The organism is Cellulomonas dongxiuzhuiae (assembly GCF_018623035.1).
Lineage (GTDB): Bacteria > Actinomycetota > Actinomycetes > Actinomycetales > Cellulomonadaceae > Cellulomonas > Cellulomonas dongxiuzhuiae.
The window spans coordinates 3200770-3257787 of sequence record NZ_CP076023.1; the positions used below are offsets into that span (position 1 = coordinate 3200770).

Genomic DNA, 57018 nt, shown 5'->3' on the forward strand with positions numbered 1-57018 from the left:
GCCTTCCGGTCACGTTGCGCGTCGGGGCTGCGCGGCTTGGTACTGAATCTGACACATCGGGCACTCCAGGACACGTCGTGGACGTGCGCTCTGCTCCGGACAGGTGACCCAGGGCGGTCGCAACCGTCACCACAGCACCGGGGCAGCGTCGATGCACCTACCCTAAACCCGTCCGAAACGGGACACATCTCCTCGGACGGCTGAGTCACGCTTGCTCGATCGTGTGACGTCCGTCGCGCCGCAGATTTCGCCCACCCCGGGGTCCACCCGAAACGCGGCCCCCTGACCAGCGCAGACGCGCCTCGTCGAAGCGTCTCGACGCTGCGACGTGGGTGAACACCTGGACCATGAGCGCGCTCCCGCACATCAAAGGGTGGCGTGTTGTGACCTAAATCACACCAAAGTTCGCCCGAAGAGCGGACACGGACGGACGCCGCCCGCGCGTCGCGCGCCCCCTGGAGCGCCGCGGAGTCACGATGCCCTGCCCAGCGGTCACGAAATCGCCGCACCCGCCGGCGGACGTGGCGGAGCCCACCCGACGCAGGTGGTCGGAATGGATCGCGACCATGTACCGTTGCCACACGAAGAGACTCAACAGCACCCCGGGGCCGCACGTGTCAGCACGGAGCCGCCCCGCTTCCACGTTAGAGGGGGTCGATGCCATGGGGCGCGGCCGTCAGAAGGCAAAGCAGACGAAGGTCGCCCGGGAGCTGAAGTACTTCAGCCCCGACACGAACTACCGAGCCCTCGAGCAGGAGCTCTCGTCGCGTAGCCGCAACGATGTCGTCACGGACAGCCGCCGCAGTGCGGTGACCACGGACGACGACGACCCGCCCGGCTGGGGCTGGCCCGGTGACGAGGACCGCTGACGACGCGGGGCGCCGATCCTGACCCGGTCGCACGCCGCACCCGCCGCACCCGCGTCCTGACGGAGTCCGTTCTCACGCCGACCGGCGCGAGCGGACGCCGCCTCGGCCTCGACGCCGAGGCTCACGGCCCGAGCAGACTCGTCTGCTCGGGCCGTGCCGTGTCGTCAGCCGTCTTTGCTCGGCGGTCAGCCGACGCGGTAGGCGCCGTGCAGGCGCACCGCACCGCCGTGGACGCCCTTCGTGCCCGCCACGACGTCCGGGGCGGTCGCATCGGCGTCCCGCCGGTCACGCACGCTCCCCAGCACCCACGCGGGCATCCCCCGGAGCCCGGCGGCTCGCTGCACGTCGTCGACGACGTCGGCCGAGACGACGGCGACCATGCCGACGCCGAGGTTGAGCGTGTTCTCCAGGTCCCCCCACGGGACCGCCCCGAGGCCCTGGACCAGGCTGAACACGGGCGGCAGCACCCACGCGGCGCGGTCGACGTCGGCGACGAGCCCGGGCGGCAGGACGCGCGCGACGTTGGCCGCGAGCCCCCCACCCGTGACGTGGCTGAAGACGTGGACGCGGTCAGGACCGAACTCCTCGACGAGCGCCAGGCAGTCCGCCGCGTAGACCCGGGTCGGCTCCAGCAGCTCCTCGCCCAGCGTGCGGCCCAGCTCGTCCACGTGGCGCTCCAGGCCCCACCCGGCGACCTGCACCACGCGCCGCACCAGCGAGTACCCGTTGGAGTGCAGCCCCGAGGACCCGAGAGCGACCAGGACGTCACCCGCGCGCACGCGCTCGGGTCCCAGCAGCTGGTCCGCCTCGACGACACCCGTCGCGGCGCCGGCCACGTCGTACTCGTCGGGGCCCAGCAGGCCGGGGTGCTCGGCGGTCTCCCCGCCGACCAGCGCCGTGCCGGCGGCCGAGCAGGCGGCCGCGATCCCTCGCACCACGTCGGCGATGCGCTCGGGGACGACCTTGCCGCAGGCGATGTAGTCCGTCATGAACAGGGGCCGCGCGCCGACCACCACGATGTCGTCGACGACCATGCCGACGAGGTCGAACCCGATGGTGTCGTGCACGTCCATGGCCTGCGCGATCGCGACCTTGGTGCCCACGCCGTCCGTGGAGGTCGCGAGCAGGGGCCTGCGGTAGCGCGTGAGCACGGAGGCGTCGTACAGGCCGGCGAAGCCGCCGACACCACCGAGGACCTGCGGTCCGTGCGTGGCGCGCACGGCGTCCTTCATGAGCTCGACGGCCCGGTCCCCGGCCTCCGTGTCGACGCCTGCGGAGGCGTACGTGACGGGCTGCGGGGCGCTCACGGGTGCTCCAGCGCGGACGCGCCACCGGCCGTCGGGACGATGCTGAGCAGACCGTCCTCGGGCTGCCCGAGCGGCAGCTGGTTCTGCTCCAGCAGGTGCTTGCCCAGCCGCTCGGACGGCGGCAGCTCGATCGGGTACCGGCCACTGAAGCACGCCGTGCACAGCTGCGACGCAGGCTGCTCGGTGGCGGCGATCATGTTCTCCTCGGACAGGTAGCCCAGCGAGTCGGCGCCCAGGGAACGGGCGATCTCCTCGACCCCCAGGCCGTTGGCGATGAGCTCGGCGCGCGACGCGAAGTCGATGCCGTAGAAGCACGGCCACTTCACGGGCGGTGCGGTGATCCGGATGTGGACCTCGGCCGCCCCTGACTCGCGCAGCATCCGGACCAGCGCGCGCTGCGTGTTGCCGCGCACGATGGTGTCGTCCACGACCACGAGGCGCTTGCCGCGGATGACGTCCTTGAGCGGGTTGAGCTTGAGGCGGATGCCGAGCTGGCGCAGCGTCTGCGAGGGCTGGATGAACGTGCGCCCCACGTACGCGTTCTTCGTCAGGCCCTGCCCGAACGGGATGCCGGACTTGGCGGCGTAGCCCACCGCCGCGGGCGTGCCCGACTCGGGGACGGGGATGACCAGGTCCGCCTCGACGGGGTGCTCGACGGCCAGGCGGCGGCCCATCTCGACGCGCGCGGCGTGGACCGAGCGACCGTTGATCGTCGTGTCGGGCCGCGCGAGGTACACGTACTCGAACACGCAGCCGGCACGGTCGATGGGCGCGAAGCGCGTGGACCGCAGCCCGTCGGCGTCGATCGCGATGAACTCGCCCGGCTCGACCTCGCGCACGTACGACGCACCGACGATGTCGAGGGCCGAGGTCTCCGAGGCGACCACCCAGCCGCGCTCGAGACGGCCGAGCACCAGCGGGCGCACCCCCTGCGGGTCGCGCGCGGCGTACAGCGTGCGCTCGTCCATGAAGACGAGGCAGAACGCGCCGCGCAGACGCGGCAGCACCTCGAGCGCCGTCGCCTCGAGCGTGTGGTCCGGGTCGCCCGCGAGCAGCGCCGTGATGAGCGCGGTGTCGGTGGTGTTGCCGCGCGCGAGCTCGCCGCGGCGCTGGCTGCCGTACCGCTCGGCGACGAGGTCGACGAGCTCGGCGGAGTTGGTGAGGTTGCCGTTGTGCCCCAGGGCGACCGTGCCCGCGGCGGTCGCGCCGAGCGTCGGCTGCGCGTTCTCCCACGTCGACCCACCGGTCGTCGAGTAGCGCGTGTGGCCGATGGCGATGTGCCCCTGCAGGGCGTTCAGCGCCGTCTCGTCGAAGACCTGGGAGACGAGCCCCATGTCCTTGTAGACGAGCAGCTGGGAGCCGTTCGACGTCGCGATGCCCGCGGACTCCTGCCCGCGGTGCTGCAACGCGTACAAGCCGAAGTAGGTGAGCTTCGCCACCTCTTCACCGGGTGCCCAGACGCCGAAGACGCCGCAGGCATCCTGCGGGCCTTTCTCGCCGGGTAGAAGGTCGTGGTTGAGACGTCCGTCTGCGCGGGTGGCCACGCCACCATGGTGGCACACCGGTGCCGAACCGCGCGCCGCGGATCCACCGGGGGGTCGCCCGGTGCGGGTCAGTCCGGCGGGGCGGGGCGCCGACGACGCATGCTGCGCCGGTCCGCGAGCACCGCGAGCCCGCCCCCGACGAACGCCCCGACGACCGCGCCGGTCACCGCGAGCACCCAGCGGACCCCGTTCTGGCCGCCCAGGAACGGCAGGATGCCGCCGTCCTGGCCGCTCACGCCGCTGCCCTGCGCAGTCGCGAACGCCACGACGAGCGCGACGACGACGCCGACCAGTGCGCCGGCGACCAGGAACGCGCCGTAGCGCGGTGCACGCCGCACGGTCGCCGGCACGGCGACACGCGCCAGCTCGGCCTCGGCCGGGGGCCCGGAGGAGACGTCGTCCGGGCGGGGGTCGTCGGCGGGGCGGGGGTCGTCGGCGGGGCGGGGGTCGTCGGCGGGGCGGGGGTCGTCGGGCACCTGGCGATCCTAGGTCAGCGGGTCCTGGCCGCCTGCAGCGGCAGCAGGTGCGACAGGTCGGCGCGCTCGCCGGACGCGTGCACCCGCCCGGACGCCACCGCGTCGTCCCACGTCAGGTCGCCGACCGCGAGCGCGAGCCACGTGGGCGCGTCCGTCTCGACGACGTTGGGCGGGGTGCCGCGGGTGTGCCGGGGCCCCGGGACGGCCTGCACGGCGCCGTCGGGCGGGACGCGGACCTCGACCGCGTTACCCGGTGCCACGTCGGCGAGCTCCTCGAGGGTGAACCGGACGGCGGTGCGCCGCACGGCCGTCACGGCACCCTCGGGGTCGGCGCGCCACGCGTGCAGCGCGGCGCGTCCGTCGGCGGGGTCGGTGCGGCGACGCGGTGGCACCCCGCCATCCTCCCCCACCCGGCAGGGACGAGCCCGCTCAGGCGTCGTCGCGCAGCCACGCCGGCACGGCGCGCGCCGCCGAGGTGGCCGACACGACGCTGCGGACCGTGCGGGCGGCGATGCGCCAGTCCTCCTGCGGCCGTCGCCCGTGCTCACCCCCGGGACGCGAGAGAGCGATCCAGCACGTGCCGGATCGCTCTCTCGCGTCAGGGGCGGGTGGGTCAGACGACGCCGAGCGCCAGCATCGCGTCCGCGACCTTGGTGAAGCCGGTGATGTTCGCGCCGAGCACGTAGTTGCCCGGGTCGCCGTACTCCTCGGCCGTCTCGGCGCAGTTGTCGTGGATGCGCGCCATGATGCCGGCGAGCCGCTCCTCGGTGTGCTCGAAGGACCACGCGTCCCGGCTCGCGTTCTGCTGCATCTCGAGCGCCGACGTCGCGACACCGCCCGCGTTGGCTGCCTTGCCGGGCGCGTACAGCACGCCGGCGGACTGCAGCAGCGCGACGGCCTCGGGCGTCGTCGGCATGTTGGCACCCTCGGCGACGGCCAGCAGACCGGCATCGACGAGTCGCTTGGCGTCGTTCTCGTCGAGCTCGTTCTGCGTGGCGCACGGCAGCGCCACCTGGGCGTCGACCTGCCACACGCGAGCCGACGGGACGTAGTGCGCGCCGCCACGCCGCGTCGCGTACTCCGACACGGGCAACCGCTCGACCTCGCGCACCTGACGCAGGATCTCCAGGTCGATGCCGGCCTCGTCGACGACGTACCCGAGCGAGTCCGAGCACGCGACGACGTGCGCGCCGAGCGCCTGCGCCTTCTCGATCGCGTGGATCGCGACGTTGCCGGAGCCCGACACGGTCACGCGCATGCCGTCGAACGACAGGCCGCGCGTCGCGAGCATGCGCTCGGCGAACAGCACGGTCCCGTAGCCCGTGGCCTCGGTGCGCACGAGCGAGCCGCCCCACGTCACGCCCTTGCCCGTGATGACCCCGGACTCGTAACGGTTGGTGATCCGCTTGTACTGGCCGAACAGCCAGCCGATCTCGCGGCCGCCCACACCGATGTCGCCGGCGGGGACGTCGGTGTACTCGCCGATGTGGCGGTAGAGCTCGGTCATGAAGGACTGGCAGAACCGCATCACCTCGCCGGCCGAGCGGCCGCGCGGGTCGAAGTCGGACCCGCCCTTGCCGCCACCGATGGGCATGCCCGTCAGCGAGTTCTTGAAGACCTGCTCGAACCCGAGGAACTTGATGATCCCCAGGTACACCGAGGGGTGGAACCGCAGACCGCCCTTGAACGGGCCGAGGGCCGAGTTGAACTCGACGCGGAAGCCGCGGTTGATGCGCACCTGGCCCGTGTCGTCGACCCACGGCACGCGGAAGATGATCTGCCGCTCGGGCTCGCACAGGCGCTCGAGCACCGCCGCGTCCACGTACTGGGGGTTGCGCTCGAGCACCGGACCCAGGCTCTCGAACACCTCGGTGACGGCTTGGTGGAACTCGCGCTCACCGGGGTTGCGAGCGAGCACCTGTTCGAGGACGCGCTCCAGCTGGACCTGCATGGGTCGACTCCGCTCTGCTCAGCGAGGACGGGAAACTGGTCGAGCCTAGGTCCGCCCCCTGGCACGGGTGTGGGACGTCCGACCCGTGGGCAGCGGGTCACCGGCCCCGGACGCGCGACGAGGCCGCGGAACTCCCGGCGTCCGGGGGTGTCCGCGGCCTCGTCCTGCGGTGCACTCAGGCGCTGCGCGTCACCACTTGGCGTTGCGCGCGAGCTCCAGGGCCATCGCCTGCCACCACGCGCCGGCCGACGGGCCGCCGTTGCAGCTGCCGTCCGACTCGCCCGGGAGCTTGATCCACAGCAGCGCGTCGAGCCCGCTGCCGTCGTTCACCTTGGTGGGACGCTCACCGAGCGCGCGGCCGCTCGGGTTGCACCACTCCGAGCCGCTGGGGCCGTTGCCGTTGCGCGACGTGTCGATGACGAACGTCCTGCCGCCCGTGAGCTGCGAGATCTGCTGGCCGTAGGCCTTGGCCTCCGCCGTCGTCCGGTAGTTGGACACGTTGAGCGAGAAGCCCACGGCGTCGGAGAACCCGATGCGGTTGAGGCGGTTGGCGGCCTCGGCGGGCGAGAGCCACGCGGAGTGCCCGGCGTCGATGTAGACGCGGGCGCCCTTGGCGGTCAGGGACTTGGCGGCGTACTGCAGGAAGCCGACCCGGTCGCCCTGGCCGTCGCAGTCACCGAGCTGCGCGAGCGCGTCGGGCTCGAGGATCACCCAGGGGTTGCCCTGGATGCCCGCGGCGACCGTGTCGATCCAGCGCGCGTACTCGGACTCGCCGACGCCGCCGCCGGAGTGCGAGCCGCAGTCACGGCCCGGGATCGCGTAGACGACGAGCAGCGCCGTCTTCCCCGCGGCCTGCGCGGCACCGGTGATGTCGCGCACCTCCTGCTGCGCGTGCGACGCGTCGTTCCAGTTGCCGACCCAGTAGGCCTGCGGCGTCAGCGCGATCTTCTCGAGCAGCGCCTTGTCGGTGCCGCTCGCGGCCTGCCAGGCGCGGTACGCCTGGTTGGTCGTGTCGATGTGGAAGTCACCGGAGGAGACGGGCGGCGGCGTGACCGTCGGGGTGGGGGTCGGCGTCGGGGTGGGGGTCGGCGTCGGGGTGGGGGTGGGCGTGGCCGACGGGGTGGGCGTCGCCGACGGCGTCGGGGTGGGCGTCGCCGACGGGGTGGGCGTGGGCGTCGGGGTGGACGTCGGCCCGACGTCACCCGTGCACGTCGTGCCGTTCAGGGTGAAGGACGTGGGTGCGCCGTTGCTGCCGCTCCAGGAGCCGTTGAAGCCGACCTGGAACCTGCCGTCGGTGCCGACCGAGCCGTTCCACGGCATGTTGGTGACGGTGACCTGGGAGCCGGACACCGACGAGACGCCGTTCCACAGCTGCTGGATGCCCTGCCCGTCGGGGAACGCCCAGCGCAGGTCCCAGGAGGACAGCGGGTCGCCCAGGTTGGTCACGGTCACGCTCGCGCCGAAGCCGCCGGGCCACTGGCTCGTGACGGCGTAGTCGACGCGGCAGCCCGCGGCGGCCTGCGCCATGGTCGACGTCAGCGCGGTCACGCCGGCGGCCACGACCGCGCCGGCGGCGACGGCCGCGACGACCGTGCGCCGCCGGGTGAAGGCCCTCGTTGTGCGGGGGGACATGGACTCTCCTCGGATCGGATCGGGTCGGCCTGCGGCGCGTCGGGCGACGTGCGCCGGCTGACGCGCCCGGGGAGGCGTCGGCGCCGTCCCCGGACGACACGTCGATCACACCCGGTCCGGACCCACGATGGCGAGCGGACGGCCGATCCCTAATCGTTTTGACACGGAACGGACACGGCGAGGCCGCGGACGCGTCCCCGTGCGGGGGCGACCGCGGCCTCGTCGTGCGGTGCGCTCTTCAGGCGCTGCGCGTCACCACTTGGCGTTGCGCGCGAGCTCCAGGGCCATCGCCTGCCACCACGCGCCGGCCGTCGGGCCGCCGTTGCACGTGCCGTCGGACTCGCCCGGCCGCTTGATCCACAGCAGCGCGTCAAGCCCGCTGCCGTCGTTCACCTTGGTGGGACGCTCACCGAGCGCGCGTCCGCTCGGGTTGCACCACTCGCTGCCCGTGGCGCCGTTGCCGTTGCGGGAGGTGTCGATGACGAACCTCTTGCCGCCCGTCAGCTGCGAGATCTGCTGTCCGTAGGCCTTGGCCTCGGCCGTCGTCCGGTAGTTCGACACGTTGAGCGAGAAGCCCACGGCGTCGGAGAACCCGATGCGGTTGAGGCGGTTGGCGGCCTCGCTCGCCGAGAGCCACGCGGAGTTGCCGGCGTCGATGTAGACGCGCGCACCCTTGGCCGTCAGGGACTTGGCGGCGTACTGCAGGAAGCCGACCCGGTCGCCCTGGCCGTCGCAGTCACCGAGCTGCGCGAGCGCGTCCGGCTCGAGGATCACCCAGGGGTTGCCCTGGATGCCGGCGGCGACGGTGTCGATCCAGCGCGCGTACTCCGACGTCGAGACGCCACCGCCCGAGTAGGACCCGCAGTCGCGGCCCGGGATCGCGTAGACGACGAGGAGCGCGGTCTTGCCCGCGGCGCGAGCCCGACCGGTGTAGTCACGCACCTGCTCCTGCGTGGCGCTGGCCGTGGCCCAGTCGCCGATCCACAGCGCCTGCGGCGTCAGCGCGATCTTGGCCAGGAGGTTCTTGTCGGTGCCGGACGCCGCCTGCCACGCCGCGTACGCGGACGTCGTGGGGTCGACGTAGAAGTCGCTGCTGCTCACGGGCGGCTGCGACTGGGTGGGCTGCGGGCTCGGCGTCTGCGTCGGCGTCCGCGAGGGAGTCGGCGACTGGGTCGGCCGCGGCGTGGACGACGGCGTCTGCGTGGGCTGCTGCGTCGGGCCCGTGACCCCGCCCGTGCACGTCGTGCCGTTGAGCGTGAAGGACGTCGGGGCGCCGTTCGCACCGCTCCAGGAGCCGTTGAAGCCGACCTGGATGGTGCCGTTGGTGGCGACCGAGCCGTTCCACGGCGAGTTGGTGACGGTGACCTGCGAGCCGCTCGACGACACCTGGCCGTTCCAGAGCGACTGGATCGTCTGCCCGTTGGGGAACGACCAGCGCAGGTCCCATGACGACAGCGGGTCGCCGAGGTTGGTGACGGTGACCGTGCCGCCGAAGCCGCCGGGCCACTGGCTGCTGATCGCGTAGTCGGCACGGCAGCCGGCCGCGGCGCTCGCCGCGGTGGACGTGAGCGCGGTGACGCCGGCGGCGACCACCGCTCCTGCGGCGAGGGCCGCGACGAGCTTGCGACCGGCGGCGGAGGCCGCCTTCGTGCGGGGGGGCATGGGTTCTCCTCGGATCGGGTCGGCCGGTGGCGCATCGGGGCGACGGGCGTCGGGCCGACGCGCCCGGGGAGGGTCGCCAGCGACACCTCTCCCGAACGACTGCACGATCACACCCGAGCACGGCGTGTCCTGGCGAGCCGAGGGCCGGTGCCTAATCCTTTTTGTGACGAGACAGAGCCGCGCGCCTCTCCGACGAGGCGCAGCCGGATCGCCGTCGCGGCGCGACCTCACCCGCGGTGCGAGCCCCGGCTCCGCTGTTGCCGGTGGTACTCGCGGGTGACGCGCCGCCACCTCGCCCGCTCCTCCGCCGCCAGGCGCGCGTCCGCGCGCCGCGCCGCGTGCTCCGCCTCGCGCTGCAGCTTGCGCCAGCTCGCCAGGCGCCGCTCCGCCAGCTCACCGCCCGCCAGTGCTTCCTGCACGGCGCACCCCGGCTCGGTCACGTGCGCGCAGTCGGCGAACCGGCAGCGTGCCGCGAGCGCGGCGACGTCGGCGAAGGTCGCGTCCAGCGCGTCCGGTGCGGCCACGAGCCCCACGCCCCGGACCCCCGGGGTGTCCACGAGGACCGCCCCGTCCGCGAGCGGGACGAGCTCGCGGTGCGTCGTGGTGTGCCGCCCGCGGCCGTCGGCCCGGCGCCCGCCCGTGGCCATGACCTGGCGCCCGGCGAGCGCGTTGACCAGGCTCGACTTGCCGGCACCCGACGGACCCACCGCGACGAGCGCGACGCCGGGCGCGAGCAGGGCGCGCACCGGCGTGAGACCCGTCCCGTCGACGACGCTCACGACGTGCACGTCGACGCCGATCGCCACCGCCGCGACCTCCGCGGCCATGCCCTCGGGATCGGGCACCAGGTCGGCCTTGGTCAGCACGACGACGGGCCGGGCACCCGAACGCCACGCGAGCGTCAGCAGCCGCTCGACGCGCCCCAGGTCCGGGTCGGGGTCCAGGTGCTCGACGACGAGCACGAGGTCGACGTTGGCCGCGACCGCCTGCTCGAGCGACGTGCGTCCCGCGGAGTCGCGCACGACCGCGGTGCGCCGGGGGTGCAGCACCGTCGCGCGCCAGGCCGCGTCCACGCGACCCCCCCGCTCCACGTCGACGACGTCACCGACCGTGGGCGGGACGCGCGTGCCGTCCGGCAGCGGCAGCAGGCCGTCGCGCGGCAGGTCGGCCCGGTGCGCGGCGGCGCCCAGGTCGTCGTCCGGGACGACGAGCAGGGCACCGCGGTCCGCACGCACGACGCGGGCGCGCAGCGGCGCACCGTCGTCGGCGGTGGGGGGTGCGGCGGGCTCGGTCACGCTGCCGACGCTAGGCCGGGGGCACGCCGGGCCGCGACGGATTTCCGCCCGCAGGGCGCGCGCGACCTCAGCCCGCGACGTACTCCGCGCCGCCGGAGACGCCGAATGCCTCCTCGAGCGAGCCGATGCCGTTCTGGTGCAGGTGGGCGGTCAGCTCGCGGCCGACCCACCGCAGGTGCCAGCCCTCCGGGGCGTACCCCGTCACACCGGTGTTCTGCTCGGTGTACCGCACGACGAACCCGTGCTCCCACGCGTGCTCGGCCAGCCACGCGCCCTCGGGCGTCCGCGTGAAGCACGTCTGCAGGTTGCACGACGGGTCGGAGCCCGAGTCGATGTCGACCGCCAGCCCGGTCTGGTGCTCCGAGTACCCGGGACGGGCCGAGTAGCGCTCGGCGTGCGCGAACCCGCGACGCGCCTCGATCGCGGCGCGCGCGTCCGCCTGCTCCGCGTGCGAGCGGTAACCGCTGCGGACGACGAGCCGGGCGCCCTGGCCGCGGGCCGCCTCGACCATCGCCCGCAGGTCCGGCTCGACCGCCGCGCGCACGCGCGCCCCGTCCACGTCGACGAGGTCCGGGGGCACGTGGTCCGGGGTCACGGGGTGCTGCTTGTTGACGATGACCCAGGGGCTCCCGGGGTCGCTCGTGGAGTGCTGCGCGAGGTCGAAGGTGGGTGCGGCTGCGGGTGCGGGGGTCGTCGTGGGGCGCGGCGCCAGCGACGGCACGACGATCGCCTGGTCCCAGGGCACCTCCTCCGCCAGCCCCTGGATGGCGGCGGTCTGCCCGCCCCACAGCACGGACCACAGACCCGACGCGACACCACCGATGCCCACGAGGGCGGCGACCCCCAGGGCGACGAGCGCGACGCTGCGCCAGGGCGGAGTCCTCATGCGAGCGATCGTAGGTGCGAACCGGACGAACCGGTCAGACAGCCACGAACATCACCCGTCGGTGCGCCACCGAGACCTCGTCCAGCCGAACGTCGAGGCTCCCGCCGAGCGCCAGCGCGGCGTCCGACGTCACGGGCGCCACCACCGCCGGGTCGCGCAGCTGCACGGCGCCGCGCGCCCGGCCGTCGCGCGGCTCGTCCGTGTCGACCACGACGCCGGTGAACGTCGCGCCGACGCGGGGCTCGAGCACGACCGCCTCGACGAGGTCCAGCGCGCCGCGGTCGAACGCCGAGACGCGTCGGCCGGTCCGCATCATGGTCCCCGGCAGCTCCGGCAGCGCGGCGAGCACCCAGTCGGGCACGTCCCGGCCGGCGACCGCGGCGAGGCAGACCTCGGTGCCGTAGCGGTCGACCAGCCGGCGCAGCGGCGCGGTGACGTGCGCGTACGGTGCGCGGATGGCCGCGTGCTCGGCGTCGTCGCCCGCGGGCACCGGCGGCCCGTCGGTGCCGAACGCGCGGTAGCCGGCGCCGCGGAACAGCGTGGTCGCCTCGCGCAGGAACGCCGCGTGCGCGCCGATGTGCGAGTCGAGCCGCGCGAGCAGGTCGGGGTACGGCAGCGCGTCGGGCCAGTCGATGCCCAGCGCCGTCGCCGTGCGCCGCAGGCGCGCGACGTCCTTCGGGTCGGCCGGGGGCAGGGTGCGCACGACGCCCGCACCCGCGTCGAGCATGAGCCGCGCCGCGACGATGCCCGTCAGCAGCGAGATCTGGGCGTTCCACCCCTCGACCGGCAGGGTCGCGCGGAACCGCAGGCCGAAGGTGCCGTCGTCGGACCGCACGACCTCCTGCTCCGGGACGTCGAGGGACGCACCGCCGCGTTCCCGCTCGCGCGCCTCGCGCAGGGTGCCGACGTCGGCCAGCCCGCGCAGCAGGTCGTCGGCGGTGCCCGCGTCGAGGCGCTCCTGGACCTGCTCGTAGGACAGCTGGGCGCGGCTGCGGACGAGCGCACGCTCGACGTGCACGTCGACGGGCTCGCCGTCGGCATCGAGGTCGATCGACCACAGCGCGGCCGGACGCACCTCGTCGGCGAGCAGGCTGGCGGCGCCCTCGGAGAGCACGGTCGGGTGCAGCGGCACGCGGCCGTCGGGGCTGTAGCAGGTCATGCCGCGGCGGTGGGTCTCGCCGTCCAGGGCGCCGCCCGGTGCGACGAACGCGGCGACGTCGGCGATCGCGTACCGCACCCGCCACCCGCTGCCGCGGCGCTCGACGTGCACGGCCTGGTCGAGGTCGGTCGACCCCGGGGGGTCGATCGTCACGAAGGGCACGTCGGTGCGGTCCGCGCGCTCGCCGGGTGCGTGCGGCGCATCGGGTGCGCGACGCGCGGCGGAGCCCGCCTCGGCCAGGGCGTCGGCGGGGTAGGTGACCGGCAGCTCGACCTCGGCGCGCAGGGCGTCGAGGCCGGCGGTCACCGCACGCGAGGTCGCGTCGTCGGCGGGGGCGGGGAGACGGACGGGGCGGCCTGGCACGGCTCGACTGTAGGCGTACGCGTCGCGCCGCGAGGTCGAGGCGCGCGCACGTCCGCAGGGCGCGCACCCGGCGGCGCAGCGGCGCGCGTCTCACCTGGCAAGAAACCCGACCGATCTCATCCTCTTTTGACGTGCACGCGCCTAGCCTGCCGAAGGACGCACGCACGGACCCGGGCACCCCCGGACGCGACGGGAGACACCCACGTGAGCACCATCCAGGCGCAGCCGCTGCCGCGGCCGGGCACCCGGGGCACGACACCCCTGCGGCCGGCCTCGCTGCGCACGTGGCACGAGCCGCCGGGCGCTGTGGTGCGCGGCACCGTGGTCGTGCTCGTCGGCCGCGGCGAGACCGCCGAGGTGTACGAGCGGTTCGGTCGCCGGCTCGCCGCCGACGCCTACCGCGTCGTCGCCGTCGGCGAGGACCACCCCACGCCGCACGCCGTGGCCGAGCTGCTCGCGCCGCTGCCCGCACCGCACGTCGTCGTCGGCACCGACGTCGGCGCGCTGGCCGCCGTCCGGGTCGCTCGCGCGGGGCACGTGGACGCCGTGGTCCTGGCCGGGCTGCCGACGTCGGCCGGCGTGCAGGGCCTGATGTGGCAGGCGGAGCTCGACGCGCGCACCGCCTGCACGTCCCACCAGCGGGTGCTGGGCCAGGCCGCGCGCAGCAGCCTCTTCGCCGACGTGACCGCGATCGTCGCCCTCGACCTCACCCGCCCGGACGACGCCCCGCTCGACGTGCCGGTCCTCGCGCTGCACGGCGCCGCCGACCGGATCAGCCCGGCCGAGCAGGCCGTCGCGGCGTACCGCACGCTCGGCGCCCGGCACGTCGCGCTCGTCGCCGACGGTCGTCACGACGTCCTCAACGACGCCGCGCACCGCAGCGTCGCCGCCACGGTCGTGCAGTTCCTCGAGCGTGTCCGCCAGGGCCGCGACCTCCCCGTGCTCGTGGACGACGTCGCCGCCGCACCCCAGCCGGTGGGCCACGCATGACGCACGCCACCCTGCCCGCCGGCCGCCGATGTCCGGGCCCGCGTCACGGCCACGTCCCCGCCCGGCCGGCGGCCGCGTGCCGTCCCGCGCGTCCCCGAACCGTCCGCCGGACGGGTCCGGCACGCGCTCCCCCGCCCGACCGTTCGCACCCCGCACAGGAGAACCGTCATGACCCGACCCGACCCCGCCCGCATCGTCGCCCTCGTGGGCAACCCGCGCGCCGGCTCACGCACCCTGGGCGCTGCCGCGTCCCTCGCCGGGACGCTGGCCGCCCACCTCGAGACGGCCGAGCCCGTCCTCGTCGACCTCGCGACGCTCGCACCCGCGCTGCACGTGCAGCCCCGGACCACCGAGCTCGACGCCGCGCTCGCAGCGGTGGCCGGCGCCGACCTGCTCGTCGTCGCGACGCCCGTCCACAAGGCGTCCTTCACCGGCCTGCTGAAGTCGTTCCTCGACCTGTACGGCCCCGACGGCCTCGCCGGCGTGACGGCCGTGCCCCTGGTCGTCTCGGCCACGCCCGCGCACGCGCTGGTCGGGGAGGTGCACCTGCGGCCCGTCCTCGTGGAGCTCGGCGCGACCGTGCCCACCCGCACCCTGAGCGTCCTCGACACCGACCTGCTGGACCTCGGCCCCGCGGTCGACCGCTGGTGGGTGCGTGCCGAACGCCCGCTGCGCCGCGCCGTCGGCTCGTCCGCGCCCGCCGGCGACCTCGTGGAGGTGGCCCGATGAGCACCAGCACCCACGACCTGCACGCCCTGGAGCGTGCCCTGGCCGACCACGACGAGCCCGCCCTGTCCGCCGACGCGTACAAGCAGGTGTTCCGGCGTCACGCCGCGGGCGTCGCGGTCGTCGCCCTGCGCGACGAGGACCGGCTGGTCGGCTTCACCGCCACGTCCGTCATCTCGGTGTCGGCGGTCCCGCCGCTGCTGGCGTTCTCGCTCGCGTCCGGGTCCTCGTCGTGGCCCGCGCTGTCACGCGCGGCGACCCTGACGGTCTCGTTCCTCGCCGCCGGCCAGGAGGACGTCTCGACGCGCTTCGCGACCTCCGGCATCGACCGCTTCGCCGCCGGCGGCTGGACGGCGCTGCCGACCGGTGAGCCCGTGATCGACGGCGCGCAGGCGTGGGTGCGCGGCCGCATCGTGCAGCGCACCCCGGTCGGGGACAGCTACCTCGTCTCGGTCCGCGCGCTCGCGCACGGCGTGGCGGACGTCGACCCGCTCATCTACCGGGACCGCGTCTACCACCGGCTGGTCACCCCGACCCCCTGACGCAGGACTGGACTGCTCTCTCACGCGAGAGAGCAGTCCAGCCCACCCCTCCACCCCGCGAGAGAGCAAACGAGCCCGCTCTCCGGCGGCGAGAGAGCGATCCGCCGTGCGGGCGTCAGCCGAACAGGCGCGGGAGCGTCGCCTCCCACACCTCGCGCGCCTCGGTCAGGGGCAGCGTGAACAGGCCACGCACCTCGACCGCCGCCGCGTGTGCGTGGTCCTCGTCGTCGGCGGGCGTGCCGGCGCCGGGCGTGCACGTCTCGGCCGTCTCGCCCAGGCGCAGCGCCGGGACGCCGCGTGCGGTGCACAGGTCGTGCAGCCGGACCTCCTCCGAGCGCGGCACCGCGACGATCGCGCGGGCCTGCGACTCGGAGAACAGCGCCTCGAAGGGCGTCACGCCGTCGCGCTCGCACAGCGCGTCGAGGCCCACCTGCACCCCGACGCCGTACCGCAGGCTCGACTCGACGAGCGCGAGCGCGAGGCCGCCCTCGGACAGGTCGTGCGCGGCGTCGACGAGCTCGTCGCGCGCGGCGGCGATGAGCACCTGCGCGAGGCGGCGCTCGGCGTCGAGGTCCACGCGCGGCGGCACGCCGCCCAGGTGGTCGTGCGCGACGTCGGCCCACGCGGACCCGTCGAGCTCGGCGCGCGTCGTCCCCAGCAGGTAGACGGCCTGGCCGGGCGCGGTCCAGCCGGACGGCACCGCCTCTGCCACGTCGTCGAGCACGCCCAGGACGCCGACGACGGGCGTCGGGTGGATCGCGGAGTCGATCTGGCCGGGCTCCCCCGTGCCGTTGTACAGCGACACGTTGCCGCCGGTCACGGGCACCTCGAGCGTCTGGCACGCGTCCGCCAGACCCCGGATCGCCTCGACCAGCTGCCACATGGTGTCGGGGTGCTCGGGGCTGCCGAAGTTGAGGCAGTCCGTCACGGCCAGGGGGCGCGCGCCGACGGTGGCGACGTTGCGGTACGCCTCGGCGAGGGCCAGCTGCGCACCCGTGTAGGGGTCGAGCTTGGTGTAGCGGCCGTTCGCGTCGGTCGCGAGGGCCACGCCCAGGCCCGTCGCCTCGTCGACGCGCACGACGCCCGAGTCGTCCGGCTGCGCGAGCGCGGTGTTGCCCTGGACGAAGCGGTCGTACTGGTCCGTGACCCACGCCGGCGAGGCGAGGTTCGGCGAGGCCAGCAGCTGCAGCAGCGTGGCGCGCAGGTCGTCGCCGCCCGCGGGCCGCGCGTAGCGTGCGGCACCCTCGGGCGTGCTGACCGAGTCCGCGACCAGCGCGTCCTGCCAGGCGGGGCGTGCGTAGGGGCGGTCGTACACCGGGCCGTCGTGCGCGACCGTCTTGGGGTCGACATCGACGATGCGCTGCCCGAAGTGGTCGATCGTCAGGCGCCCGGTGCCGGTGACCTCGCCGATGACGGCGGTCTCGACGTCCCACTTCCCCGTGATGGCGAGGAACTCGTCCAGCTTCTCGGGGCTGACGACGGCCATCATGCGCTCCTGCGACTCCGACATGAGGATCTCGCCGGCCGTCAGGGTGGGGTCGCGCAGCAGGACGTTCTCCAGGTCGACGTGCATGCCGCCGTCACCGTTGGACGCGAGCTCGCTCGTGGCGCAGGAGATGCCGGCGGCCCCCAGGTCCTGGATGCCCTCGACGACGCGCGCGGCGTACAGCTCGAGGCAGCACTCAATGAGCACCTTCTCCATGAACGGGTCACCGACCTGCACGCTCGGGCGCTTCGATGGCTTGGTGTCGTCGAACGTCTCGGACGCGAGGATCGACGCGCCGCCGATGCCGTCGCCACCGGTGCGCGCACCGAACAGCACGACCTTGTTGCCGACGCCCGACGCGTTGGCCAGGTGGATGTCCTCGTGCCGCAGCACGCCGAGGCACAGCGCGTTGACCAGCGGGTTGCCCTGGTACGAGGCGTCGAACACCAGCTCGCCGCCGATGTTCGGCAGCCCGAGGGAGTTGCCGTACCCGCCGACGCCCGCGACGACGCCGTGCACGACGCGCGCGGTGTCGGGGTGCGCGGGGTCGCCGAACCGCAGCTGGTCCATGACGGCCACCGGGCGCGCGCCCATCGAGATGATGTCGCGCACGATGCCGCCGACGCCCGTCGCGGCGCCCTGGTAGGGCTCGACGTACGACGGGTGGTTGTGCGACTCGACCTTGAACGTGACGGCCCACCCGTCACCGATGTCGACGACGCCCGCGTTCTCGCCGATGCCGACCAGCAGGTGCTCGCGCATCGCGGGCGTGGTCTTCTCGCCGAACTGGCGCAGGTGCGTCTTCGAGGACTTGTACGAGCAGTGCTCGGACCACATCACCGAGTACATCGCGAGCTCGGCGGCCGTGGGACGGCGGTCGAGGATGTCGCGGATGCGCTGGTACTCGTCGGCCTTGAGGCCGAGCTCGGCGTAGGGCTGGTCGAGGTCGGGCGTCTCCGCGGCGTGCTCGACGGTGTCGGACGTGTGCGGGACGGACGGGACGTCGGGGCGCGCAGGTGCGGTGGTCATCGGTTCCCTCGATGGAGGCCGGGTCCTGAAGGGGGCGCTCGCCCGCGCAGGTTCCCGCGCCGCAGGTCGGCAGACGCCTCAGCGTACCGGCGCACGGGCGTCGCCCGGGGCGGGTGTCCACCACCCGTCCGACGGTGCGCCGACCGGGTGAAAACGGACGCGACGTCCCCCCGTCGGCCGCACGGGGGGACCCCGGAAGGAGGACCGCGCCGGACTCTCATGCCCTTCTCACCCGCTTCGTCCCTTCTGCCCGATAACCTCCGACCTGCCAGGTCAGCGGGTCGCGACGTCGCCCGACCCGCAGGCGGTGCCCTCACCACCCCTTCCCCGAATGCCGAGGTCAGATGTCCGCGCGCCGCACCACCGTGCTCACCGCCGCCAGCGGGGTCCTGGCCGCGCTGACGCTCGTGGGCGCGGCGACGGCCGCGAGCGCCGGGTCGGACGCGCCGACGCCGTACCTGGTGACGGGAGCCGGCGTCGAGCTGCCCGCGGGGGCGTCCTTCCAGGTGGACGGGCACGTCAACGTCGTCTACACCTCGGCGCTCGGGACCGCGGCGCGCAACGTCCACATCGAGGGGCCGGGGACGCGGTTCGGCGACCTCGTCGGCACGTCGGCGCTCACGTGGGAGCGCGCCGGTCTGCCGCCGGACGCGTGCGTCACGTGGGTGCAGGTCGGTGGGTACGACGAGCACTTCGGCGAGGGCGGCCAGGCGCCGGTCTGCCGCACGGACACCCCCGCGCCGGTCGCGCCGCCCGCGGGGCCCACGCCCGTCGACGCCCCGCCCGCGGCACCCGCGACGACGCCACCGTCCGCTCCCGCCGCGCCGCCCGCGGCCGACGCGCAGGCCCCGGTGCCGACGCCCCCTGCGGCGTTCTCCACCGCCCCGGCGGCCCCGGCCGCCATCCCCGAGGCCGCCGCCGCGCCCGCACCTGCCGCGGCATCCACCGCACCCGAGCGCGCCGAGGTCCTCGCGGCGGGCGCGACCACGCCGAGCCCGACGCCGACCGCGCTCGTCGCCACCGCCGAGCGCTCCGAGGTCCTCGCGGCGACGGGCGCCCGCACGGGTGCGCTGCTGGGCGGTGCGGCCCTCGCGCTGACCCTCGGCAGCACCCTCGTCGTGTGGCGCCGTCGCCGCGCCACCCCCTGACCACCCGCCGCCCGGTGGACGGCCGGGCGGAAGGGAGCGTGAAGCGTTGCTGCCGCACTCCGGCAGCAACGCTTCTCGCTTTCCGGGTGCGGACCGCCGCACGCGTCAGGCGTCGTCGTCGGTGGGGTTGCAGCGGGTCATGAGCAGGGTCGTCGTGCTCACCTCGGGACGCCACGGCTCGAGGTTCCACGACGCCTTGTCGCGTGCGCCGAGCACGTGGCACCAGAGCTGGGCCTGCATGGACGGGGACGCGGCCTCCGGCTCCGCGAGCGCGAGCTGGGACACGAGCGCCTGCTGCGCGGCGAGGGTCCCGCCGCGCACCCAGTCCGCCGGGACGACGAGCAGCGACCGGCCGCCGTCGGCGTCACCCCACGTGGCGGACGACACCGCCGCGGTCCCGACGACGAACGACGCGGAGGAGGTGGCGGCCTCGAGCGCCAGCACGTCACCCTGCGAGCGCCAGGCTCCCGGTGCGCCGTCGTCACCCACGGGTGCGGTGAGGGCGGCGACGACCGTGCCGGCTGCGTCCTGGAGCGTCACCGAGCCGTCGCTCTGGAGACCGGCCTGCCCACCCTCCGGCGGCGCGACCCAGGCGAGGGTGCCGGCGCGGCCCGTCACGGTGGTGAGCGTCGTGCCGTCCGTCGCGTCCTGGACCTGGAGCGTGGCACCGTCGGCCGGGAGCAGCGCGCCCGCGCCGTGGCCGGCGGACGTCGCGCCCGCGAGCGGTGCCCCCGCGTCGCGCACCTGCCCGCTGGCGGGCACGGGGAGCGCGCTCGGCGTCTCCGGGCCGGGGCTCACGGGCGTCGCCGACGTCGGGGCGGGGACGGGCGCGTCACCGGGGGGCGCGCAGCCGGCCGCGAGCACCACGAGGCCCGCCACGACCCCGCACCACGTCACCCGCCGACCCACGGCGCGACGGTAGCCGCCCGAGGGCCCCACGACGATGCCCGCCGCGGGACGGCCATGGACATCACCCCGGCCAGGTGGCAGATTGCCCGCACCCGATGAAGGGACGCCCCATGCCCGGCACCGAACCCCGCGACCAGCCTCCGGTCGATCCCGCCGCGGCCTTCCGGCACCTTCCCGAGCCGATCGCGCTCGCCGACACCGTCACCGGGCAGGACGTGGGCCCCGTCCCGGACCCCGACGGCGGCCGCGACCCGAACCACGAGTGGATGCTGCGCCACGGCTGAGACCGCACGCCGGACACGCCGCCGCCGCCCCGCTCGCCGCCGCCCGGCCCGCGTGGTGTGCTGCATGGGTGGACGGCTTCACGCGTGACGGCCTGCGCTTCGACGTGCGCGACGCCGGGCCGGCGGCCGGGCCGGCGGCGGTGCTGCTGCACGGGTTCCCGCAGGACGGGTCGGCGTACGACGCCGTCTCCCCGCTGCTGACGGAGGCGGGCGTGCGCGTGCTCGTCCCCGACCAGCGCGGGTACAGCCCGGGCGCCCGGCCGCAGGGCCGACGCGCCTACGCGGTGCCGGAGCTCGTCGACGACGTCGTCGCGCTGCTCGACACCGCCGGGCTCGACGAGGTGCACGTGGTGGGCCACGACTGGGGCGGTGCCGTCGCCTGGGCCGTCGCCGCGCGCCGCCCGCGCCGTGTCGCGTCGCTCACCGTGCTGGGCACCCCGCACCCCGCGGCGATGCGCGCCGGCCTGCTGCGGGGGCAGGCCCGGCGCTCCTGGTACGTCGGCGCGTTCCAGGTGCCGGGGCTGCCCGAGCGCGCGCTGCTGGCGCACGATGGCGCCCGCCTGCGCGACGCCCTGGTCCGCTCGGGCCTGGCGCCGCACCGCGCCGCGCAGTACGCCGCCCGCATGTCGGAGCCCGGCGCGCTGACCGCGGCCCTCGCCTGGTACCGCGCGCTGGGCGTCCCGCGCACCGGCAGCACGGGTCGCGTCCGCGTCCCCACGACGTACGTGTCGGCCCGTCGCGACCCGTTCTTCGCCCCCGCGTCGGTCGAGGCGACGGCGCACCACGTCGACGCGCCGTTCACGCGCATCGACCTCGACGCCGACCACTGGCTGCCGGAGCACCGGCCCGCCGACGTCGCCGCCGCGGTCCTCGGTCAGGTGCGTGCGTGAGGCTCTGGTCCCTGCACCCCTCGCTGCTCGACCGGCAGGGCCTGACGGCGTGCTGGCGCGAGGGGCTCCTCGCGCAGGCGGTGCTCGCGGGCCGGACACGCGGCTACACGCAGCATCCCCAGCTCGTGCGGTTCCGCCGTCAGCCCGACCCGCTCGCGGCCGTCGCGGCCTACCTGCACGCCGTCGCGGACGAGGCCGCCGCGCGCGGCTACCGGTTCGACACCACGCGCGTCGACGTCCCGGGGGGTGAGCGGACGCGCACCGCGCCCCAGGTCCCCGTGACCGACGGGCAGCTCGCCCTCGAGTGGCGGCACCTGCTGGGCAAGCTCGCGGTCCGCTCCCCCGAGCGGTACGCGGTCGTCGAGCAGTCCGGCGGCCCGGTGCCGCACCCGCTGTTCGTCGTCGTGCCGGGTGGCGTCGAGGAGTGGGAGCGGGCCACCTGATCCTGTGCCCGACGTAGCGCCGGCGCCCGACGCACGGCACCCTCGGGAGGGCGACACCCGCACCTCGACACCTGAAGGGCACCCTCGATGACGACCATGACCTTCCTCGGGCACTCGTGCGTCCGCCTCGACCGCGACGGGCAGTCCCTGGTGATCGACCCGGGGAGCTTCAGCGCACCCGACGCGCTCGACGGTGCGACGGGCGTGCTCGTCACGCACGAGCACGCCGACCACGTCGACCCGGGGTCGCTGCAGTCCGCCCTGGCGACCGTGCCGGGTCTGCAGGTGTGGGGGACGGCGGCGGTGGTCGATCTCCTCACGGCGGCCGGCGTCGACGCGTCCCGGCTGCACGCCCTCGCCCCGGGGGACACGGCCGACGTCGTCGGGTTCTCGGTGACGGCGCTCGGCGGGCAGCACGCCGTCATCCACCCGGACATCCCGCGCGCCCACAACCTCGCGTACCTCGTCGACGGCACCCTGCTGCACCCGGGCGACTCGTTCACCCCCGCCCCGGCCGAGGCGGGGGTCGAGGTGCTGCTGCTGCCGGCCGCCGCGCCGTGGCTGAAGCTCTCCGAGGCCGTGGACTACGGCCGCTCGGTGGGTGCACGGACTGTCGTGCCCATCCACACCGGCATCTACAACGACAACGGCATCGGGCTGGTCGACCGCGTCCTCGGCGGGCTCGTCGGCGAGGGGTACCGGCGGCTGGCGTCCGGGGAGACGCTCGACGTCAGCGGCGGCTGAGCGGCGGGCGTCCTCGCCGCCCGGTCAGGACGGGGCGGCGTCACCCTGCTGCGCGGTGCGAGCCTCGTCGAGCGCGCGCTGCGCCCGCTTCGGGGCACGGCGTCGCCACGCGGCCTCCAGCAGCTCGGCCGCGTGGCCCCAGTCCGGGTCGCTCGCCGGGTCGACCAGCATCCCGACCCAGCCCTGCGCGCCGTCGTACGAGGGGACGAAGAAGCGCACCGGGTCCTCCGCGAGCAGCTCGCGCTGCTCCTCGCGCGTCGTGCCCACGCGCAGCGCGAGGCGGCCGTCGTCGTGGTGGTCGACCGTGAGCCACGCGAACCGCCGACCCCCGAGGACGACGGCGGTGTGCCCGTACTCACTCGGCGGCAGCACCGTCACCTCGGGCAGCCCGGCGGCGAGCTCGACGAGACGCTCGCGAGCGTGCTCGGCGTCGGACGCGATCCACGACGTACCCATGGGGCCGACGCTAGCGACCAGCGGGTGCCACGGCACGCGTGCCGGGCCGGCACAGCCCACGGGTCACCGTCCCGTCGACGACCACCCGTCGGCGTGCATCCGCTCGACACCGTCGAGCAGCAGGTCGAGCGCGAAGGCGAACTCGGCGTCGGCGTCGCAGCCGGCCCCCGCGTGGGACGCCGTCGTCGCCATGCGGATGATCGCCGGGTAGGTGGCGGCGAGGGCCGTCACGGCCTGCTCACGCTCCGCAGGGTCGGCGGGCAGCGCCGGCGTGGGGAGCACGTCGCGCGTGAGCCCCCACATGCGCGTGCTGAGCGCGTGCATCGCGTGGTGGACCAGGTCGACGGACAGGCCACCGCCGAGCATGACGTCGATGAGCGAGTCCATGTAGGACAGGACGGCCGGGCCGGCGCTCGTCCGCGTCTCCACGGCCGCCTGGGCCCACGGGTGCGTCGTCATGACGTCGCGTGCCGACAGGATGCGGGTGCGCAGCGCGACCTTCCACGGCTGCCCGTGGGGCGCCGGCGCGATGTCGCGCACGATGTGCTCGACCATGCCGTCGACCAGCGCCTCGCGGTGCGCGACGTGCTTGTAGAGGGCCATCGGCGTCACGCCGAGGGCGTCGGCGAGCCGCCGCATCGACATCGCCTCGAGTCCGATCCCGTCGGCGAGCGTGACCGCGGCGTCGAGCACGCGCGTCCGGTCGAGCGACGGACGGGTCGGGACGGTTGACACGTATACAGCGTATACCTATGGTCATCGGAGCGCCGGTATACGGCGTACACCTACGACGATCGGCGCCTCATGCCTCGCTCCGCCCGAACCCACGAACGCGCAGCCGGCGTTCTGTACCTGTCGACCCACGCGACGTCCGTGCTCGCCGTGGTGGCCTACGACGCGGGAGTGCCGGCGCTCGGCGTCCTGCTCGAGGTCGCGCTCGCCCTGGGCTGTCTCGGCACCGGCGTGCTGCTGCTCGTGCTCCTGCGGCACCACGGCCAGGCACGCGCCCTGACGTTCGCGCTGCTGCGCACGCTCGAGGCGGCGGTCATCACCGCCGGGACGCTGCCGATGCTCGCCCTGGCGTGGGGCGGGCCTGCGACCGCCGGGCTCGGTGACACCCTCGTCGACCTGCACACCGCCGCGTTCCTCGTCGGCCAGGGCCTGGTCATCAGCGTCAACACCATCGTGCTGGGATGGCTGCTCGTCGACGCCGACGTCACCCCCCGCGCGCTCGGCGTGCTCGGCGTCGCGGCCGGCGTCGTCGTGCTCGGCAGCAACACGGCCCAACTGCTCGGCCTCGTCCCGCAGGGCGGTGCCGTCGCGGGGATCTGCGCGGTGCCCGTCTTCGCGTTCGAGATCTGGTGGGCGGTGCTGCTGCTCACGCGCGGGCTGCGACCGCGAGGGCCCGCACTCCACGGGGACGTCGTGACGGCGCCCTCGCCCGCCCACGCGGACGCCGCACCGACGAGACGCCACCCGTGACCCTCACTGATGCACTTCTTCGCATCGGTGAACCCGATCAGGTCCAGCACCAGCCCGACGATCTCGTCACCGATCTGCGCGACGAACGCCTCAGCCTCGGCCACCGCCTACTTCGCCGCCGCACGCTGCGTCGCGTACGGGTCGGTCGCCGTCGGCTGCGGCGCCCCGCTGAGGTGATGCGGGCGAGGCTCCCTGCCCGTGGGGTCCGTCATCGCCGTCGGACGGTTCGACGCGTACGCGTACGACGACACCGCCGTCACCTGCCCGGACCCCACCACCGGGTCCACCGAGTCGAACCGACCCGTCCCGGTGTCGTAGTTGCGCGCCCGCAGGTGGTACCGACCCGACTGGGTGTCGTCGCGGTACCCACCGGTGAACTGCATCGGGTTGCCCGGCGCGTCCTGCCCCAACCGTTGCCGACGTCAGTCGTCCCGCGGGCTGACAACACGACCGCGCGCCACGAGCTTCTTCCCTTCATAGAGTTCGATGGTCGTCAACCGCCGCGCTTCGGCTTCGTATGTGTTGCCAAACATCAGCTCGATCTGGACGGCGAGCTCCACACCCAGCGCAATCTGTTGGGCGCCGTCCACAGTGCGAACGACACAGGAGCTCATCACCTCTCCGAGGCGCAACTGCGAGCGGACCTCATCGGCCGGTGCAGACATCCGCCCGCCTTCATCCGGCCTCAAGAAGCGGACCATCGCATCAAGGACCACGGGGCCGCCCTCGTCAGAAGACATGGTCGATCGCTCTCAACGATGCGTGGAAGACGTTGCTTTGGACACCGGGCTGCACCGTGTAAACACCTCCGCGGAAGATGGAGACGTCGATGTCCCTCGAGAAGTCGAACGCCTTGAGGGAGTCCTTTGACACCGTGACGCGGAGAATGGCGACCTTGGACGTGTCCCAGTCGGCGTAACGCATCGCGTCATCGAGCGTCGTCGCGAACTGCCGCCCTTCGAGACTGTTGGCGCCCGGGTCGAAGCGGCCGCTCGACATCACGGAATCGTACTCGCGCACGCCGACCGCTCGGTAGAGATCCACATTCTCCGACGGGTCCGGGTCGACCGCACAAGCTGCCGCCTTGCTGCGCAGGTCGTCGTTGTGAGTGACGACGCCTGCCCCGGCTGCGGTGACGACGGTGTACGTGTGGTCGGTGTCGACCGTCAGGTTGTGGACCGTCGCGACGACCGTGTCGCGCTCGACCGCAGCGATGGCGACGGGCGCGCCGTCGGCGTCGACGAGCTGGTCACCGACCTGCAGGTCTCTCGCCGGCACCCACTCGCCGCCTGCAGTCAGGAACAGGTGCCCGTCGGTCGCGGTGATCGTCTCGCCCGCGGGCGGCCCGCCACCCCCGGACCCGACCAAGGTCAGCCCGACGAGGTCCTTGGCCCCGTGCCCAGTGATCGTGGCGACCACCTGCCGGTGCGTCCTGGTCCCGTCCGCGGCCACCGCCACGACCGTGTCACCCACGGCCACGTCGTCGATCGCCTTGACCGACCCGTCAGCCATCACCACACCAGTGCCAGGGACGAACGAGTTGCACGTCTCGGACTTCTTGTTCTCCGCCGCCTTGCGCGCCTGGTCGTTCGCACGCTTGGCGTCGTCCACCTCACGCGACGTGCGCGAGGCCACCGTGCGCGACTGGTTCGCCGCCGCCTTCGCCTGCTCCGCGGCCGTGTTCGCCTGCTTGATCGCCGCCGAGTCCGGCACGACCTTCGGGTTCCACTTCGGGATGTCCGCCAGCGCCTTGCTCGCGGCCTTGAGCTTGGAGTACCCCTCGACCAGCCGCTTGCCCACACCGATCGCCTTGATCGCGACCTTCGCGGCCTTGAACATCTTTCCCCACGGCACCGCGTTCAACGCCGTGGAGATGCACGCCCCGACATCGCCCTCACTGATGCACTTCTTCGCATCGGTGAACCCGATCAGGTCCAGCACCAGCCCGACGATCTCGTCACCGATCTGCGCGACGAACGCCTCAGCCTCGGCCACCGCCTTCTTCGCCGCCGCACGCTGCGTCGCGTACGGGTCGGTCGCCGTCGGCTGCGGCGCCCCGGTGAGGTGATGCGGGCGGGGCTCCCTCCCCGTGGGGTCCGTCATCGCCGTGGGACGGTTCGACGCGTACGCGTACGACGACACCGCGGTCACCTGCCCGGACCCCACCACCGGGTCCACCGAGTCGAACCGACCCGTCCCCGTGTCGTAGTTGCGCGCCCGCAGGTGGTACCGCCCCGACTGCGTGTCGTCGCGGTACCCGCCGGTGAACTGCATCGGGTTGCCCGGCGCGTCCTCGGCCAGCTGCTGACCACCGGCCTCGAGGTCGGTGCCCCGCGCCCCGCCGAACGGGTCGTAGTCGTACGACCACTGCGCCGCACCGCCCGCCGACACCACCGCCGACGTCCCGCCCAGCCAGTCCCGCACGTAGTGCGAGAACTGCTCCCCGCCCTCGGCCAGACCCAGCGGTGACCCGTCCGGCGCGTACAGGAACGACGTCGTGCCCTCCCCGTCCGTGCCGGTCCGCGTCTCCGTCGCGATCGTCGGCAGCCCGCCGTTGACGTCCCACGCCCACGCCGTCGACCCGGTCGCCCCGGCCTCGTCCGTGCTCGTGGACGACAACCGCATCCCCGCCGCGTCGTACGCGTACGTCGTGGACACCCCGTCCGACGTCGCCGAGGCGAGCGTGCGGTCCAGGTGGTACTCGTACGTCTCCTCACCGTCGGACGTCAGGTTGCCCTCGGCGTCGTAGGTGAACTCCCGCGTCCCGGCCTCCACGTCCGGGATGCCGGTGAGCGTCCCGGTGACGGTCGTCTGCTCGCGGGTGAGCTGGTCGCCCGCGTCGTACGTCGCCGTGGTCGTGGCCTTGCCCGTCGCGGTGGTGACCGCGTGCGACGTGCGGTTGCCGACCAGGTCGTAGCCGTAGTCGTACCGCTCGGCGGCCGGCGCCCCCGGTGCGCAGCTCTGGGCGCCGTAGCAGGCGGACGTCAGGCGGTGCGCCTTGTCGTACGCGTACGACGTGGCCTCGACGACCTCCGGTCCCCCGGCGTTGCGCGTCTGCGTGATGAGCGTCGGGTTGCCGACGGCGTCGCGCACCACGTCGTGCGCCGAGACGACCTCGCCCCCTGCGCGGGTCGTCGCGACGCGCGTCATGCGCCCTGCCGGGTCGTACTCGCGCGCCTCCGTCAGCCCGGTCGACTCCGGGAACGTGATGGACGTGAGCTGGTCCGCCACGTCCCAGCCGAAGCCGTACGTCGCCGAGCGACCCGCGCCCGCCGCCGTGAGCGACCTCAGCCGGTCCGCGACGTCGTACGACGCCGTGACCTTGGTGCCGTCCGGGTACGTCCGCTCGGTGAGGTTGTCCTGGTCGTCGTAGCCGTAGGTGAACTTCTCGACCGCGCCGCCGACGTCGGTGCGCGTCACCTCGGCCAAGCGGCCGGTCGTGTCGAACCTGTGCTCCCGCACGCCACGCGGGTCGGCCATCGAGACGAGCCGGTTCTTGGCGTCGTACCCGAACGTGAAGAGCTCACCCTCGGTACCGAGCTTGCGGCTCACGAGCCGGTCGAGCGTGTCGTACTGCATCGCGACGGTGCGCGCCTCGCGGTTCGGGTCGAGCCGCGGGTCGCCCTCGACGACGCGTGCCGTGACGAGCTGCGTGAGGTTGGAGTTCGCGTCGTACACGTACTCCCGGCGCCGTCCGATGGCGTCGGTCGACGCGACCGTGCGGCCGGCGCGGTCGTACTCGAGCTTCGTCTCGTGCCCCAGCGGGTCGCGACGCCCCTTGATCTGGCCGTTGGCGTCGTAGGTGTACGTCAGCACCTGCTGGTCGCCCGTGGCGTCGGGGCCGCGGACCGTGAGCAGCCGGTCGGCCGCGTCGTAGCGGTACTGCACGACCGAGCCGGCGGCGTCGGTCGCGCTGGTCAGGCGGCCGACCGCGTCGTAGGACGAGCGCGTGGTGTTGCCCAGCGGGTCCCGGACCTCGACGGGGTTGCCCGCCCGGTCGTAGGTGTACCGCGTGGTGAACGCGGCCGGGTCCGCACCCTCGAGGTGCCCGCGCGGCTCGGTGATGGCCACGGGGCGGCCGTCGTCGTCGTACTCCCAGGTGATGACGCCGCCCGAGGCGGTGACCTGACGCGTCGGGTTGCCGACCTGGTCGTACTCGATCCGCGCCGGGGACCCGACGCCCGAGCCGCCGGTGCGGCGGTTGGCGCCGTCGTACGTCATGCCGAGCGTGTCGCCGTCCTCGTCCTTCATGCCCGTGACGTTCCCGGCGGCGTCGTACGACATCTGCGTCGTCGCGCCGAGCTCGTCGATCTGCTCGACCGGGCGTCCCAGCTCGTCGAAGCGCGAGTCGACCTGCACCAGCCGGCCCTGGGCGTCCGGGCGCTCGGCCCGCACGAGGTTGCCGCGGAAGTCGTAGCGGAAGGTGGTGGTGTACGCGGCACGCCGCTTCTCGACGTCGGCGTCGGACTCGCCCGACCGCTTCGCCGCGTTGCCCAGCGGCAGCCGTTCGGTGGCGACGCGCCCCTGCCCGTCGTACGTCCACGTGGTCCGGTTGCCCTCGCCGTCGGTGACGGACGCCGTGCGACCGGCGGCCGTGTACGTGTACTCGGTGACGTTGCCGATCGGGTCCTTGAGCGTCACCAGCCGCGACGCGTCGTCGTAGGTGTAGCGGTAGGAGTTGGCGAGCTGGTCGGTGACCACGACGACGTTGCCGATCTCGTCGTACGTCGTCTTCACCGGCGCGTCCTTGCCCGGGTCACGACGCTCGACGAGCCGGTCCTGCGCGTCGTACGCGTAGCGGGTGCGGAACTGGTCCTTGTTCGCGCCCGCGACCGTGCCGCGCGGGTCGACGACCGACACGAGCCGGCCGGTCTGGTCGTACGTGAACTCGGTGCGCCGCCCCGTGGGCGTGACCTCCGCGGTGCGGTTGCCCGCCGCGTCGTACTCGTACCGCGTGACCTTGCCGCGCGGGTCGGTGCGCGTCGCGAGCAGGCCGCGGCTCTCGTACGTGTACCGGTACCCCTCCTCCTGCTCGGGGTCCTTCTGGCCGGTGATCCCGTTCTGCTCGTCGTAGGTGTACGTCCACGTGTTGCCGCGGCCGTCCGTGTGCGTCCGCAGGTTGTTGCCCGCGTCGAACGCGTTGCGCTCCTTCCAGTCGAACGGTGCCGGCGCCTGACGCTCGACGGGGTTGCCGGCGGCGTCGTGCAGCGCGCCGGACTGGTTGCCCTCGGGGTCGACGACGAGGGACTCGTTGAGCTTCTCGTCGTAGCGGTACGTCACGGTGTCGCCGTTGCCGTTGCGCGACCACAGCAGGACGTTCTTGCGGTACCCGTCGCGTGAGACGACGCCGTCGGGGTCGGTCGTGGTCGCGACCTCGGAGGCGGCGTCCCACGCGAACGTCGTCACCGCACCCGCGGCATCCGTCTGCCGCACGACGCGACCGTCCGCGTACTCGTTGGCGACGTCCCGCTTGCCGCGCGCGTCCTGCACGTGGTCCAGCCGCCCGGCGGAGTCGTAGTGGTACTGCCAGGTGGAGTTCCGGGCGTCCTGCACCTTGAGCAGGCGGCCGTCCTGGTAGTCGAACTGCACGCTGCGGCCGTCGGGCAGCGTGAGCTTGCTGATCGCACGGACGTCCTGGCGCATCTCGACCCGCACGACGCGGCCCGCGGCGTCCGTGACCGACGACAGCAGGCCGTTCGACCCGTACGCGAGCGTGATGCCGTGGCCGCGGGCGTCCGTGACGGACAGCAGCCGGCCCTGCGCGTCGAAGGTCAGGCGCCGCTGGTCCGGCGGGGTCAGCACCCAGCCGCCGCCGGCACGGTCGGTCAGCACCGCGCGCACGCCGGCCGGCCGCTGGTAGCCGTCGGCGGTGCGCTGGTACACGGCCTCGGAGCCGTCCTCGGCGCGCACCCGCACGGCGTCCGCCCCGGCCTGCGGGACGATCACCCGGGCGTCGTACGTCCACGTCCACCCGGCGCCGAACATGCCCGTGCCGGTGTTGGCCGACGAGTAGAAGCGCACGGCCTCGAACGGGATGCCGTACGACGTCATCGTCAGGTCGCGCTCGGTGCGGTTGAACGCCCCGGTACCCGTGTTGACGAGCGCGCCGCGCAGCTCCTGGCCGTCGACCGTGCGGCCGAGCACGTTGGCGCACGCGCAGCCCGCGGCCTGGGCTGCGGGCAGCTCAGGCGGTGTGACGGTGGTGCGGGGGTTGGCCGGCGCGGACGGCGGCGAGTCGAGCGTCGCGCCGTCGTCGGCGAGCAGGGAGACCGTGACGGTGTACTGGCGCGCGGGGTCCAGCGTCCACCCGTCGGCGGCACCGAAGCTGCGGCAGAACTTGCGCGGTGCGTCGCAGCGCGACAGGTCCGCGCGGCCCAGGTCGGCGGACACCTGCTGCGTCCCCGCCTCGACGTCGGTGACGGTCGCGCGCCAGCGGGCCCACGAGGTGGGGTCGCCGTCGGCGACGTCCGCGTCGAAGTACACGACGAGCGACGTGTCGCCCAGCAGGTAGCCGGGCCGCACGACGAGGTCGCGCGCGCCGCCGTCGGCGAGCACCTGCGCGGCGGTCGCCGCGAACGTCGGCGCCTGGCCGCTGAAGCGTGACGCCGCCGGGCGGGCGACGCCCGGGACCAGCGGCGGGTTGACCGGCGCCTGCTCCGACACCGGCACGGCGGGCGGCTCGATCGGGACGTCGTCGGGGTCGCCCTGGCGCACCGCGTTGGGCGGCAGCGGCCGCTGGACGGGGGCCGCGCCGTCCTGCGCGACGGGTGCCGCGGGAGCGGGCGCGGCCGCCGCGAGCGGTGGTGCGAGCACCACGCCGGTGACCAGCACGACCGGTGCGAGGACGTACGCGGTGAGCGAGCGCAGGACGGACCTGTGTGGACGCGCGGACATGCGGAACCCCCCAGCGCACGCCCACATCACCGTCGACGCGCCTCGCGACCGCCCCCTGCAGCGGTCGAGCCGGTCACACCCAAGGGGTCAGCGAGGACGCGCCGCCAGGTGCTGCCCGCATCGCGAGATGACCACAGGCCGACGGCGCGGCCGCAGATCGCGCGTGCCGACGGGGTGTGGGAGGACGTCCCACGAGGTGACCCGGCCGCCGGAGCCCACGCTCGGCACTGTCGGGTTCGTCCACATCTGCACCGTGAGTGAGAACATTCTCATCGTTACCGGTTGCTCCGAGGCCGCTCCCGTCGGACCCTCAGCCGCCCTTCGACGGGTGTCCAGCGGCCCTGCTCGTCGCGGTCAGCGCTCGGGCATCGTGTACAGCGCGACCCGCACGGTCGCCGGCTCCCCGTCGAACAGCACCCGGATCTGCTGGCGCATGTCGCTGGGGCGGCTCGCCTCGCACGCCCACGCGTCCTGCGGGACCGCGTCGAGACCGTAGGCCGCGAGCTCGTCCGCCGTCAGGCTCAGCGAGACGCGCGGCGCACCGATGCCGGCGTCGACGCACATCGCCTCGACCTCGTCGGCAGGCGCGGAGAAGGTGACCAGCCAGGCGTCCGTCATGGTGTCGTCGGTCCGCGGCTCGGCCTGCACGTCCGCGGCACCGGCCGGGAGCGCGAGCCCGTACGACGTGAGGACGCTCGCCGGGTCGTCCGTCCCCGCCGACGTCGCGTCCGCCGAGGGTGTGGCCGCCGACGTCGTGGCAGCAGGCGGCGTGCGGTCGTCGCTCGTCCCGCACCCAGCCGCCAGGAGCACGGCCGCCAGGGCGACCCCCGTCGTGACCGCCCGCGCCACGCCGCGACCTCGGGTCGTCGTGCTGCTCATCGTGTGCCCTTCCTCGAGGTGACGGCGGACTCGCCGGTCGCGGTGAACTCCTGCGCCACGCCCGCACGGTGCAGCTCGGCGAGCTGCTCGTCCGTGACCTCGAGCGGACCGATCGTGACGCCCTTGCCACCGTCCCAGTTGTACTGGTCGCGCAGCACGAACGACGTCGTCGTCTCGTAGGTCCACGCGGGTTCGGTCGCGGTCGGCGGGTACACCGTGACCTCACCGACCGCCGACCACTGGATGCCGCCCATCGCGTAGAACCAGTCGTCGCTCAGACCCTGGCCGATGTAGAACCCGCTCCACGGCGTGCTCAGCGGGTAGGTGACGGGCTCGGTGAACCCGGCCTCCTGAGCCTGCAGCAGGGCGGTGACACCCATCTCGTCCTGCAGGCCCTGGTACTCGGTGGCGAGCGCGGGGACGTCCGTGAGCAGGGCGTCGACGTCCTGCTCGAGCGGCTCACCGCTGTTGCCGAGGAAGTGCAGGAGGTTGCGTGACGCGTTCGGCCAGACGCCCGAGAGCGTGTTCGCGCCCGCCTCCGCGGCGAACTTCGTCGCGTCGTCGTCCACACCGGAGTCCTCCGACGCGTAGGCGCCCGCGCCCGGGTCGACAGGTTCCCAGCTCGGCGGCTCCGCGAGGCTCACGCTCTCGCCGAGGAAGGCGATCCCGAGGCCCAGCGTCTCGTCCGGGTTCAGCGTCCCGGGCGGCGGGCCGGGAACGGGGTCGGTGCCCCGCCGGTCGTCGCGCCGGCTGCCGCGTGCGTCGCGTGCGGTGTCGCGGCGGTCGGCGTCCGACGCCGCGACCTCCCCCTGCGTCGCGCCGGCACCCTCGCCGCCCGTGTCGTCGTCCGCCCCCGCGGGCGCAGCGGCCGGTGCGGCGCCCGCGCCGTCGTCACCGGCGCCGCCGTCGTCACCGGACCCCGCGGCATCCGCCTCGCCCGCCGTGCCGCACCCGGTGCCGCCACCGACCGAGCAGAATGCCCGCTCGATCCCGGCCGTGACGGCCGACGCCGCCCCGCCGGCCGCCGCGACCACCAGCCCCACGACGACCACGGCCAGGACCACGACACCGACGTACTCGACGGAGCCCGCGCCCCGGTCCCGTCGCGCGGCAGGCACCGGGGCATGCGGCTGCGAGGGAGGTGGGGGGGTCACAAGCGGACAAACTACACGCCGGCGGCGGGGTCGCCGGACCACCGCCGCCGGTGCGCGGTCACCGCGTGACGTGCTTCTCCGGGATCGGCGCGTCACCCGACGCACGCTGCGCGCGGTAGTACGCACGGGCCTCGTCCTGCCGCTGCTGCTCCTGGCCCGAGGCGATCGGCGCGCGCAGGTGCTCGGGCCCGTACCCGAAGGCGTCGACGAGGTCCTGCGCGTGCGGGCGCAGCCGCACCAGCAGGCGCTCGATGTACGACGTCACGGCGCGCGCGCGACCCGCCGACAGCCGCCCGTTGACGAGGTACCAGGCGAGGTTGCGCTCGACGAGCGTCAGGCCGAACAGGTCGCGCACCCACGTCAGGACCTGCCGGGTCCCGGCGTCCTCGACGCGCTCGACGGCCCGCGTGAACGCCTCCCACTGCACGCGCTCGGCGTGCGCACGCGCGGCCTCGATGAGGTCGTGCTGGTGGGCGTTGAACAGCTCGGCGGCCTTCTCGGGGCTCATCTTGCGGGCCGGCGCGAGCGCCTGGGCGGCGTGCGCGACCATCGTCTCGACACGGTCCGTCAGCAGGTCACGCTGCGTGTCGGTGTCGCGCAGCTGCCCGACGGACCGGCGCGCGTCCCCCCGGTCGCCGAGCGTCTGGACGGCACGCACCAGCGGCGTGCGGTGCAGCGCCGCGTCGGTCACCCGGTCGACGACGAACCGCGCGAGGTCGCTGCGGTCGCTCTGCACGGCGGACAGCGACTTGGCGTAGTCCCCCAGCAGCCGCTTGGCGACCAGCTGGTAGAGCACGGTGTTGTCACCCTCGAACGTCGCGTACACGTCGAGGTCCGCGTGCAGGCCCGTCAGCCTGTTCTCGGCCATGTACCCCGCCCCGCCGCACGCCTCGCGGCACTCCTGCAGCGTGCGCAGCGCGTTCCACGTCGACGTCGGCTTGAGCGCGGCCGCGAGCGTCTCGAGGTCCTCCCGCTGCTCGGGGGTGTCGCCGCGACCGGAGAAGACCTCGTCGAACGCGGCGAGCAGCTCCTCGTGCGCGAACGCCGTCGCGTACGCGTCGGCGACCAGCGGCAGCAGGCGGCGCTGGTGCTGGCCGTAGTCCAGCAGGACGACCTCGTCACCGGCGCCGCCGGCGAACTGCCGGCGCTGGTTCGCGTAGGTCACCGCGATGGCCAGCGCGATCTTGCTGGCGTTGGCCGCCGCGCCGTCGAGCGAGACGCGGCCCTGCACGAGCGTGCCGAGCATGGTGAAGAACCGGCGACCGGGGCTCTTGATGGGCGAGGAGTACGTGCCGTCGGGTGCGACGTCGCCGTACCGGTTGAGCAGGTTGGTGCGCGGCACGCGGACCCCGGTGAAGTGCAGGCGCCCGTTGTCGATGCCGTTGAGGCCGCCCTTGACGCCGTCGTCCTCGCCGCCGACGCCGGGCAGGAACTCGTGGGTCTGCGGGTCCCGGATCGGGACGTAGAAGGCGTGCACGCCGTGGTTGACGCGCGGACCGCCGGGCGCCGCCGTGACGAGCTGCGCGAACACCACGGCCGCTGTGCCGTGCACGGCCGCGTTGCCGAGGTAGTCCTTCCACGCGGCACGGAACGGCGTGTGGATGACGAACTCCTGCGCCTGCGCGTCGTACTCGGCCGTCGTGCCGATCGACGCCACGTCCGACCCGTGGCCCGCCTCGGTCATCGCGAACGCACCGGGCACCTGCAGGTGCATGGCGTCGGACAGGAACGTGTCGTGGTGGTGCGCCGTGCCCAGGTGCAGGATCGCGGACGCGAACAGCCCCCACTGCACGCCCGCCTTGATCTGCAGCGACGGGTCGCCGGCGACGAGCTCCTCGAAGCGCGCGAGCGAGCCGCCGTGGTCGTCGGCACCGCCCAGGTGGGGCGGGAAGGACCGCAGCACGTCGTGCTCGGCTTCCAGCCGCCGCAGCTGCGTGAGGACGCGCTCACGGTGCTCGGCCACCGACAGGCCCTCGATCTTCTGGAAGTCGGGGTCGGCCACGATGGCGCGCGACGCGCGCCGCAGCTGCGCGTAGGTGCCCAGCACGAGCTCCTCGAGCGCGGCCACGTCGACCCGCGGGGTCACCGGGGCGGCCGCCGTGCCGGTGCTGGGGCGTTCGGTCGTCGTCGTCATCGCTGCTCCCTGGGGGTGGGGGCGGCGCCGTCGCCGCCCGTGGGCTGCTGGTCCGCCGGGTGGGCGGGGGTGGTCTGCGGGGGACGCGGGTGCTCGCGCGCGAGCAGGCCGACGGGTCCGGCCCACAGCCAGGCCGCGACCTGCGCCGTGAGCGCCTCGCGGTCGGGTGTGCCGGGCTCACCGCGGTGGGCCAGCCACCACTCGCCGGCACCGCGCACGAATCCGACGGCCCCGGCGGCCCACGACTCCGCGAGCGCGACCGTCGCGGGGTCGGGGCGGTCGTCGGGCGTCCGGGCGTCGGGGGCGCCGCCGTCGGCCCCGGGGCGGCGGGCCGCGCGGGGGCCGTCCCGGTCCTCGGTCAGGCCCCGCGCGAACGGCGCCGCGACCAGGGCCGTGACGGAGTCGAGGAAGTGGCCGAGCGGGCCGCCGGACTCCACGGACCCGTCGCGCGTCACGAACGCGTAGACGTGCGGCGACGACTCGATCATCTCGAGGTAGACGGCGACCATGGCGCGCAGGCCGTCGCGGGGCGTGGGGGCGACGAGCAGGACGCCCTCGAGGGCGCCCCTGATCTGCAGGACGACGGCCTCGGCGACCGCGATCTGCAGGCCCGTCTTGTCGCTGAAGTAGCGGTAGACGATCGACTTGGAGGTCCCCGCGGCGGCGGCGATCTCCTCCATCGACACGTCAGGCCCGCGGTGGTGGACGGTGCGCCGCGCGACGCGCACGAGCTCGGCGCGTCGCGCCTCGCGGTGGTCGGCCCAGCGCGTCGAGCGGCCGTCGGGCGGCGTGTCGTCGTCCGACGCGGCGGGCCGGGGACCCGCAGGCGCGACGTCGGGGACCACGCGCGGGTCGGGCGCGTCGTCGCGTGCGCGGTGCGGAGAGGTCGTCGTCGACGCTCCCGGAGTGACGGGGCTCACGCAACCGAAGGTATCAGGTACTGTGGGTTGCGGACATCATTCCGGGACGTTCGTCCCTCTCCGGAGGGCACGGGGTCCGCTAGCCCGTCATCGACGTCGATGCGAGAGGGAGCGCCACATGGCCGCCCGCACCCCCAGCACCTCCCCGTCCACCGCAACGAGCCCGCCGCCCGGCGCACCGCGCCGCGCGTACGTCCTCGGCGGCAACCGGATCCCGTTCGCCCGGGCCGGCGGCAAGTACGCGCAGGCGAGCAACCAGGACATGCTCACCGCCGCCCTCGACGGGCTCGTCGCACGCTTCGGCCTGCAGGGCGAGTCGATCGGCGAGGTCGCCGCCGGCGCCGTGCTCAAGCACAGCCGCGACTTCAACCTCACGCGGGAGGCCGTGCTCGGCTCGGCGCTGGCCGCCACGACGCCCGCGTACGACGTGCAGCAGGCCTGCGCGACCGGCCTGGAGACCGTCGTCTCGCTGTCCAACAAGATCCGCCTCGGCCAGCTCGAGTCCGCGATCGCCGGCGGCGTCGACACGACGTCCGACGCGCCGATCGCCGTCAGCGACCGGCTGCGGCGCGTGCTGCTCGACCTCTCGCACGCCCGGACGCCGCAGCAGCGGCTCAAGGCGATCGCGCGCCTGCGCCCCAAGGACCTGGCCCCCGCCACGCCGCGCACGTCCGAGCCGCGCACCCACCTGTCGATGGGTGAGCACCAGGCCCTGACGACCGCGCAGTGGCAGATCACGCGCGAGGCGCAGGACGAGGTCGCGCTGCGCAGCCACCAGCGGCTCGCCGCCGCGTACGACTCCGGGTTCTTCGACGACCTCGTCACGCCGTACCGCGGCCTGACGCGCGACGCGAACCTGCGCGCGGACACGTCGATGGAGAAGCTCGCGAAGCTCAACCCCACGTTCGGCCTCGGCCTGGACGCGCCCGCCACGATGACGGCGGGCAACTCGACGCCGCTCACGGACGGTGCGTCGACCGTGCTGCTGGGGTCGGCCGAGTGGGCGGCCGCGCACGACCTCACGCCGCTCGCCGCGGTCGTCGACGCCGAGGCCGGCGCCGTCGACTTCGTGCACGGCGTCGACGGGCTGCTCATGGCACCGGTCTTCGCGGTCCCGCGCCTGCTCGCCCGGCACGGCCTGAGCCTGGCCGACCTCGACTACGTCGAGATCCACGAAGCCTTCGCGTCCACCGTCCTGACGACGCTCGCCGCCTGGGAGTCCGAGGAGTTCGGCCGCGAGCGCCTGGGCCTGGACGGCGCGTTCGGCACCGTCGAGGCGGACCGGCTCAACGTGCACGGGTCGTCGCTGGCCGCCGGGCACCCCTTCGCCGCGACGGGCGGACGCATCGTCGCGACCATCGCCAAGGAGCTGCACGTGCGCCGCGCCACGCAGGTCGCTGCGGGCAACGACGCGCCCGTGCGCGCCCTGGTCTCGGTCTGCGCCGCCGGCGGCCTCGGCCTGACAGCCCTCCTCGAAGCCGCCTGACCCCTCTCTCACCCCCTCCCCAGGGGGCGAGAGAGCAATCCCGTCACTCCCCCCGCTCCCGGTGGGAGAGCAGCCCAGCACCGCCCGACGACGCAGGAGTCGCGATGACCGACCGTTACCTCGAGCTCGTCAACAGCGGGCTCACCCAGAAGCTCGCGCAGCAGCTCGGCCTGCCCCGGCCCGCCGTGCTGCGCCGCCACCGCCCGGGGCAGCCGCTGCTCGACGGGCCCGCACTCGTGCTGGGCTCCGGGCCCGACGCCGACGCGCTCGCCTCGCTGCTGTCGTCGCCCGCGGGCGGCGCCACGCCGACGGGCGACGCTCCGGCCGTCCTCGACGGCTGGGACCTCGAGGTGCACCGGCACGCGTCGCCCGACGTGCGGTACGCCGCGGTCGTGCTCGTCCTGACGGACGTCGAGCACCCCGACGACCTGATGGCGCCCGTGCTCGCGGCCGCGTCGACCCTCAAGGGGCTGCGACGCGGCGGCCGCGTCGTCACGGTCTCGCGCCCCGCGCTCGACTCCGACGCACCCGCGGTCGCCGCGGCCCGGCAGGGCGTCGACGGCCTCCTGCGGTCGCTCGCCAAGGAGCTGCGCAACGGTGCGACGGGCAACGGCGTCGTCGTCGCGCAGGACGTGGCCGTCACCGCGCCGAGCGTCGTCGCGGCGCTGCGGTTCTTCCTCTCGGCGCGCTCCGCGTTCGTCGACGGGCAGCTGCTCGAGGTCGACTCCGACGCGGGCGAGCTGCCGACCGACTGGGACAAGCCCCTGGCCGGCAGGGTCGCGGTCGTCACGGGCGCGGCGCGCGGCATCGGCGCCTCGATCGCCGACGTGCTCGCGCGCGACGGCGCCACCGTCGTGGCCGTCGACGTGCCCGCCGCCGGCGAGCAGCTCGTGCAGGTCGCCAACCGTGTGCGCGGCACGGCCCTGCAGCTCGACGTCACGGCGCCGGACGCGGGCGAGCGCATCCTCGAGCACGCGCGGAGCCGCCACGGCCGGCTCGACATCGTCGTCCACAACGCGGGGATCACGCGCGACAAGCTGCTCGCCAACATGAGCGACGACAAGTGGGCGTCGGTGCTGGCCGTCAACATCGCGTCGCAGCTGCGCATCAACGAGGCCCTGCTGACGTCCGGGGACTTCGTCGACGCGCCGCGCATCGTGTCGCTCGCGTCGACCTCGGGCATCGCGGGCAACCGCGGCCAGACCAACTACGCGGCGTCCAAGGGCGGCGTCATCGGCATGGTGCGGGCGACCGCGCCGCTGCTCGTGCCGTTCGGCGGCACCGCGAACGCGGTCGCGCCCGGCTTCATCGAGACCGAGATGACCGCACGCATCCCGGCGGTCACGCGGCAGGTCGCGCGCCGGCTCAACTCGCTGCAGCAGGGTGGTCTGCCCGTGGACGTCGCCGAGGCGATCGCGTTCCTCGCGTCACCCGCGGCCGGTGGCGTCGTCGGACGCACGCTGCGCGTGTGCGGCCAGAACATGGTGGGCCGGTGACCTCGCCGGCCACGCAGGTCGTCCTGCCGCGGGTCCCGTCCCTCGGCGGCCTGTACGGACGCGGGCTCGTCGCGTCCGCCCGGCTCGGCGTCACCGGCGGCGCGCGGTCCGCGGGGCGCGCGCTGCCGGACGTCACCTACGTGGTCGACGACGTCCGCGCGCAGGCCGACCACCTGACCGCCTACCAGCACCTGCTGCACGAGGCCGCGACGGACGCGCTGCCCGCCGGGTACGTGCACGTGCTCGCGTTCCCGGTGGCCATGGCGCTCATGGTGCGGCCCGACTTCCCGCTGCCGCTGCTGGGCATGGTGCACGTCGCCAACCGCGTCGAGCAGCGCCGGACGCTGACGCTCGGCGACCGGCTCGGTGTCCGCGCCTGGGCGCGGGACCTGCGACCCCACCGCGCCGGCACGCAGGTCGACCTGGTCACCGAGGTCGCGTCGGGCGGGGACCTCGCGTGGCGGGGCGTCTCGACGTACCTCGCGAAGGGCGTGCGCCTGGCTGACGCGCGCGACGAGGCTCGTGACGACTCCGTGCGGCCGGCCTTCACGCCGCCCGTGCGCACGGGCCGCTGGGAGCTGCCCGCCGACGTGGGCCGGCGCTACGCGGCCGTGTCGGGCGACCGCAACCCGATCCACCTGTCACCGCTCACGGCACGAGCGCTCGGGTTCCCGCGCGCCATCGCGCACGGCATGTACACGGCGTCGCGCGCGCTCGCCGACGTGGGCGCCGCGCGGGGCGACGCGTTCACGTGGTCGGTGGAGTTCGCGGCCCCCGTGCTGCTGCCCGCGACGCCGGACGTCCGCGTCGCCCCGGTCGACGACGGCCACGAGTTCGCGGTCTGGCACCCCCGCACGGGCCGCCTCCACCTCTCGGGCACGGTCACACCCCTCCCCGGGGCGTGAGGAGGGCGATCCCGCACGGCCCCGCACGTGCCGAGGCAGGTCCCCGTCGGGGGCGTGGCAGGCTCGGGGGATGCTGAGCGGTGACGCCTACGACCTCGAGCCCGACGCCGACCTCGACGCCATGCGGTTCGCGGGGCTCGACCTGAGCGGCCGGGACGCGTCGCGCGCACGCATCCTGGAGTGCGAGGTGGACGACTGCGACCTCGACGGGACGGTGCTCGACGGCGCGCGCGTCCTCGACACGTCGTGGACCGCGGTGCGCGCGGGCGCCCTGCGGGCACCGTCGTCGACGTGGCGCGACGCGACGCTCACCGACCTGCGCGTCGGCGCGTTCACCGCGTTCGCCTCGACGTGGACGCGCGTGACCGTGACCGGCGGCAAGATCGACTACCTCGACCTGCGCGAGTCGAGCGTCGAGGAGCTGCGGCTGGAGAACGTGACCCTCGGTGACCTCGACCTGAGCCACGCGCGCGTCAAGCGGCTCGTCGTCGTCGACTGCGACGTGCGCCGCCTCGACACGACGCAGGCTCGCCTCGTCGAGTGCGACCTGCGCGGCGCACGGCTGCGGGTCCTTGAGGGCGTCGGCGGGCTGGGCGGCGCGAAGGTCACGCGCGACCAGCTGCTGGACCTCGCACCCCTGCTCGCACAGCACGTCGGCCTCGTCGTCGACGACTGACGCCCGCCGGCCTCGGCGGGGCCCGCCAGGGGCGTGCAGGTGCGAGGATGCCGGCGTGCGACGCGTCCCGACACCGCTGCCGGCCGACGACGTCACGACCGCGCTCCGTCTGCTCGCGCGGGAGTGGGCGACGCGGCTCGCCGGGGCGGCCGACGTCGACGGTCCCGACGTCGACGGCGACGGGTCGGAGAGCACGACCCTTCACCCGTACGCCGACGGCGCGTACTCGGTCGCTGTGACGCACCGGCGCGACCGCCTCGTGGTGTCGGTCGCCGCTCTCGACGGCTGGACGCTGCCGCGGACGCGTGAGGGCGTCGCCGTCGTCCGCGCGGTCGCCGACATGGCGATCGCCGGCGAGATCGAGGTCGGCACCGGCGCCTGGTGGGTCCGGTGCTACCGGGTCACCCTGCCGGACGGCACCGTCCTGACCGACACGACCGATACCAGCATCTGGCGACGTCTGATCCTCGAGGACCGGGGCCCTTGGCGGACCCGGTGGCACAGCACCAGCACGCCGTACGTCTGACGCCGCCGCCCCCACCAAGGGTCACCGTGCCGTGCAGCAACCCGCCGGTCTGCCATGCTGCGGCGATGCCTCGCCCCCACGGCCCGGTCCCGGCAGACGCCACCACGACGGCCCTCCACCTGCTCGTCGAGGAGTGGCGGACGCGCCACGGGGAGGTCGCCCAGGTCGACGGTCCCGAGCCCGTCGACCCGGGGACCGAGGGGCTCGGCATCTACCCGCACGCGGACGGTGCGGTGGAAGTCGACCTGTGGCACGGCGCGGAGGGTCTGCACCTGTCGATCGGTGGGTCCCCCGGCTGGGACCTCCCCCGCAACAGCTCGAGCGTCGACACCGTGAGGGCCGTCGCTGCCGCAGCCGTCGAGGGGCGGATCGAGGTCGGCCGCGGCGGTGGCCTGACCCGGTACCGGGTCACGTTGCCCGACGGTGCGGTCGTCGAGGACGACGCGGCCGACGGGTTCTGGCACGCCATGCTGTTCGAGGTCCGCAAGCCCCGGCGTCTCGCGTGGACGACGTCCGCGCCCTACGAGCCGCCGACCGCCTGACGACGGCATTCGGCGCCGTTCACCACCCCGCGAGCGCCACGACCTCCGCGGCGATCTCCCCCGGGGTGCGGCCGTCGGTCGGCACCCGGTGCACGTCGTCGCCCGCCGCGGCCTCGAGCCGGCCCGCCGCCGCGTCCGAGCGCGTCACGTGCGCGTCGTAGGACTCGCCCTGCTCGCGCCGCCGCAGCCGCTCGCGCGCGACGCCGTCCGAGGCCGTGAGCAGCACGGACGTCACGTGCGGCTGGTCCCCCACGGCGGCCGCGAGGACGTCGGCCTCCAGGACCGACACCGTGTTGGTGTAGACCAGCCGCCGGTGGCCCAGCGACCGGTACCGGCGCCACACGTCCGCGAGGTTGGCCGCGGCGACGCCGTGCTCCCAGGGCGTCGGGTGCGCGAGGTCGAGCGCGTCGCCCTCGACGACGGCGTGCGGCACGTCGCGCCCGACGAGCAGGTCGTGGACGGCCGCCGCCACGGTCGACTTGCCGACCCCCGACCGCCCGCCGATCAGCAGCACCGACGTGCGCTCATCGGCCACCGCACCCCCGGCCAGGCGCGCCTCGAGCCTGGCCCGGACGTCGGGCCACTCGTCGGCGAGGACCGAGAAGTACAGCGAGTCCTGACGCGTGCCGTCCGCCGCGACGCGGTGCCCGCGCAACCGGCCCTCGGGGCGCGCGCCGAGCTTGGTGACGGCCGCGATCGACCGCGCGTTGCGCGCCTCCACCCGGTAGGCGACGCGCGCGACGCCCCACGTCCCGTACGCGTGGGACATGAGCAGCAGCTTGCACGCGGGGTTCACGTGCGTGCCCCACACGCGGGGGTCGTAGTAGGTGTGCCCGATCTCCAGGCGCCCCATCGTCAGGTCGACGTCGTAGCAGGACGTCGACCCCACGACCTCGCCGTCGACGATCACGGCGAAGGCGTACCGGCCGGGCGTCGCCAGCGCGGTCGAGACGACGTCGCGCAGCGCGGCCGCACCGCGCGGCGTGGCCGACGTCATGCCGGCCCACACGCGGTCGTCGACGAACCGCGCCAGCGCCTCCGCGTGCTCGACCGCGAGCGGGACCAGCCGGACACCATGACCCTCGAGGGTCAGTTCGTGCAGCACCGGCCCATTCCACCACCGCCGGGCCGGGTCAGTCGTCGAGGGCCGGGCCGCACGCGGCGGCCGCCGTGGCCGCCAGGTGGTCCAGGCCCGCGACCTCGATGAGCGGGCGCGTGTCGTCCACGACCGACCAGCAGCCGTCGACGACCTCGTACTCGGCCTGCGCGCCGCGCCGCAGCAGGTCCGCGAGCGCAGCGAGGAGCCGGTCGACGTGCTCGGCCGTCGTGCCGACCCCGACGGACGCCCGCACGGCGCCGTTCGACGCCCCGAGGTGCGCGAGCAGCGGGTGGGCGCAGAACCGCCCGTCGCGCACGCCGATGCCGTGCTCGGCGGACAGGTACGCGGCGACGAGGCCCGGGTTGAGGTCGCCCACGACGAACGTCACGACCCCGACCGGGTCGACCGAGTCCGGCCAGATCCGCGCGACGCGGACCCCGTCGAGGGCGTCGAGCCCGGCGACCAGGCGCGTGCGGAGCGCCTGCTCGTGGGCCTCGAGCGCACCGGCCGGCAGGGCCGCGAGCGTGTCGCACGCCTGCGCGAGGGCGATGGCCCCCAGGACGTTGGGCGACCCGGCCTCGTGCCGTGCCGGCGCCGGCTGCCAGACCGTCCGGTCGGCCCGCACGTCGCGCACCGCACCGCCCCCTGCGAGGTACGGCGTGCCCGTGTCGAGCCAGTCCCGGCGGCCCACCAGCGCGCCCGCGCCGAACGGGGCGTACGTCTTGTGCCCCGAGAACGCGACGTAGTCCACGCCGCTCGCCGCGAGCGAGAAGCCGCGGTGCGGCACCAGCTGCGCGCCGTCGACGGCCACGCGCGCACCGGCGGCGTGGGCGATCTCGACCACGCGGTCCAGGGGCAGCGCCTCGCCCGTCACGTTGGACGCGCCCGTGAGCGTGAGCAGCACGTACGAGCGCCGGGCGAGCTCGGCGCGCAGGGCGTCGAGCGTCGCGGCGACGGTCGGCTCGAGCGGCAGGATCGTGGCGATACGCCCCGTCCCCGCGTGCGCCCCGCCGCTGCGCTGCACCCACGGCAGCAGGTTGGCGTGGTGCTCGACGTCGAGGACGAGCACGGCCCCGCCGGCGGGCACGACGCCCGCGAGGAGGTTGAGCGAGTCGGTCGTGTTGCGCGTGATGACGGCGACGTCGTCCGGGCGGGCACCGACGAACCGGGCGATCGTGTCGCGCGACGTCTCGTACAGCGCCGTCGAGACCTGCGAGAGGTACCCGGCACCGCGGTGCACGGACGCGTAGAGCGGCAGCACCTCGCTGATGCGCGCGGTGACGGCCTCGAGCGCCGGCGCGCTCGCGGCGCAGTCGAGGTTGGCGTAGGTGCGGCTGGTGCCGTCGACGAGCGGCACGGTGGTGGACGCGCCGACGACGGCCAGCAGGGGTGCCTCCTCGCGGGGCGCGGCCGGGGTCGCGGTCGAGGTGCCCGTGACCTCGTCGGCACAGGCGAACAGCTCGGTGACGGACGTCATGGTGCTCCTCCGGAACGGTCCGGGGACCCCCAGGAGGTCCCGCGCTTGCCGGCACCGAACGGCGCGCGGCCAGGTCGTCACCCGGGGCACCCCGCCGCGGAGGAGGGTTGCCGGCCAGCGAGCCGGGGCTTGACGCTGGCGCTCATGACCTGGGTCGAGGATCCGCGTCCCGACGTGCGCGTGTCAACGCCGACACGACGTTCCTCCCAGCATCCGAGACGGTGCGTCTCGCATGCTGTGCATTCAGGTGCGGCGGGGTGGGGCGAGATCGCGCACCATGACCACGCTGCGGTAGGTCTTGCCGGGCCACTGCACGGTGTCGGCGTCGACGAAGCCCCACCGGCGGTACATGGCACGCAGCCCGGTCGCGGGCACCGCCGTGTCCAGCCCCACGGACCGCATGCCGCGCTCGAGCGACCACGTGCGCACGGTCGTCCAGAGCCGCGTCGCGAGCCCGTGCCCGCGCGCGTCCGGGTGCACGGCGAGCTGGTTGAGCCACACGCGGTCGGGCTCGAGCGCGAGCCCGGTGAGCGACCTGATCCCGCGGCCCGGCGGGCTGGACGCGGTCACCGTCCCGACGAGGCCCCCGGCCGGGTCGGCCAGCACCCAGCAGGCACCCACCCGCAGGCTCCGGCGGGCGGTCGTGGCCTCGTCCTGGGACGCCCCGGTGAAGTTGAGGCCGTCGGCCGCGAGGTCGGCGTACGCGGCGTGCAGCAGGCGCGTCAGCGCGGGCACGTCGGCCATGGTCACGGGTCGCAGCACGAGGTCCTCGGGGGCATCCATCGCGCACCACCCTGGCACGCGTCCGCGCCGACCCGCACGGCGGTTCCCCGCGTGAGACGCGCTGCCCGGCGGTGACGGGCGTGGCGTAGCATCTCGCCCGACCATCCAGAGCGGCCGAGAGATCTGGCTCGACGACGCCGCAGCAACCCGCACGGGAGACCGTGGTCGAGGGTGCTACCGCCAGAGACGATGGGAGGACCATGAGCGTGCAGCCACGCCCCGCACCCGGTTACGCCGGGGACATCACGCCGACCGAGGCCTGGGACCTGCTCGCCGAGCGCGACGACGCCGTGCTCGTCGACGTGCGCACCGACGCCGAGTGGCGCTACGTCGGCGTGCCCGACCTGCGTCGGCTGGGACGTCAGGCGGCGCTCGTCGAGTGGGTGTCCTACCCGTCCGGGCAGCCGAACCCGCGGTTCGTCGACCAGGTCGCGGCCACGGGCGTCACCCCGGGCGACGGACGCCCCGTCGTGTTCCTGTGCCGGTCGGGCCAGCGCTCCATCGGCGCGGCCCAGGCGGCGACGGCCGCGGGCTACGGCCCGGCGTACAACGTCCTCGACGGCTTCGAGGGCGCGACGGGCCCGGACGGCCACCGCGGCCACACCGGCTGGCGCGCCGACGGCCTGCCGTGGGTCCAGCCGTGAGCACCCCCCCGCCCGGCCCCGGCGACTGGGACGACCACCGCCTGGACCGCGGCACGCTGCGGCCCGACACGCTCGCGGTGCGCGGCGGCCTCGTGCGCAGCGAGTTCGGCGAGATGTCCGAGGCGGTCTTCCTCACGCAGGGCTACACCTACGCCACGGCTGCGCAGGCGGAGGCGGGCTTCGCCGGTGACGTCGACCGCTTCCTGTACTCGCGGTACGGCAACCCCACCGTCACGAGCTTCGAGGAGCGGCTGCGCCTGCTCGAGGGCGCCGAGGCCTGCTACGCGACCGCGACCGGGATGTCTGCGGTGTTCACGTCGCTCGCGGCGCTCGTCCGCTCCGGGTCGCGGATCGTCGCTGCCCGCGCGCTGTTCGGGTCGTCGGTCGTGATCTTCGACGAGATCCTCGCCAAGTGGGGCGTGCGGACCGACTACGTCGACGGGCACGTGCCCGAGCAGTGGGAGCAGGCGCTCGCGACGCCCGCGGACGTCGTGTTCTTCGAGACGCCGTCCAACCCCATGCAGGACCTGGTCGACATCGCGCACGTGAGCCGTCTCGCGCACGCCGCCGGAGCGACCGTCGTCGTCGACAACGTCTTCGCCACACCCGTGTTCTCCCGCCCGCTCGACCACGGCGCCGACGTGGTCGTGTACTCGGCGACCAAGCACATCGACGGCCAGGGCCGGGTGCTCGGCGGGGCGATCCTCGGGTCGTCGCAGTACGTGCGCGGGCCCGTCCAGACGCTGCTGCGCAACACCGGCCCCTCGCTGTCCCCGTTCAACGCGTGGGTGCTGCTCAAGGGCCTGGAGACCCTGAGCGTGCGGGTGCGCCACCAGGCGGCGTCGGCCCTGACGCTGGCACGGTGGCTCGAGGAGCAGCCGCAGGTCGCGCAGGTCCGCTACCCGTTCCTCGAGTCCCACCCGCAGCACGACCTGGCGCGCGCGCAGCAGACCGGCGGCGGCACGGTCGTCACGTTCGACCTCGCCGTGGCGGGCGACGCGGCGGCCGAGGCGGCGAAGACGGCCACGTTCGGCGTCCTCGACGCGCTGCGGGTCGTCGACATCTCGAACAACCTGGGCGACGCCAAGTCGATCGTCACGCACCCGGCGACGACGACGCACCGCAAGCTCGGCCCCGCGGGCCGGGCGACCGTCGGCATCGGCGAGTCGACGGTCCGGCTGTCGGTCGGGCTCGAGGACGTCGAGGACCTGCGCGACGACCTCGCGCAGGCGCTGGCCACGCTCGCGCGCTGACGCGGCCCGGGGGCTGACGCGGTGCGGGACTGACGCGCGTCGCGGCGGGCGCGCGTCAGCCGGCCGGGACCAGGCCGACGGCCACCGTCGAGTCGGACGCCGCGACCACGCTCACGTCGACGGGGCCGCCGGGCACCTCGAACGCGTCGCTGTCGGCCATGGTCGAGCCGCCCTCGATCATCGGGATGCACGGCGCCTGGTACGACGTGAGGTCGTTGCCCCCGGCGGCCACCGTGACGGTGACGGGTGCACCGTCGCTCGACGTGCACGCGACGCGCAGCAGGTGCGGACCGGCTGTGGTCTCGGCGACCTGCGCCGTCTCGGTCGCACCGCCGGCGATCTCGGCCGCGAGCGCCTGGACGGCCCCGCCGGCGGCCTCGAGCGCGGCGCTCTGGTCCGCCACGGGGGGCAGCTCGGTCGCACCCTTGCCCTCGCCCGTGACCGGGGGTGGGGAGAGGTTCTCCTCCGGGGCGTCCGCGCCGTCGGGCGGGGTGGTGCCGTCGGAGCACGCGGCGAGCGCGAGCAGCAGGAGGGGGACCGCAGCGAGACGTCGTCGGGATCGCATGGCGGGGACGGTAGCGCAGCGACCTGTGCAACGCGCACCTGTGTCCACCAGAGGGACGAACCGTGCGTACCGGACGCACGGGGCGGCGCCCGCGCTGGCTGACCCGATCGGGTGAGAGGCTGCCTGCATGCACTTTCGCTTCCTCGGCAACTCCGGCCTCAAGATCTCCGAGCTCACCTACGGCAACTGGCTGACCCACGGGTCCCAGGTCGAGAACGACACGGCGACGGCCTGCGTGCGCGCCGCGCTCGACGTCGGCATCACGACGTTCGACACCGCGGACGTCTACGCCAACACCGTCGCCGAGTCGGTCCTCGGCGACGCGCTCGTCGGCGAGCGGCGCGAGTCGCTCGAGATCCTCACCAAGGTCTTCTGGCCCACCGGGCCGAAGGGCCCCAACGACACGGGCCTGTCGCGCAAGCACATCCGCGAGTCCATCGACGGGTCGCTCAAGCGCCTGCGCACGGACTACGTCGACCTGTACCAGGCGCACCGCTACGACCACGAGACGCCCCTCGAGGAGACGATGCAGGCGTTCGCCGACGTCGTCCGCCAGGGCAAGGCGCTCTACATCGGCGTCAGCGAGTGGACCGCCGACCAGATCCGCGCGGGCCACGCGCTCGCGAAGGACCTGGGCGTGCAGCTCGTCTCGAACCAGCCGCAGTACTCGATGCTGTGGCGCGTCATCGAGCCCGAGGTCGTCCCGACCTCCCGCGAGCTCGGCGTCTCGCAGATCGTGTGGTCCCCCATCGCGCAGGGCGTGCTCACGGGCAAGTACGCGCCGGGCGCCCCGCTGCCCGCGGGCTCCCGCGCGACGGACGAGAAGGGCGGGGCGAACATGATCAAGTCGTTCCTGCGCGACGACGTCCTCGAGCGGGTCCAGGGCCTGCGCCCCGTCGCCGACGAGCTCGGGCTCACGATGGCGCAGCTCGCGATCGCGTGGGTGCTGGCCAACGACAACGTGTCCGCGGCGATCATCGGCGCGTCGCGTCCCGAGCAGGTGCACGACAACGCCAAGGCCGCGGGCGTCGAGCTCCCCGCCGAGGTGCTCGCGCGCATCGACGAGGTCCTCGGTGACGTCGTCGTGGCCGACCCGGCCGAGACCGCCAAGGCGTCGCCGGCGAAGCGCCTGGTCTGACCCCGCCCGGTCCGACGCACGCCCCCGCACCGGTCCGGTGCGGGGGCGTCGTCGTCACAGCTCGACGGTCGCGTGCTCGCCGCCGGCGTACGCGCGGCCGGTGACCTCGGCCTTCACCCGGCTGATGACGGTCGCGAGCCGCCCGCGACGGCGAGGGTCGCCGCGTGCCGGCGCGACCGCCCCACCAGGGCGAGCGCGACCGTGTCCACGCCGGTCCGGGCGGCCAGCGCGGTCGCGTCCGCGGTCAGGCGACCGGCCGGGGCGATGAGCCACGTGGTCGACGGTGACCACGTGAGGGCGGCGAACGCCTCGGCGTACGCGACGGCGGCCCGGCGCCGGGCCGCGTCGGCGTCGTCGTCGGCGACGACCGCCTCGACCTCCAGGACGACCCGGACGTCGGCCCGGTCGCGTCCGACGGCGCGGACCTCGTCCTCGAGCACCTCGACGAGCGCGCGCACGGCCGCCGCGGTCGGCAGCGCCGCGGAGTGGACGATGCGCACGACGTCCGCCCGGGCGGCCGCGAGCGCGAGCGTCGTCGGGTCGAGCGCGTCGGCGTCCAGCAGGAACTCGGTCGCGTCGTCACGACGCGAGGAGGCGGCGACCTCGACCGTCGGTGCGGCGGTGGGGGCGGCCGGGCGTGCGGCGGCGGGGGCGGCGGGGGTCGCGCGGAGCGGCGCGAGAAGGTGCTGAGCCACGGGGATCGTCCTCGGGGGTGGTGCGGGTGCGCAGCCGGGCTGAGCCGCAGGCGCGCGGGGTCGTCAGCTCAGCGACAACACACCCGGACCGAGAACATGCGGCCGACAGTAGCCGCCGGCCCGTCGTGACGCCACCCCCTCCCGCCTGCCGGAACGCCGGGCGTCCCGGCCGCTCGCGTGGTCGCGGCCTGCCCGCGGGGGTTGGATGGGGTCGTGACCCGGAACCCGGCGTACCGCGACGTCACGCCGGCGGCGCGACTGGCCGTCGCCAGCGGCGCCGGCGTGATCGCGGGCTGGGGCGTCGCCACGGCCTACGCGGGATCGTTCGCCGCGGCCCTCCTGTCCGGCTGGGCCGTCGCAGGTCTGGTGTTCGCCGGCTGGAGCTGGGCCTTCCTGTGGCCGCTCGACGCCGAGCAGACCCGCACGCACTCGCTGCGCGAGGAGCCGACCCGGCTCGTGACGCACGCGCTGGTCGTGGGCGCCGGGGTGATGAGTCTCGTCGGCGTCGTGGTGGTGCTCGCGACGCACGACCGGGGGCGCGTCCTCGCGCTCGTCTCGGCGCTCGTCGCGGTCGTCGCGTCGTGGACGTCGCTGCACACCGTGTTCGCACTGCGTTACGCGCGGATCTGGTACACCCCGCCGTACGGCGAGATCGACTTCCACCAGGAGGAGCCGCCCCGGTACTCCGACTTCGCCTACGTCGCGTTCACCGTCGCCATGAGCTTCGCGATGTCCGACCCCGACGTCCGCTCGTCGGACCTGCGGCGCGTCGTCCTGGCCCACGCGCTGCTGTCGTACCTCTTCGGCACGGTCATCGTCGCGCTGCTCGTCAACGTGGTCGCCGGGCTCACGCCCTGACCTCACCGGCCCAGGAGCCCGCGCAGCGTCCAGGCGTTGCGCACGGCGTTGCCGCCGCCGTCGTTGTTGAAGTAGGCGACCACGTCGTGCCCGCCGGCGGACCACTCGCCGATGCGGTCGGCCCACCAGCGCAGGTCGTCGTCGGAGTACGACCCGGCGTACAGGTGCTGGTGGTCGGGGCCGTGCAGCCGCACGTAGACGAGGCGCGACGTGGCCCGCAGGACGCACGGGACGCCCGCTCCGGACACCACGCAGTACGCCGCGCCGTGCTGCGCGAGCAGGTCGAAGACCGCGTCGGTCTGCCACGACGGGTGCCGCAGCTCGACCGCCACCTGCACCCAGTCCGGCAGGGTGCCGAGGAACCACGCGAGCCGGGCGTCGTCCCGCTCGGCGTCGGGCCGCAGCTGCACGAGCAGCGCCTCACGGCGTCCCCGCAGCTCGTGCCACGACCGCGAGATCCGCTCCGACCACACCTCGGGCCCGTACAGGCGCCGCGCGTGCGTCAGGCCGCGCGACGCCTTGACCGACATCGTGAAGCCCTCCGGCAGCCGCTCGCGCCACGACGCGAACGCCGCCTCGCGCGGCCAGCGGTAGAAGCTCGCGTTGAGCTCGACGGTGTCGAACGCCTCGACGTACCGCGCGAGCCGGTCACGGGCCGGCAGGCCCGGACGGTAGAGGACGCCGTCCCAGTGGTCGTACGACCACCCCGACGTGCCGATGCGGATCGTCACCCCCGTACCCTCGCCCGTCGCGCGCGGCCACGCACGCCGACGGTCGGACGACGCGCGCGCGCACCGCGGGGAGACGTGAGGTCGCCCGCGTCAGCCGACGAGGGCCTGCAGGACCGACGTGAAGAACCGCAGCCCGTCGGTCCCGGACCGCGGGCCCCGGGCGCCGTCGGGACCGAAGCCGGCCTCGACCGCGTGCTCGGGGTGCGGCATGAGACCCACGACGTTGCCGGCGGCGTTGCTGATGCCCGCGATGTCCCGGCGGGACCCGTTGGGGTTGCCGTCCTGGTACCGGAACACGACGCGCCCCTCGCCCTCGAGCTCGTCGAGGGTGCGCTCGTCGGCGACGTACTGCCCGTCCTGGTTCTTCAGCGGGATCGTGATGCGCTCGCCCGTGGCGTACGCCCGCGTCCACGCCGTGTCGGCATTCTCGACCGAGAGCACCTGCTCCCGGCACAGGAAGTGCAGGTGGTCGTTCTTGATCATCGACCCGGGCAGCAGGTGCGCCTCGGTGAGGACCTGGAAGCCGTTGCAGATGCCGAGCACCGGCAGGCCCCGGCCTGCGGCGTCGACGATCTCGCCCATGACGGGCGCGAACCGGCTGATCGCCCCGGCGCGCAGGTAGTCGCCGTAGGAGAACCCGCCGGGCAGCACGACCGCGTCGACGCCCTTGAGGTCGGCGTCCGCGTGCCACAGCGCCACGGGCTCGCCGCCGGCCAGGCGCACCGCGCGGGCGGCGTCCCGGTCGTCCAGCGTGCCGGGGAACGTGACGACCCCGATGCGACCCATCAGGCCAGGCCCTGCGACGTGACGGTGGCGGCGGCGTCGGCCTCGATGTCGGCGACGCGCACGACGTCCTCGATGACCGGGTTCGACAGCACCTGCTCGGCCGCGGCGGCGGCGGCGTCGAGGACCTCGGGCGTCACGGGTCCGTCGACCTCGAGCTCGAACCGCTTGCCCTGCCGCACCGCGGTGAACTGGCCGAAGCCCAGACGCGGCAGCGCGTTCGCGACGGCCTTGCCCTGCGGGTCGAGGATCTCGGGCTTCGGCATGACGTCGACGACGACTCGTCCCACGGGTGCTCCCAGGTTCGCGCGAGGGGGTTTCGCTCCCGATCCTACGGCGCGCCGCGGCCACGAGGGTGACCACCCCCCGAACGTGGACACGTCACAGGGCCGTGTGGCTCCAGGCGCCGGCGACGAGCGTCGCGGCGACCCGGGTGCCGCGCAGCGCCCCCGGCGTCGCGGCGGCCGCCACGGGGTCGTCGTCCAGCACCACGAGGTCCGCGGGGCCGCCGACGCGCAGCCCGAGCGGCTGACCGTCGACGGACGACGCGAGCGCGGTCACCACGTCGATCGCCTGCTCCGGGTGCCACGCCGGGCGGTCGTCGCCCGTGCGCCGGACCGCGGCGTCGACCGCGAGCCACGGGTCCAGCGGCGCGACGGGAGCGTCCGACCCGAGGGCCAGCGGGACGCCCGCCGCGTGCAGGGACGCGAACGGGAACGCGCGGTCGGTGCGGCCCGCCCAGTGGCGGTCGGCGACGTCGCGGTCGTCGGGCAGGTGCGCGGGCTGCACGCTCGCCGTCAGGCCCAGCTCCGCGAACCGGGCGACGTCCGCCGGGTCGAGCAGCTGCGCGTGCTCGACCGACCCGCGGGCACCGCTCGCGGCGAACGCGTCGAGCACGAGGGCGTTGGCCGCGTCGCCGATCGCGTGGACCGCGCAGCGCAGGCCGTGCGCGTGCGCGTGGCGCAGCAGCGGCACCAGCTCGTCGGCCGGCACGTTGAGCACGCCGCGTGCCAGTGCACCCTCGACGCCCGGGTACGGGTCGTGGCACCAGGCCGTGCGCGTGTTGAGCGAGCCGTCGACGATGACCTTCAGCGGGCCCTGCGTGACACGCGGTCCCGCGAGCCGGTCGCCGGTCGCCAGCTCCTCGGCGACGACGCGGTCGAGGTACGTCGGCCACACGCCCGCGCGCACGCGCACGGCCGGGTCCCCCGTCGCGGCCCGGCGGCGCCACACGGCCACGTTGTCCGCGATCTCCAGGTCGACGACACCGACGACCCCGCGCGCGGCCGCGGCCCGCAGCGCGTCCGCCACCAGCGCGTCCTGCGTCGCGTCCGGGACGTGGTCGAGCGCGCCCATCAGCGGCATCCACTCGGTCTCGCGCAGCACGCCCGTGGGGTGCTGCGCCACGCCGAACATGCGCAGCCCCGCGCTGGACACCCACGCGCAGTGCAGGTCGCCCGAGACCAGCACGACGGGCACGTCGCCCGCGACCGCGTCGAGCAGGGCGGCCGACGGCTCGTCGGGCCACGTGCCGTCGCGGAACCCGAGCCCCACGAGCGGCCGCCCGGCCGCGGGCGGGTGGGTCGCCAGCCGCTCGGCGACGAGCGCGACGGCGTGCGCCGCGGACACGGCCCCCGACACGTCGAGACGGCCGCGCGCGAGCGCCCACTGCGTGAGGTGGGTGTGCTGGTCCCACAGTCCCGGCAGGACCAGGCGGCCGTCGAGGTCGACCACGTCCACCCCGGGCCCCGCGTCCGCGGCGGCGCCGATCGCGCTGATGCGCCCGTCGCGCAGCGCGACGTCGACCGGTGCGTCGCGGCCGAGCAGCCGGGCGCGGTGCAGGACGAGCGGACGGACGGCGTCCACGGGACCTCCGAGACGTGGGACGGACGAGGCGCTGGGAGACTACGCCGTCGTCCGCCGCGCGCCGACCGATGTCGGTAGCGTGGCGGGTCCGGCACGTCCGCGCGTGGGCAGGGGTGGCACATGGGGTACGACCCGACGTTCCTGGGACCGCTGGTCCCGCTGCCCGTCGCCGCGCAGCCGGTGCGCGAGCTGCCCGCCACGCACTTCACGGTGCTGCTGGACCCGGTCCGCCGCCTCGCGGCCGCGACCGCGGTCAACGTCGACGGCGTCACGCTGCTGGACGTGCCGCGCGACGACGACTGGCACCTCGACGCGCGCGTCCCGGCCGACGAGCAGGCCGGCCCGGAGCTGTACGCGCGCAACGACCTGGACCGCGGCCACCTCGTGCGCCGGCGCGACCCGGTGTGGGGCGATCCGGGCGTCGCCGTGCAGGCCGCCCGTGACACCTTCGCCTACCCGAACGCGGCGCCGCAGGCGTCAGGGTTCAACCAGAGCCGCGAGCTGTGGCTGGGGCTCGAGGACCACGTGCTGGAGCACGCGCGCGCGCAGCGGCTCCGGCTGTCGGTGCTCACCGGTCCGGTGCTCGCGGGCGACGACCCGCTCTACCGGGGCGTCCGCCTGCCGCTGCGGTTCTGGAAGGTGGCCGCGTGGGCGCTCGACGGCGGCCGGCGCCTGGCCGCGGCGGCGTTCGTGCTCGACCAGAGCCCGCTGCTGCCGGCGACCGAGCTCGCCGCGCAGACGCACGCCGCCGCCGCGGCCGACGAACCCCCGCCGCTCGGGCCGTTCCGCACGTTCCAGGTCCCGGTCGCCGACGTCGCCGATCTCACGGCCCTCGACCTCGGTCCCCTGACGGCCGCGGACGTGCTGGCCGTGACGGCGCCGCAGTCGCGCGCGTGGCGCGAGCTGGCGGCCCTCCCGGAGGTCGACCTCGGCACGTGACACCTCGCCAGGTGACGCGGGGTCACACGTCGAGCGTGCGTCCCGTCAGCCGCTCGTACGCGTCGAGGTAGCGGTCGCGGGTCCGGGCGACGACGTCCGCCGGCAGTGCGGGCGGGGGCGCGTCCGACGCGCGGTCCCAGCCCGACGCGGGCGACGTCAGCCAGTCCCGCACGTACTGCTTGTCGAAGCTCGGCTGCGGGTGGCCCGGCTCCCACGCGTCCGCGGGCCAGAAGCGTGACGAGTCCGGCGTGAGCACCTCGTCGCCGAGCGTGACCGCACCCGTCGTCGGGTCGGTGCCGAACTCGAGCTTGGTGTCCGCGAGGATCACGCCGCGCTCGCGCGCCACGGTCTCGGCACGCGCGTACACGGCGAGCGTGAGGTCCCGCAGCCGCTCGGCGAGCTCCGGGCCGACGGTGTCGACGACCACCGAGAACCGCACGTTCTCGTCGTGGTCGCCGAGCTCGGCCTTCGCCGCGGGCGTGAAGATCGGCTCGGGGAGCCGGGAGCCGTCGACGAGCCCCGCGGGGAGCGCGATGCCCGTGACGTGGCCGTCGTGGCGGTACTCGGCCAGGCCCGAGCCCGTGAGGTAGCCGCGCGCCACGCACTCGACGGGGAACATCTCCAGGCGCCGGCAGACCATCGCGCGGCCGGCGACCGCGTCCGGCACGTCCGTCGACACCACGTGGTTCGGCACCAGGTCCGCGAGCTGGTCGAACCACCACAGGCTGAGGGCGGTGAGCACGACGCCCTTGTCGGGGATCCCCGGGCTCAGCACGTGGTCGTACGCGGACACGCGGTCCGACGCGACGACGAGCACGACGTCGCCGTGCAGGTCCCGCAGCGCGACACCGGCGGTCGTGCCGTCGGGCTCGTACAGGTCGCGGACCTTGCCGGAGTAGACGTGCCGCCAGCCGGGCAGGACGGGGGGCGTGCCGAGGGATGCGTCGTTCACGGTGCACAGTGTGGCGTGCACCGCGGGCCGAGTGCGACGCGCGACCGTCCAGCGGCCACGCGTCGCACTCCCCCGCACTGCTCGGGGCCCGCTCGGGGCCCGTCGTCGGTCAGACCCGCGCGGTGCGCCGGCGGGCGACCAGCACCAGCGCGGCACCCAGCACGAGCCACCCGGCCACCGCAGCGGCCGCGCCCGGCAGGGACATGCCGGTCACGGCGAGATCCGGGGTGGCGGCGGCCGCACCGGCCGTGGGCCCCGTGGTGGGCGTCGGGGCGGCCGTCGGCGCGGCCGTGGCGGTGATCGTCGCCGTGGCCGTGGCGGGTAGCGTGTCGCTGTCACCGGCGGTGCTCGCCGTGACGACGCAGTCGCCCACGGCCGTGACGGACAGGAGCCCGTCGACCACCGTGCAGGAGCCCGTCGCCGTCAGCGTGACCGGCAGACCGTGCTGCGACGTCGCGACCGCGCGGACCTGGTCGCCGACCCGCAGGGCCGGCAGCTCGAGCGTGACGACGTCGCCGCGCCGCGCGACCTCGGCCGTGACCGTCCGGGAGGCCGGCTCGGTGTCACCGTCACCGGGGTGCGACGCCGTCAGCGAGCAGGTACCGGCGGAGACCGTACGGACCGTCGTCCCGTCGACGACGCACGCGCCGGCGGCGGTGTACGTGAGCGGCAGACCCAGGCTCGACGTCGCCGTGACCGCGACGGGCTCGTCGCCGTACGTCAGGTCGGCGGGCAGGGCGCCGAGCGTGATGGTGTGCGCGCGGCGGGCGGCCGTGACGTCGAGGGACCCGGTGGACGCGCCCACGGCGGCGGTGCCGGCGTAGCGCGCGGTGACCGTGGTGGTGCCACCGGGGGCGACGACGCCCTCGAGCAGCGCCGTGCCGTCGACGAGCGTCAGGGCGGGGTACGACGTGTCGCCGACGGTGACGTCGACGGTGCCCGCGGCCGGGCCGCGCGCTGTGGTCACGTCGACGCGGACGTCGAACGTCTCCCCGACGACGAGCTCGGCGGGGTCGGCCGTGACGGTCGTGGTCGTCGGGGCGACCGGGACCACGGTCACCGGCGCCGAGGTGTCGGACGGGCCGAACGCGTTGACCGCGACGACGCGGAACGCGTGGGACGCACCGTTCTCCAGGTTGCCGATCGTCGTCGACGTGGCCGGGTGCGGCTCTTCCGTCGAGGCGCAGACCGACTCCCCGATGCCGGGCGCGGTGCACAGCACGAGGTACTGCGTGACGCCCCCGCCGCCGGGCGGAGGCGACCACGTCAGCGTCGCACTCTCGTCGCCGGCGGTCGCCACGAGGTCGGTGGGTGCCGACGGCAGGCGTGTCGCGAGGTGGAGCGACGCGG

At 74.7% G+C, this 57018-nt stretch carries 53 protein-coding genes and 2 riboswitches (1 of these 55 only partly in view); of the genes, 21 read left to right on the forward strand and 32 right to left on the reverse strand.

Annotated features, from left to right (window positions below; all coding sequences use genetic code 11):
- Window positions 1-662: 662 nt before the first annotated feature.
- Entirely contained in the window at window positions 663-869 is a 207-nt protein-coding gene (locus KKR89_RS14485; RefSeq protein ID WP_191782799.1) for a DUF3073 domain-containing protein, read from the forward strand.
- 185 nt (window positions 870-1054) lie between these two features.
- Here KKR89_RS14485 and purM read toward each other — a convergent pair whose 3' ends face one another.
- The 10 genes from purM to KKR89_RS14535 all read right to left on the reverse strand — a co-directional run bounded on the left by purM (window position 1055) and on the right by KKR89_RS14535 (window position 13144).
- On the reverse strand, window positions 1055-2176 hold the full coding sequence (purM, locus tag KKR89_RS14490; protein ID WP_208196053.1) for a phosphoribosylformylglycinamidine cyclo-ligase: 1122 nt from the start codon (window positions 2174-2176) through the stop codon (window positions 1055-1057).
- Window positions 2173-3720 carry an amidophosphoribosyltransferase gene (purF, locus tag KKR89_RS14495; RefSeq protein WP_208196054.1) on the reverse strand — a complete coding sequence of 516 codons (1548 nt, stop codon included), beginning with the start codon at window positions 3718-3720 and terminating at the stop codon, window positions 2173-2175. The genes purM and purF overlap by 4 nt, the downstream gene beginning before the upstream one ends.
- Window positions 3721-3788: 68 nt before the next feature.
- Window positions 3789-4196, reverse strand: coding sequence for a phage holin family protein (locus tag KKR89_RS14500; protein WP_208196055.1), 408 nt, complete (start codon window positions 4194-4196; stop codon window positions 3789-3791).
- A 14-nt stretch (window positions 4197-4210) separates the two neighbouring features.
- Window positions 4211-4588: a sterol carrier family protein gene (locus KKR89_RS14505; protein ID WP_208196056.1), complete on the reverse strand. Its 378-nt coding sequence runs from the start codon at window positions 4586-4588 to the stop codon at window positions 4211-4213.
- Between the two features lie 221 nt (window positions 4589-4809).
- Entirely contained in the window at window positions 4810-6147 is a 1338-nt protein-coding gene (gene gdhA / locus KKR89_RS14510) for an NADP-specific glutamate dehydrogenase (protein ID WP_208196057.1), read from the reverse strand.
- A gap of 189 nt (window positions 6148-6336) precedes the next feature.
- Window positions 6337-7779 carry a glycoside hydrolase family 6 protein gene (locus KKR89_RS14515; RefSeq protein WP_208196058.1) on the reverse strand — a complete coding sequence of 481 codons (1443 nt, stop codon included), beginning with the start codon at window positions 7777-7779 and terminating at the stop codon, window positions 6337-6339.
- 252 nt (window positions 7780-8031) lie between these two features.
- Window positions 8032-9441 (reverse strand): glycoside hydrolase family 6 protein, encoded by a 1410-nt coding sequence (locus KKR89_RS14520; RefSeq protein ID WP_208196059.1) that lies wholly within the window; start codon window positions 9439-9441, stop codon window positions 8032-8034.
- A 227-nt stretch (window positions 9442-9668) separates the two neighbouring features.
- The gene (gene rsgA, locus KKR89_RS14525) at window positions 9669-10736 is read right to left on the reverse strand and encodes a ribosome small subunit-dependent GTPase A (RefSeq protein ID WP_208196060.1); all 1068 of its coding nucleotides are present in this window, start codon (window positions 10734-10736) and stop codon (window positions 9669-9671) included.
- A 67-nt stretch (window positions 10737-10803) separates the two neighbouring features.
- The gene (locus KKR89_RS14530; protein ID WP_208196061.1) at window positions 10804-11622 is read right to left on the reverse strand and encodes a M15 family metallopeptidase; all 819 of its coding nucleotides are present in this window, start codon (window positions 11620-11622) and stop codon (window positions 10804-10806) included.
- 34 nt (window positions 11623-11656) lie between these two features.
- A complete protein-coding gene (locus KKR89_RS14535) occupies window positions 11657-13144 on the reverse strand; it encodes an RNB domain-containing ribonuclease (RefSeq protein WP_208196062.1) in 1488 nt (495 codons plus the stop codon).
- Between the two features lie 204 nt (window positions 13145-13348).
- Here KKR89_RS14535 and KKR89_RS14540 point away from each other — a divergent pair, with 204 nt between their 5' ends.
- The 3 genes from KKR89_RS14540 to KKR89_RS14550 all read left to right on the forward strand — a co-directional run bounded on the left by KKR89_RS14540 (window position 13349) and on the right by KKR89_RS14550 (window position 15402).
- Entirely contained in the window at window positions 13349-14134 is a 786-nt protein-coding gene (locus tag KKR89_RS14540) for an alpha/beta hydrolase (protein WP_208196063.1), read from the forward strand.
- Window positions 14135-14302: 168 nt separating this feature from the next.
- Complete coding sequence (locus KKR89_RS14545; protein WP_208196064.1) at window positions 14303-14863, forward strand: NADPH-dependent FMN reductase; 561 nt, start codon at window positions 14303-14305, stop codon at window positions 14861-14863.
- Window positions 14860-15402 carry a flavin reductase family protein gene (locus KKR89_RS14550; protein WP_208196065.1) on the forward strand — a complete coding sequence of 181 codons (543 nt, stop codon included), beginning with the start codon at window positions 14860-14862 and terminating at the stop codon, window positions 15400-15402. Before KKR89_RS14545 ends, KKR89_RS14550 begins: the two co-directional genes overlap by 4 nt.
- Window positions 15403-15517: 115 nt before the next feature.
- On the opposite strand, the gene purL is transcribed toward KKR89_RS14550, so the two are convergent.
- Window positions 15518-17917, reverse strand: coding sequence for a phosphoribosylformylglycinamidine synthase subunit PurL (gene purL, locus KKR89_RS14555; protein ID WP_208196066.1), 2400 nt, complete (start codon window positions 17915-17917; stop codon window positions 15518-15520).
- Window positions 17918-18261: 344 nt separating this feature from the next.
- Here purL and KKR89_RS14560 point away from each other — a divergent pair, with 344 nt between their 5' ends.
- Window positions 18262-19065 carry a hypothetical protein gene (locus KKR89_RS14560; protein ID WP_208286556.1) on the forward strand — a complete coding sequence of 268 codons (804 nt, stop codon included), beginning with the start codon at window positions 18262-18264 and terminating at the stop codon, window positions 19063-19065.
- Between the two features lie 105 nt (window positions 19066-19170).
- Here KKR89_RS14560 and KKR89_RS18405 read toward each other — a convergent pair whose 3' ends face one another.
- Window positions 19171-19974: a DUF2599 domain-containing protein gene (locus KKR89_RS18405; protein ID WP_251140905.1), complete on the reverse strand. Its 804-nt coding sequence runs from the start codon at window positions 19972-19974 to the stop codon at window positions 19171-19173.
- Between the two features lie 110 nt (window positions 19975-20084).
- On the opposite strand from KKR89_RS18405, the gene KKR89_RS14570 reads away from it, so the two are divergent.
- From KKR89_RS14570 to KKR89_RS14585, 4 genes are all read left to right on the forward strand, one after another.
- Window positions 20085-20258, forward strand: a complete 174-nt coding sequence (locus KKR89_RS14570; RefSeq protein ID WP_208196068.1) for a heme biosynthesis protein HemY — start codon at window positions 20085-20087, stop codon at window positions 20256-20258.
- A 68-nt stretch (window positions 20259-20326) separates the two neighbouring features.
- Window positions 20327-21148 carry an alpha/beta fold hydrolase gene (locus KKR89_RS14575; protein ID WP_208196069.1) on the forward strand — a complete coding sequence of 274 codons (822 nt, stop codon included), beginning with the start codon at window positions 20327-20329 and terminating at the stop codon, window positions 21146-21148.
- Window positions 21145-21591: a pyrimidine dimer DNA glycosylase/endonuclease V gene (locus KKR89_RS14580; RefSeq protein ID WP_208196070.1), complete on the forward strand. Its 447-nt coding sequence runs from the start codon at window positions 21145-21147 to the stop codon at window positions 21589-21591. The genes KKR89_RS14575 and KKR89_RS14580 overlap by 4 nt, the downstream gene beginning before the upstream one ends.
- Window positions 21592-21678: 87 nt before the next feature.
- Entirely contained in the window at window positions 21679-22335 is a 657-nt protein-coding gene (locus KKR89_RS14585; protein ID WP_208196071.1) for an MBL fold metallo-hydrolase, read from the forward strand.
- Window positions 22336-22359: 24 nt separating this feature from the next.
- Here KKR89_RS14585 and KKR89_RS14590 read toward each other — a convergent pair whose 3' ends face one another.
- The gene (locus KKR89_RS14590; RefSeq protein WP_208196072.1) at window positions 22360-22791 is read right to left on the reverse strand and encodes an MmcQ/YjbR family DNA-binding protein; all 432 of its coding nucleotides are present in this window, start codon (window positions 22789-22791) and stop codon (window positions 22360-22362) included.
- A 63-nt stretch (window positions 22792-22854) separates the two neighbouring features.
- Entirely contained in the window at window positions 22855-23526 is a 672-nt protein-coding gene (locus tag KKR89_RS14595) for a TetR/AcrR family transcriptional regulator C-terminal domain-containing protein (protein ID WP_208196073.1), read from the reverse strand.
- Between the two features lie 69 nt (window positions 23527-23595).
- Here KKR89_RS14595 and KKR89_RS14600 point away from each other — a divergent pair, with 69 nt between their 5' ends.
- Window positions 23596-24273, forward strand: a complete 678-nt coding sequence (locus KKR89_RS14600; RefSeq protein WP_208196074.1) for a DUF4386 domain-containing protein — start codon at window positions 23596-23598, stop codon at window positions 24271-24273.
- A 107-nt stretch (window positions 24274-24380) separates the two neighbouring features.
- On the opposite strand, the gene KKR89_RS14605 is transcribed toward KKR89_RS14600, so the two are convergent.
- The 7 genes from KKR89_RS14605 to KKR89_RS14635 all read right to left on the reverse strand — a co-directional run bounded on the left by KKR89_RS14605 (window position 24381) and on the right by KKR89_RS14635 (window position 36254).
- Window positions 24381-24683: an RHS repeat-associated core domain-containing protein gene (locus tag KKR89_RS14605; RefSeq protein ID WP_307802217.1), complete on the reverse strand. Its 303-nt coding sequence runs from the start codon at window positions 24681-24683 to the stop codon at window positions 24381-24383.
- Window positions 24684-24695: 12 nt separating this feature from the next.
- Window positions 24696-25013: a hypothetical protein gene (locus tag KKR89_RS14610; RefSeq protein WP_208196076.1), complete on the reverse strand. Its 318-nt coding sequence runs from the start codon at window positions 25011-25013 to the stop codon at window positions 24696-24698.
- Window positions 25003-31167, reverse strand: a complete 6165-nt coding sequence (locus tag KKR89_RS14615; RefSeq protein WP_243882630.1) for an RHS repeat-associated core domain-containing protein — start codon at window positions 31165-31167, stop codon at window positions 25003-25005. Before KKR89_RS14615 ends, KKR89_RS14610 begins: the two co-directional genes overlap by 11 nt.
- 354 nt (window positions 31168-31521) lie before the next feature.
- Window positions 31522-32046 carry a hypothetical protein gene (locus KKR89_RS14620; protein WP_208196077.1) on the reverse strand — a complete coding sequence of 175 codons (525 nt, stop codon included), beginning with the start codon at window positions 32044-32046 and terminating at the stop codon, window positions 31522-31524.
- Window positions 32043-33164, reverse strand: a complete 1122-nt coding sequence (locus KKR89_RS14625; protein ID WP_208196078.1) for a hypothetical protein — start codon at window positions 33162-33164, stop codon at window positions 32043-32045. Before KKR89_RS14625 ends, KKR89_RS14620 begins: the two co-directional genes overlap by 4 nt.
- Before the next feature lie 94 nt (window positions 33165-33258).
- A complete protein-coding gene (locus tag KKR89_RS14630; RefSeq protein WP_208196079.1) occupies window positions 33259-35334 on the reverse strand; it encodes an acyl-CoA dehydrogenase family protein in 2076 nt (691 codons plus the stop codon).
- Entirely contained in the window at window positions 35331-36254 is a 924-nt protein-coding gene (locus KKR89_RS14635; RefSeq protein WP_208196080.1) for a TetR/AcrR family transcriptional regulator, read from the reverse strand. Before KKR89_RS14635 ends, KKR89_RS14630 begins: the two co-directional genes overlap by 4 nt.
- A gap of 118 nt (window positions 36255-36372) precedes the next feature.
- Here KKR89_RS14635 and KKR89_RS14640 point away from each other — a divergent pair, with 118 nt between their 5' ends.
- From KKR89_RS14640 to KKR89_RS14665, 6 genes are all read left to right on the forward strand, one after another.
- Window positions 36373-37740 (forward strand): acetyl-CoA C-acetyltransferase, encoded by a 1368-nt coding sequence (locus tag KKR89_RS14640; RefSeq protein ID WP_208196081.1) that lies wholly within the window; start codon window positions 36373-36375, stop codon window positions 37738-37740.
- 104 nt (window positions 37741-37844) lie between these two features.
- On the forward strand, window positions 37845-39236 hold the full coding sequence (locus KKR89_RS14645) for a 3-oxoacyl-ACP reductase (protein WP_208196082.1): 1392 nt from the start codon (window positions 37845-37847) through the stop codon (window positions 39234-39236).
- The gene (locus KKR89_RS14650; RefSeq protein WP_208196083.1) at window positions 39233-40141 is read left to right on the forward strand and encodes a MaoC/PaaZ C-terminal domain-containing protein; all 909 of its coding nucleotides are present in this window, start codon (window positions 39233-39235) and stop codon (window positions 40139-40141) included. Before KKR89_RS14645 ends, KKR89_RS14650 begins: the two co-directional genes overlap by 4 nt.
- A 70-nt stretch (window positions 40142-40211) precedes the next feature.
- Window positions 40212-40817: a pentapeptide repeat-containing protein gene (locus KKR89_RS14655; RefSeq protein ID WP_208196084.1), complete on the forward strand. Its 606-nt coding sequence runs from the start codon at window positions 40212-40214 to the stop codon at window positions 40815-40817.
- A gap of 55 nt (window positions 40818-40872) precedes the next feature.
- A complete protein-coding gene (locus KKR89_RS14660; protein ID WP_208196085.1) occupies window positions 40873-41343 on the forward strand; it encodes a hypothetical protein in 471 nt (156 codons plus the stop codon).
- A 65-nt stretch (window positions 41344-41408) separates the two neighbouring features.
- Complete coding sequence (locus KKR89_RS14665; RefSeq protein WP_208196086.1) at window positions 41409-41885, forward strand: hypothetical protein; 477 nt, start codon at window positions 41409-41411, stop codon at window positions 41883-41885.
- A 19-nt stretch (window positions 41886-41904) separates the two neighbouring features.
- Here KKR89_RS14665 and KKR89_RS18595 read toward each other — a convergent pair whose 3' ends face one another.
- The 3 genes from KKR89_RS18595 to KKR89_RS14685 form a co-directional block, all read right to left on the reverse strand.
- Window positions 41905-42990 carry a GNAT family N-acetyltransferase gene (locus KKR89_RS18595; protein ID WP_307802218.1) on the reverse strand — a complete coding sequence of 362 codons (1086 nt, stop codon included), beginning with the start codon at window positions 42988-42990 and terminating at the stop codon, window positions 41905-41907.
- 28 nt (window positions 42991-43018) lie between these two features.
- Window positions 43019-44461, reverse strand: coding sequence for an aminotransferase class V-fold PLP-dependent enzyme (locus KKR89_RS14680; protein ID WP_208196087.1), 1443 nt, complete (start codon window positions 44459-44461; stop codon window positions 43019-43021).
- A gap of 36 nt (window positions 44462-44497) precedes the next feature.
- A riboswitch (SAM riboswitch) is annotated at window positions 44498-44611 on the reverse strand.
- 93 nt (window positions 44612-44704) lie between these two features.
- Entirely contained in the window at window positions 44705-45244 is a 540-nt protein-coding gene (locus KKR89_RS14685; RefSeq protein WP_208196088.1) for a GNAT family N-acetyltransferase, read from the reverse strand.
- Between the two features lie 98 nt (window positions 45245-45342).
- A riboswitch (SAM riboswitch) is annotated at window positions 45343-45440 on the forward strand.
- 4 nt (window positions 45441-45444) lie between these two features.
- Here KKR89_RS14685 and KKR89_RS14690 point away from each other — a divergent pair.
- On the forward strand, window positions 45445-45888 hold the full coding sequence (locus tag KKR89_RS14690) for a rhodanese-like domain-containing protein (protein WP_208196089.1): 444 nt from the start codon (window positions 45445-45447) through the stop codon (window positions 45886-45888).
- The gene (locus tag KKR89_RS14695) at window positions 45885-47141 is read left to right on the forward strand and encodes an O-succinylhomoserine sulfhydrylase (protein WP_208196090.1); all 1257 of its coding nucleotides are present in this window, start codon (window positions 45885-45887) and stop codon (window positions 47139-47141) included. The genes KKR89_RS14690 and KKR89_RS14695 overlap by 4 nt, the downstream gene beginning before the upstream one ends.
- Before the next feature lie 55 nt (window positions 47142-47196).
- On the opposite strand, the gene KKR89_RS14700 is transcribed toward KKR89_RS14695, so the two are convergent.
- Window positions 47197-47706: a hypothetical protein gene (locus KKR89_RS14700; RefSeq protein WP_208196091.1), complete on the reverse strand. Its 510-nt coding sequence runs from the start codon at window positions 47704-47706 to the stop codon at window positions 47197-47199.
- 127 nt (window positions 47707-47833) lie between these two features.
- On the opposite strand from KKR89_RS14700, the gene KKR89_RS14705 reads away from it, so the two are divergent.
- Window positions 47834-48844, forward strand: coding sequence for an aldo/keto reductase family protein (locus KKR89_RS14705; protein WP_208196092.1), 1011 nt, complete (start codon window positions 47834-47836; stop codon window positions 48842-48844).
- A 113-nt stretch (window positions 48845-48957) separates the two neighbouring features.
- Here the strand turns inward: KKR89_RS14705 and KKR89_RS14710 are convergent, their stop codons facing one another.
- Window positions 48958-49539 (reverse strand): hypothetical protein, encoded by a 582-nt coding sequence (locus tag KKR89_RS14710; RefSeq protein WP_208196093.1) that lies wholly within the window; start codon window positions 49537-49539, stop codon window positions 48958-48960.
- Window positions 49540-49752: 213 nt separating this feature from the next.
- Here KKR89_RS14710 and KKR89_RS14715 point away from each other — a divergent pair, with 213 nt between their 5' ends.
- Window positions 49753-50397 (forward strand): DUF1345 domain-containing protein, encoded by a 645-nt coding sequence (locus tag KKR89_RS14715; RefSeq protein ID WP_251140907.1) that lies wholly within the window; start codon window positions 49753-49755, stop codon window positions 50395-50397.
- Between the two features lie 2 nt (window positions 50398-50399).
- Here the strand turns inward: KKR89_RS14715 and KKR89_RS14720 are convergent, their stop codons facing one another.
- The 4 genes from KKR89_RS14720 to KKR89_RS14735 form a co-directional block, all read right to left on the reverse strand.
- A complete protein-coding gene (locus KKR89_RS14720; RefSeq protein ID WP_208196095.1) occupies window positions 50400-51128 on the reverse strand; it encodes a DUF72 domain-containing protein in 729 nt (242 codons plus the stop codon).
- A gap of 90 nt (window positions 51129-51218) precedes the next feature.
- Window positions 51219-51914, reverse strand: coding sequence for a phosphoribosylformylglycinamidine synthase subunit PurQ (gene purQ / locus KKR89_RS14725; RefSeq protein ID WP_208196096.1), 696 nt, complete (start codon window positions 51912-51914; stop codon window positions 51219-51221).
- Window positions 51914-52201: a phosphoribosylformylglycinamidine synthase subunit PurS gene (gene purS / locus KKR89_RS14730; RefSeq protein ID WP_191782714.1), complete on the reverse strand. Its 288-nt coding sequence runs from the start codon at window positions 52199-52201 to the stop codon at window positions 51914-51916. The genes purQ and purS overlap by 1 nt, the downstream gene beginning before the upstream one ends.
- Before the next feature lie 91 nt (window positions 52202-52292).
- Window positions 52293-53777, reverse strand: a complete 1485-nt coding sequence (locus tag KKR89_RS14735) for an amidohydrolase (RefSeq protein WP_208196097.1) — start codon at window positions 53775-53777, stop codon at window positions 52293-52295.
- A gap of 120 nt (window positions 53778-53897) precedes the next feature.
- On the opposite strand from KKR89_RS14735, the gene KKR89_RS14740 reads away from it, so the two are divergent.
- On the forward strand, window positions 53898-54716 hold the full coding sequence (locus tag KKR89_RS14740; protein WP_208196098.1) for a DNA/RNA non-specific endonuclease: 819 nt from the start codon (window positions 53898-53900) through the stop codon (window positions 54714-54716).
- Window positions 54717-54738: 22 nt separating this feature from the next.
- On the opposite strand, the gene KKR89_RS14745 is transcribed toward KKR89_RS14740, so the two are convergent.
- Together KKR89_RS14745 and KKR89_RS14750 are read right to left on the reverse strand one after the other, a co-directional pair.
- On the reverse strand, window positions 54739-55668 hold the full coding sequence (locus tag KKR89_RS14745; protein ID WP_208196099.1) for a phosphoribosylaminoimidazolesuccinocarboxamide synthase: 930 nt from the start codon (window positions 55666-55668) through the stop codon (window positions 54739-54741).
- 109 nt (window positions 55669-55777) lie between these two features.
- On the reverse strand, window positions 55778-57018 hold the 3' portion of the coding sequence (locus KKR89_RS14750; protein WP_208196100.1) for a fibronectin type III domain-containing protein. It continues 454 nt past the right edge of the window; only the last 1241 of its 1695 coding nucleotides appear in the window; the start codon falls outside the window, past its right edge — the gene reads right to left on this strand; the stop codon is at window positions 55778-55780.

Excerpts from the sequence above, each read along its gene's own strand:
- KKR89_RS14485 (WP_191782799.1), top strand. The coding sequence starts at position 663 with ATGGGGCGCGGCCGTCAGAAGGCAAAGCAGACGAAGGTCGCCCGGGAG.
- KKR89_RS14645 (WP_208196082.1), top strand. The coding sequence starts at position 37,845 with ATGACCGACCGTTACCTCGAGCTCGTCAACAGCGGGCTCACCCAGAAG.
- KKR89_RS14680 (WP_208196087.1), bottom strand. The coding sequence starts at position 44,461 with ATGACGTCCGTCACCGAGCTGTTCGCCTGTGCCGACGAGGTCACGGGC.
- KKR89_RS14520 (WP_208196059.1), bottom strand. The coding sequence starts at position 9,441 with ATGCCCCCCCGCACGAAGGCGGCCTCCGCCGCCGGTCGCAAGCTCGTC.
- KKR89_RS14655 (WP_208196084.1), top strand. The coding sequence starts at position 40,212 with ATGCTGAGCGGTGACGCCTACGACCTCGAGCCCGACGCCGACCTCGAC.
- KKR89_RS14585 (WP_208196071.1), top strand. The coding sequence starts at position 21,679 with ATGACGACCATGACCTTCCTCGGGCACTCGTGCGTCCGCCTCGACCGC.
- gdhA (WP_208196057.1), bottom strand. The coding sequence starts at position 6,147 with ATGCAGGTCCAGCTGGAGCGCGTCCTCGAACAGGTGCTCGCTCGCAAC.
- KKR89_RS14545 (WP_208196064.1), top strand. The coding sequence starts at position 14,303 with ATGACCCGACCCGACCCCGCCCGCATCGTCGCCCTCGTGGGCAACCCG.
- KKR89_RS14590 (WP_208196072.1), bottom strand. The coding sequence starts at position 22,791 with ATGGGTACGTCGTGGATCGCGTCCGACGCCGAGCACGCTCGCGAGCGT.
- KKR89_RS14570 (WP_208196068.1), top strand. The coding sequence starts at position 20,085 with ATGCCCGGCACCGAACCCCGCGACCAGCCTCCGGTCGATCCCGCCGCG.
- KKR89_RS14615 (WP_243882630.1), bottom strand. The coding sequence starts at position 31,167 with ATGTCCGCGCGTCCACACAGGTCCGTCCTGCGCTCGCTCACCGCGTAC.
- KKR89_RS14685 (WP_208196088.1), bottom strand. The coding sequence starts at position 45,244 with ATGGATGCCCCCGAGGACCTCGTGCTGCGACCCGTGACCATGGCCGAC.
- KKR89_RS14665 (WP_208196086.1), top strand. The coding sequence starts at position 41,409 with ATGCCTCGCCCCCACGGCCCGGTCCCGGCAGACGCCACCACGACGGCC.
- KKR89_RS14560 (WP_208286556.1), top strand. The coding sequence starts at position 18,262 with ATGTCCGCGCGCCGCACCACCGTGCTCACCGCCGCCAGCGGGGTCCTG.
- KKR89_RS14600 (WP_208196074.1), top strand. The coding sequence starts at position 23,596 with ATGCCTCGCTCCGCCCGAACCCACGAACGCGCAGCCGGCGTTCTGTAC.
- KKR89_RS14705 (WP_208196092.1), top strand. The coding sequence starts at position 47,834 with ATGCACTTTCGCTTCCTCGGCAACTCCGGCCTCAAGATCTCCGAGCTC.
- KKR89_RS14640 (WP_208196081.1), top strand. The coding sequence starts at position 36,373 with ATGGCCGCCCGCACCCCCAGCACCTCCCCGTCCACCGCAACGAGCCCG.
- KKR89_RS14740 (WP_208196098.1), top strand. The coding sequence starts at position 53,898 with ATGGGGTACGACCCGACGTTCCTGGGACCGCTGGTCCCGCTGCCCGTC.
- KKR89_RS14690 (WP_208196089.1), top strand. The coding sequence starts at position 45,445 with ATGAGCGTGCAGCCACGCCCCGCACCCGGTTACGCCGGGGACATCACG.
- KKR89_RS14515 (WP_208196058.1), bottom strand. The coding sequence starts at position 7,779 with ATGTCCCCCCGCACAACGAGGGCCTTCACCCGGCGGCGCACGGTCGTC.
- KKR89_RS14550 (WP_208196065.1), top strand. The coding sequence starts at position 14,860 with ATGAGCACCAGCACCCACGACCTGCACGCCCTGGAGCGTGCCCTGGCC.
- KKR89_RS14620 (WP_208196077.1), bottom strand. The coding sequence starts at position 32,046 with ATGAGCAGCACGACGACCCGAGGTCGCGGCGTGGCGCGGGCGGTCACG.
- purL (WP_208196066.1), bottom strand. The coding sequence starts at position 17,917 with ATGACCACCGCACCTGCGCGCCCCGACGTCCCGTCCGTCCCGCACACG.
- KKR89_RS14630 (WP_208196079.1), bottom strand. The coding sequence starts at position 35,334 with ATGACGACGACGACCGAACGCCCCAGCACCGGCACGGCGGCCGCCCCG.
- KKR89_RS14530 (WP_208196061.1), bottom strand. The coding sequence starts at position 11,622 with ATGAGGACTCCGCCCTGGCGCAGCGTCGCGCTCGTCGCCCTGGGGGTC.
- purQ (WP_208196096.1), bottom strand. The coding sequence starts at position 51,914 with ATGGGTCGCATCGGGGTCGTCACGTTCCCCGGCACGCTGGACGACCGG.
- KKR89_RS14610 (WP_208196076.1), bottom strand. The coding sequence starts at position 25,013 with ATGTCTTCTGACGAGGGCGGCCCCGTGGTCCTTGATGCGATGGTCCGC.
- KKR89_RS14700 (WP_208196091.1), bottom strand. The coding sequence starts at position 47,706 with ATGCGATCCCGACGACGTCTCGCTGCGGTCCCCCTCCTGCTGCTCGCG.